This window comes from Phytobacter sp. (genome assembly GCF_059074235.1).
Map to the genome: position 1 here is coordinate 346,028 of NZ_JCACPZ010000008.1, position 57,671 is coordinate 403,698.

Below are 57,671 nucleotides of genomic sequence, written 5' to 3' on the forward strand. Positions count from 1 at the left end.
CCAGCGGCAATCACTATCGCCGTCGACAGCCGGAAGAGTTTCTCGCCCTCGATGCTGCCCTTGAGGCGATCAAAGTACGCTACGGTATTTCGCATTTTATTCTCAGCGGCCACAGCGGTGGTGCAACCGCAGCGTCGGCGCTACTCACCTATGGGCGTCGCGATATTGACTGCGCCATCCTGACATCCGGGGCCTGGGGTCTGCTGGAACGGGCTGAACGGATGCGCCATGAACGCGGTGAAGCCTCTGCACCTCAGCTTGACGGCACCGGACTGCCGAACCCGTGGGATCCTCTTGACCACATTAACGGTATTTCTGCCGATCCCGCACGGCTGATTGTAGTGATCGGCAATCCGCAGGACCGCAACACGCCCTTCGATTTACAGACGCGGTTTGCCGATGCACTGCGTCAGCAGGGCCACCGGGTGACGTTGCTTGAACGCCCCGCCATTGCGCCGGAATATCATGACCTGCAGGGCAATCCAGGCATTGACGCCGTGACACTCTGTCCACACCGCCGTCCTGCTGACCAGGCGTAAGGAGACGACCATGAGCCCGAAATCCTCCCCTTCCCGCCCTGTGCAAAAAAGCTGTCCGGGCTGGACTGCCGCAGAGCTCACACGGCTTCTGCCCGGCAGCGTCTGGCATAACCGGCCGGATGAAAACTGGTCAGCAGGCGATATCGCCATTTTGCATGACAGCACGGAATTTCCCCGCCCCTGTCTGTTTGTAGCCATCGACCCCGAGACCTGGCACCAGGGTTCTGGTAACACCGGGTTGTATGCAGGCTGGAACGATACCCATGACACGCTGGTACAACACGCCTTACGTTACTGCGGGGCAATCGTTCAGCGCTACCTCGACGGACTCCCGCCTGATTTTCCACAACTGGTTATCGGCGATAGTTATCAGGCGCTGCATGTACTGGCGCAAGAGGCGCGGCGGCGGTTGAATGGCAGGCTGGTGGCGATAACCGGAACGGTGGGCAAAACCTCGACCAAAGAGATGCTGGAGGGCATTCTCACCAGCACAATGTCCGTCGTGGCAAGTCGCGGCAACCACAATACCCGCACGGGGGCATCGGTCACCCTGGCGCGTGCGGCGTGCGATCCCGACGCGGTGGTGATGGAGGTGGCGATCTCCGCCTTGTGGATGCGTAACGGTGGGATCGGGCCACACATCAAGCCCCACATCGTTATCATTACCGAAATTGGCATGACGCAGGTGGGTAAAAATATCACCACCCTGAAGGATGTCGCCCGTTTTAAGTCGCGCATCAGCCACGGTCTGATCCCTGGGGGCTACGCCATTTTGCATCGTGATATGGCGGAATATGACACCGTCGCGGCCCGGGTTGCTCGGGATGGCGCACGCATCATCAGCTACGGTTTCAGCGCGCAAGCAGATGTGCGCATTACCGCCATGATGCCTGACGACAACGGCAGTCTGGTTACGCTTTCGTTCCACCAGCAAACACTACGTTACCGACTGGCGGTGGCAGGCAAAGGCGGCGTGCTCAACTCGGTGGCCTCGCTGATTGCTGCCGACCTGCTGGGCGTCAGTCTGCCCTACATTATCGCGGGTCTTGAAGCGTATTGCGGTGACGATCGGCATATGTGCATCACTCCCCTCACTCTGCCTGGCGGCGGCTCAGCCACGCTGATTGATGACAGCTACAACGCCGAATATCTTTCCATGCTCAACGCGTTTGATGTAGCAGCACAACGCGCCCGTGATAGTGGGGGTCGTGTGGTTGCCCTGCTCGGGCGCATCATCAATCTCGGCGAGCAAACCGAGGAAATCCACCGCTCGCTCGCCTCCCCTTTGCTGAAAACCGGCTGTCAGCAGGTTTTTCTTCACGGTGAGGAGATGGCGGCATTGCATGAGGCACTCCCACAGATCGTTCAAAGCGGCCATTTTCTGACGGCCCAGGCGCTGGTCGATGTCGCAGCACCGGAATTACGTGCAGGCGATATTGTGCTGGTTAAAGGCAGTGTACGAAATTCCGACTTCAGGCAGGTTGTCGGGCTGCTCAAAACCCGGCTTGCCAACCTGCCCCCCCGTCCAGGCATAAAAACAGCACGCCTGTTGATCAATCTCACCACGGGTGAACAGCGAGTGGCTGATCGGGCCGATACTCCTTTTGCACCGCACTACCTGAGTCAGTTGTTGCTGACATGCTGTTTTGCTGAACGTCTGTTAAATAAAAAAGTGACGCTGGAAACCGCCATTGACGTGCGAAACATCTCCGCAGACATCCTCAAAGGAAACCCGGCACTCGGTCTGGAAAACGGCAAAAAACTGACAGTGAAATCATTGCTACAAGGAATGCTGATTCACAACGCCTGCGATGCCGCCATCAATTTGGCAGAGTATCTGGCGGGCAGCAGTGCCAACGCGCTTGTTCAGTTACGCAGCCTGAGTACCCGGCTTGAGATGACGCAGACGCACATTAATAACGTCTCAGGACGCACCCGACCAGGCCTGCGTACCACGCTTGAAGATGTTGCCAGGCTCATGCGTTATTTCTCGCTGCACTACCCGCATTTTCTGGCGTGGTTTTGCGAGAGTGAAGCGATTATCGGTGAGCGTATGTACCGTAAAACCGGCAATTTACAGAGTGACGGTAGCGCATGGGGGCAATTCAGCGCCGGAAACTGGGGGTTCGCATTACAGTGGGTGGCAGGCGAGCTGTGGCTGGCGGGTGCGGCAGGGGCTACCGATGCTTTCCACCTCGATTATCTGCTGGACGCATTACTGGCGAAGACCGGTGACCTGCACTCTGCCCCGGTCAGAATGCCTGAAACGCGGCAACTCACCACACCTGTCGCCACTCTGACCCTGCTCGGGGACACCTACTTTGGTGAGTGGTACACCCAGAGACGCAAAGCACGCGGCATAGATGACGCGCTGCAACGCCATGGCTATAACCACAGTTTTGCCGCGCTGGCACCGCTGCTGCAAGGGAGTGATTTTACCCTCGCCAACTTTGAGGCCGCGCTGGCAGTCGATCTGAGCGCCAGCCTCGAAGGCCGTAAACCTTTTTGCCTGACCGGCTCGCCAGCCTCCTCGGTGAGCGAGCTTAAAAAGCGCGGCATTGATGCCGTGGCGCTTGGTAACAACCACGCAATGGATGCTGGGTTGCCAGGTTTGAAGAGTACGCTGGCCGCATTTGAGGACGGTGGCATTATCAGCCTGGGCGCAGGGTTAAATGCTCATCAGGCTGAATCACCGCTCGTGATTACGGTGGGTGAGCGCACCTTTAAAATCTACAGCGCTTACTGGTATCGGCAGTATATGGAACAGGCATGTGCTTTCTATGCCCGGGCACGTCGAGCAGGTGTTGCCTGCCTGAGCGGCGGGCTGGCAGAACAGCTACGGCAGGAGAAGGCACGCGAAAATCCTGCTACCACAATTGTCCTTGCTCATTGGGGACTGGATTACCGCTGGACCACACCCATGCAACGCGCGCTGGCGAAGCAACTTACCGAGGCCGGGGCCGATTTAATTATCGGTTCCGGGCCACATATGCCAGGCGAAGCTGTTCGCTTAGGGCAAAGTCTGGTGGTCTACAGTATCGGTAACGCGGTATTTAACAGTAACGGCGAGTTTCAGGAGCGCAGCATGCCCCCTTATGGGTTTATCGTGCGGCTTCTGGTGGGCACCAGGACACCGCAGATCCAGCTACTGCCGATATTTACCGACAATAAAAAAACCTTCTGGCAACCGCGCCCGGTTAACGACGCGGAATTCGAGGATCTGCTTTTGCACCTGGCAGCACAGGGAATGCCTGTTATTCGGGAAGGACAAACCGGCGAGGGCTGGCAGGCGGTCAATATCAATAGTGAACGCATGTTGACCATGACGCTGGATAATCGTTTTGGCGAGGCGTGAACCGACAGTTTCCGAGAGGGCTGTCTGCATCGATAATAAAACTGCACCTTACTCAGCAGAAACTCTGCTTTTGAGGTGCAGTATTTTTATCAGGAATTTATCTGCATAACTGTAGTGTTAAATTTCCCTAAGAATTTAATTTTGCTGTTGTTTCGTCACTCTTTACTTGCAAAAACTCTCTGTATTTCTGGATTTCATCAGTATTGCACTGAAGAACAATACAGTACCCTTCAATCCATACTTTCACGTCGTGTTCATGAAAACTGCTCTCAAAGAGACGTCGCCACTCATCACTCGGCACGCCTTCGAGTTCAAAATACTTAAGTGCACCATTCCCGCGTTGGGTGCGGTGCTCATCCACTCCAATTATTTTCATGCGATTTATCCTAAGAAAAACCGCTGAAATAGTAACCTCTGAAAGTTTGGCGGAATGACGTTAATGAATAAAAACGATCAGCCGCCGACTTAAATGAAATTTAAGAATGATTTAACCATGAATGTCTTGCTCGTCATCTATAATCGTAGCAATTGCAGGGGTTACTCTTCCGCTATCGTGGCATCCGCCCAGAGTGTTGCCACTGTCATGGCATCAATGGCAACAAAATCGGGAATATCGAGTGTGTTCGCTAACGTTTTTACGTCAACCCACTCGCGCCGATCAAAATGGCAGGCCAGGAGGAGGATTTGGTAAAGTTTGCCTTTTTTATGCACCAATGCATCGTTTATCAGGGGAGAGATAGCAAGTTGTTGGCAAATATCTTCGATGGGCGTCTCGAGAATCGCGTCCAGCAATGACAATAATCCGCACAAGAAAGCATCCTGCGGGCTACAAGAGGGCAAAGCCTTCTCGACCATGACTTCACAGAATTTCGCCCGTACCAACGACAAATGATAAAGTTCATGATTATTTTTATTATTTAGATTAGTCAGACAAGCTAAAGAGACAAAACGTGAGAGTTCTTTTCGCCCTAAATACATGACGATATTTTTTAGAGTTAAATGTTCACTTTCAGTAATACCGCTCACCCGAAAAATAATATTTCTCGCATACTTCAATATCTTGTACGTCAGCGTGAGATCGTGTTCCAGGATGAGTTCAATTTTATCGAAATCCAACTCCGGTGCATTAACCGCATTTAAGAGTTGAAAAAGATGAGAAGCTTTATGCGACAATCGTTTGGTTTTTACGATTTCGGGCTTACTGTAAAAATACCCCTGAAAAAGTGAGAACCCTTTTTGTTTATATTTTTCGAATTCTGCATGGGTTTCCACTTTTTCTGCCAGCAAAATGATGCCATGAAGATGGATTGAGAACATGTTTAAAAACTGGTTAATGTCCTCATCGCTACTCGCCTGGATATCAAATTTAATGATTTTTATGTAGGGAAAGAATCGCTGCCACGCGGCATCCATCGTAAAGTCATCGAGGGCTAGTGCGTACCCTCCTGAATGTAAGCGTATTACCGCGTCCAGCAAGGCATCATCGGGTACAGCATCCTCAAGGATCTCAATCACCACTTTTTCACGGGGCAAGGCGTCTGCCAGACCTTGTATTATCATCTGATAAGGAAAGTTAATGAGTGATAAATGTTCCCCGACCAGTCGGCACAGCGGCGTTCCCAGAAACTGATCGGAGATCATCTGACTGGTTGCGTATTCGGGTTTGACATCCGGAAAGTAATTATTTAACCCAACCCGAAAGAGAAGCTCATACGCCACAGTATGCAGGTCGCGATCAAAAACGGGCTGCCGTGCTACAAACGAGTACATAATATTCCCGTGAAATATTAAAAAAATTTATCGAATACTTTTAAAATAACTGATTTAACTTCTAGTTATAAACGAAGATTTTTATCTGAAACGGATAACGGATGCAATCATTATCCTCACAGATAATTATGAAATTTTTTAATTATGGAGAGAAAATGCAAATTGAAAAATTTGCCTCGATTCATGTCATATTTAATTGACAAGCATCAATGAAACAAACCTGAATGCGAGCATTCACCAGTAGCAATATCATTAAGAATGCGAAAAGATCCGCAACGGCGACTTTAAAATAAATCCTCATCAGAAAGTATCACCTGCATTCAATTAAAAAGCAGTCCAACACGGACTTAATTCAAATACCCAGTGAATTGATGTCTTCTCACTGGAAGACGAACGCAAAAGAGAAGAGAAAGACCAGGGGTCTCTGGAGGGGCTCGTCGAACCCTTACGGCCTCGGAATGGGTTAATAAATGTGCTAGCGATCACAAAATACCCTTACTAATCAAAGCGGAAAAAACAGGTTTCAGCCATGTTACAACTCGTCGCCGAACCCGCATTTATTACAGGTGGAAATCAAAGTGTCGCCAAAGCCCGACAGTCTGTAAGTGACGGAAATTATTTAAAAAAAAGCCCCTTGTAAGCCTCCATTTTTAAGCGTACATTAGCCCCGTTTGGCGTGATTCACGCCACAAATTCTGAGATGGAGCTGTGGCCGAAAGGGAGAAAATTCCCATTTTCAATTTGGCGTAGTTTCACCTCTCTATACTCAGTCCTGATCTGGTCATGAATGCATACCTTGTGTATGCGGAGCGATGAAGCGTGAAATATTTCTTTATGGGCATTTCGGTGATGGTCATTGTTTGGGCCGGCACATTCGCCCTGATGATCTGAGCAACGAATAAAGCAAAAAAGAACAGGAGCCATTTGGCTCCTGTTTTCATTGGGCAATTACGGTAAGTTTCAGCTTATTCCGTATCTTCCACAGCTGATTTTGCGGATGCAGGCAGTAGCCCGTCAGCACGGAACATCGCTTTAATTCCTCTTACCGCCTGACGAATACGATCGCGGTTCTCGATCAGTGCAAAACGCACGTGCGTATCGCCATAATCACCAAAGCCGATGCCCGGCGAAACGCAAACTTTCGCGTCCTGCAGCATCTTTTTAGCAAACTCTAATGAGCCCATTGCTGCGTACTGTTCCGGAATTTTCGCCCAGACGTACATTGACGCCTTTGGCATCTCAACCATCCAGCCCGCTTCATGCAGACCTTTGACCAGCACATCGCGACGACGCTTATATTGCGCGGCAATGTCTTTGACACACTGCTGATCGCCTTCAAGTGCTGCAATCGCGGCAACCTGTAACGGCGTAAAGGTGCCGTAATCATGGTAGCTTTTGATACGCGCCAGCGCGTTCACCAGCGTCTTATTACCGACCATGAAGCCGATACGCCAGCCAGCCATGTTGTAGCTTTTTGATAAGGTGAAGAACTCCACCGCGACATCACGTGCACCCGGCACCTGCATAATCGACGGGGCTTTCCAGCCGTCATAGACAATATCGGCATAGGCCAGATCATGCACCACCAGCACATCATAGCGTTTTGCCAAAGCAACCACTTTCTCAAAAAACTCCAGCTCAACACACTGGGCAGTTGGGTTCGAAGGGAAGCCGAGGATCATCATCTTCGGCTTCGGATAACTTTCACGAATTGCACGTTCCAGTTCGTTAAAGAAATCCACCCCTTCCACCAGCGGGACAGAGCGCACCTGAGCACCAGCAATCACCGCGCCATAAATGTGGATCGGATAACTGGGATTGGGCACCAGCACGGTATCACCGTGATCCAGCGTCGCCAGCATCAAATGCGCCAGCCCCTCTTTCGAACCGATGGTCACGATCGCTTCGGTTTCAGGATCAATATCAACGTCATAACGATCCTGATACCAGCGGGAAATCGCACGACGCAGACGCGGAATACCGCGAGACGTGGAATAACCATGTGTATCCGGGCGCTGAACGACAGTACAAAGTTTTTCGACGATATGCGCCGGTGTCGCGCCGTCGGGGTTACCCATGCTGAAATCAATAATGTCTTCGCCGCGCCGACGCGCAGCCATTTTCAGTTCAGCAGTGATGTTAAAAACATAAGGGGGGAGACGATCGATACGCGTGAAACGGCGTTCAGGACTGAATTCAGCCATAGATTCCTCAGATTACGTTAGCGCCCGGACCGTCCGAGCGACGCTGCCACGATGGTGGCGTCTAATGAAAATAGCCTGAAAAAAAACCTGCTGTCGAGAGGAAAAGTAAAAATAATTCAGCGCGCAAAAAGAGGAACAGAGAATTCAGATGAGTAAAAACAATGTGTAGTATTAATGTTTATTAGTGCATCAAATTTAACATATTGATATCAGTGTAATTACCTCGTGCATCAGAGTTTTTTACGCGATAGCGAAAAATCTCGTACCCTGCATCAATCCCCTTTTAAATAAATGGTTTTTCCTCATTGAATGAGTCGTGTACTTAACTGGTCATCTGCACTGATGTTTTTTATCATAGCTTTTTCACGCTTTTTACATGAGTTCCCCGTGCACGAAATATTCGACATGCTGCTGGCGGTTTTTGATCGGGCCGCGCTGATGCTGATCTGTCTCTTCTTTCTGATTCGCATCCGTTTGTTCCGAGAGTTGCTGCATAAAACCGCACATACACCGAAAGAGCTACTCGCCGTCACTGCCATTTTTTCCATGTTCGCACTCTTCAGCACATGGTCTGGCGTGCCAGTTGAAGGTTCGCTGGTCAATGTGCGTATCATCGCCGTGATGTCCGGGGGCATTTTGTTCGGCCCCTGGGTGGGCATCATTACGGGCGTAATTGCCGGGATCCATCGCTACCTGATTGATATCGGTGGCGTCACCGCAGTGCCCTGCTTAATCACCAGCATTATTGCTGGCATTCTTTCCGGCTGGATAAATATCAAAATCCCAAAAGCGAAGCACTGGCGAGTGGGGATTATTGCCGGAATGCTCTGCGAAACACTGACCATGACGCTGGTCGTGCTTTGGGCCCCCACTACAGCACTGGGCCTGGATATCGTGTCAAAAATCGGCGTACCGATGATCCTCGGGAGCGTCTGTGTTGGCTTCATTGTGCTGCTGGTGCAAAGCGTCGAAGGCGAAAAAGAGGCTATCGCCGGACGACAGGCAAAGCTGGCGCTTGATATTGCCAATAAAACCTTGCCGCTATTCCGTAATGTGAATAACGAATCGCTGCGTAAGGTCTGCGATATTATCCGCCGGGATATTGATGCCGATGCCGTGGCCATCACCAACGTCGATCACGTTTTGGTCTACGTTGGGGTGGGCGAAGATAATTATCACGACAATGACGATATTATTAGCCCCACAACCAAACAGGCCATCGACAGTGGCGAAATCATCATTAAAAACAATGATGAAGCCCATCGTACGCCGGAAATACACTCGATGCTGGTCATTCCGCTGCGGGAGCAGGGAGTGGTAACTGGCACGTTGAAAATTTACTATTGCCACGCTCACCAGATTACCTCGTCATTACAGGAAATGGCGGTAGGCTTATCGCAAATTATCTCCACCCAGCTTGAGGTTTCACGTGCAGAACAGTTGCGCGAAATGGCCAATAAAGCAGAGTTGCGGGCGTTACAAAGTAAAATTAACCCCCACTTCTTATTTAATGCCCTGAATGCCATTTCTTCCTCTATTCGCCTGAATCCGGACACCGCCCGGCAGCTTATTTTTAATTTATCTCGCTATCTGCGCTATAACATTGAATTAAAAGATGATGAGCAGATCGACATTAAGAAAGAGCTGTATCAAATTAAAGATTATATTGCGATTGAACAGGCTCGCTTCGGCGACAAACTCACTGTCATTTATGACATTGATGAAGAGGTCAGTTGCGTCATTCCCAGCCTGTTAATCCAGCCGCTGGTAGAAAATGCGATTGTCCATGGTATTCAGCCCTGTAAGGGCAAAGGCGTTGTGACGATCAGCGTGGCAGAATGTGGTCGCCGGGTACGTATTGCCGTGCGCGATACCGGTAATGGTATTTCACCGGAGATGATTGCCCGCGTGGAAGCCAATGAGATGCCAGGCAACAAAATTGGCCTGCTTAATGTCCACCAGCGTGTGAAATTATTGTACGGGGAAGGTTTGCACATTAAGCGTCTGACGCAAGGTACAGAAATTGCGTTTTATGTCCCCATGCACGCGTCACCCGCTGCGGTGTCTGCGACCTTGCTGCCTTAAGAGATAAATAAATGAAAGTCATCATTGTTGAAGACGAAATACTGGCTCAGCAAGAGCTTAGCTGGCTGATAAAAGAACACAGTCAGATGGAAATTGTGGGCACATTTGATGACGGCCTGGATGTGCTGAAATACCTACAGCACAATAAAGTGGATGCCATTTTCCTGGATATTAATATCCCGTCACTCGATGGTGTGCTGCTGGCGCAAAATATTAGTCAGTTCGCCCATAAACCGTTTATCGTGTTTATCACAGCGTGGAAAGAGCATGCGGTAGAGGCCTTCGAGCTGGAGGCGTTTGACTATATTCTTAAGCCGTACCAGGAATCACGTATTATCAGCATGCTGCAAAAACTGGAAAGCGCCTGGCAGCAGCAAACCGGCGCAGCTGCTAACCCGGCACCGCGTGAAAACCTGACCATAAACCTGGTGAAAGATGAGCGCATCATCGTGACCAGCATTCACGATATTTATTACGCTGAAGCCCACGAGAAGATGACCTTCGTCTATACAAAGCGTGAGTCATTTGTGATGCCAATGAATATCACCGAGTTTTGCGGCAAGCTGCCCGCCGCGCATTTCTTCCGTTGTCATCGCTCGTACTGCGTGAATCTGGATAAAATTCGTGAGATTGAACCCTGGTTTAATAACACCTATATCGTGCGACTGCGGGACCTGGATTTTCAGGTTCCCGTCAGCCGCAGCAAGGTCAAAGAATTCAGGCAGCTAATGCATCTTTAGAGATAGAAGCCCAGAGTCTGACGCAGGTGAGCACCCGCCCCCAGCAGGCCTGGATTGTCGTGCACGATCAAATAGACAGGGATGTCCTGGACGTAGGATTTAAAGCGCCCTTTATCTTCAAAACCACCACGGAAACCGGAAGCGGTGAAGAAATCCAGGAAACGCGGCACAATGCCGCCTGCAATGTAGACGCCACCGAAGGTGCCGAGCGTTAACGCCAGGTTGCCACCAAAACGGCCCATGATCACGCAGAAGAGTGACAGTGCACGGCGGCAATCGATGCAGCTATCCGCCAGCGCACGCTCGGTAATGTCCTTCGGCTGCAGGTTTTCCGGCAGTCGGCCATCCGATTTTACAATCGCGCGATACAAGTTGATTAAACCCGGGCCTGAAAGTACACGCTCAGCGGAGACGTGGCCGATTTCCGCACGCAGCTCTTCAAGAATGATGCCCTCTTCTTCACTGTTTGGCGCGAAGTCAACGTGCCCACCTTCGCCTGGCAGGCTCACCCAGCGCTTGTCGACATGCACTAAATGCGCAACGCCCAGCCCAGTGCCTGCACCGTAAACGGCAATCGGTTTTCCTTCCACCGCATCGTTGCCACCGAACTGGATCAAATGCTCTTTTTTGAGCATCGGGATAGCCATGGAGACGGCAGTGAAATCATTGATGATTTCGAGGTGAGCAAAACCAAGATGGTTTTTCATCTCTTCAATAGAGAATGCCCAGGTGTGGTTGGTCATTGCTACCCAATCACCAGTGATGGGGCAGGCAATGGCAATACAGCCATCTTCGACGCTAACCTTATGCTCATCGAGGTACACGCGTACCACAGCCTCAAGGCTTGGATAATCCAGACCGGAATAGGTTTTGGCCTGGGAAATCTCACCGCTGTCGACATCACATAACGCCAGTCGAGCATTGGTGCCGCCCACGTCCCCTACTAAAGCATATTTTGTCATTCTTTTACGGCTCCGCTAAAGTCAGAATAAATCTTTGGCACACTGTAAATTCAAGGCGCTGTAACAACAACGACCATAGCATGAGTGCCCCGGGATTATCGATCTGCATCACAGATTAACGTAATGATTTCAGCCGCGTTTGCACTCACCCTGGTTTTATAACGGGTTAAGTGTTGCCATAAAACAGTTAAAAGGAAATGAGCATGCTCCATCCGCGCGCCAGAACGATGTTATTACTGGCTCTCCCCGCACTGGCAATTGGCGTAGCATCAAGCCTGGTGCTCCTGCTGGTGATGAAAGTCGCTGCCGTATTGCAAACATTGTTTTGGCAGAGCCTCCCCTACCGGATGGGGTTTACCCCGGATTCTCCTTTATGGGTGGTGTCGATGCTCACGCTGACCGGCATCGCCGTGGGGCTGGTGATTCGCTACAGCGCAGGGCATGGTGGCCCGGATCCTGCTACCGAACCCTTAATCGGTGCCCCGGTAAATGTCTCTGCATTACCGGGACTGGTCGCCGCACTGATCCTTGGCCTGGCGGGTGGCGTAAGCCTCGGTCCAGAACACCCGATCATGGTGCTCAATATCGCACTTGCTGTTGCGCTGGGTGGTAAAATTTTCCCCCGCGTGGCTCCGCTGGACTGGACTATCCTTGCCTCTGCCGGAACCATCGGTGCACTTTTTGGCACCCCGGTTGCCGCTGCTCTGATCTTTTCTCAGACCCTGAATGCCAGCAATGATATCCCCCTGTGGGACAAACTCTTCGCTCCCTTAATGGCAGCCGCTGCGGGGGCACTAACCACCAGCGTGTTCTTCCACCCGCACTTCGCGCTGCCCGTTGCCCATTACCCTCAGTTGCATATCATTGATATTGTTAGCGGCGCGGTAGTGTGTGCTATTGCCATAGCTCTTGGTATGGTGGCCGTCTGGTGTATGCCCAGGTTGCATCAACTTATGCAGCGCATCAAAAGCCCGGTACTGGCGTTAGGGATTGGCGGATTTGTTCTGGGCATTTTGGGCGTTGTTGGCGGCAATATCACCCTGTTCAAAGGGCTGGACGAGATGCAACAGATGGCCTTCTCCCAGACCTTTACGGTGACCGATTACCTGCTGTTTGCGGTGGTGAAACTGGCGGCACTGGTTGTTGCTGCCGCCTGCGGCTTCAGAGGGGGGCGCATCTTCCCGGCAGTGTTCGTTGGGGTCGCGTTAGGCTTGATGTTACATGAACATGTGGAAGCGGTTCCGGCTGCAATTACCATCTCTTGCGCCATTCTGGGTATCGTTCTGGTGGTCACCCGCGATGCCTGGCTCAGCCTGTTTATGGCCGCCGCCGTTGTACCCGATACCTCTTTGCTTCCCTTGCTATGTATAGTAATGCTGCCTGCATGGCTGTTGCTGGCGGGTAAACCTGTCATGATCGCGCCACGGAAAAAATAAGTGCGCCGGTCCCAAATTTTCGTGTACAGGTAAGCGGTATCCGACAAGCTGGTGTAAGCTCAAACACTCTTTTGTGTAAACGTATACACCGACAACGTAAGGGCACCGAGATGGTTTATCAGGCCGATGAAACACGTTACCAGCGTATGGAGTACCGCCGTTGTGGCGACAGTGGTTTAAAGCTTCCGGCCGTGTCGCTGGGGTTATGGCATAACTTTGGCGATGCGACGCTGATTGAGAACAGCCGCCAGTTACTGCGGCATGCGTTTGATCTGGGGATCACCCACTTTGATCTCGCCAACAACTACGGCCCACCTCCGGGATCGGCAGAACGCAACTTTGGTCGTCTGTTGCAGGAAGATTTCCTGCCATATCGTGATGAGCTGATCATCTCCAGCAAAGCCGGTTACACCATGTGGGACGGCCCTTACGGGGACTGGGGCTCACGCAAGTATTTGATCTCAAGCCTTGACCAAAGCCTTAAGCGGATGGGGCTGGAGTATGTCGATATCTTTTATCATCATCGTCCGGATCCTGAAACGCCTTTAAAAGAGACGATGCGCGCGCTAGATCATATCGTGCGTCAGGGAAAAGCGCTGTACGTTGGCCTCTCCAACTACCCGGCTGAGCTGGCACGCCAGGCCATTGATATTCTCAACGATCTGGGTACCCCCTGCCTGATTCATCAACCTAAATATTCGATGTTTGAGCGTTGGGTAGAAGATGGCTTACTGGATGTTCTCAGCGAAAAAGGGGTCGGGAGTATTGCGTTTTCACCGCTTGCGGGAGGGCAGTTAACCGACCGCTATCTCAACGGAATTCCGGCTGACTCTCGTGCTGCCAGTGGCAGCCGCTTCCTGAATCCTGACCAGCTCACCGAAGAGAAACTGGCAAAAGTCCGCCAGCTCAATGAGATTGCGGAAAAACGCCGACAAAAACTGTCGCAAATGGCGCTGGCCTGGGTACTGCGCGGTGACAGAGTAACGTCCGTGCTGATCGGAGCCAGTAAAACCAGCCAGCTTGATGATGCTGTGGGCGCAATGGCTAACCGTCAGTTTAGTGCTGCCGAGTGTGATGCTATTGACGCCATTCTGAACTGCTCAAAATAACATCGTTTTTAGCAAAAAGTGCTGCTACCCCGCATTTAGGAGTTGTGCCGAAGATGCGGGGGGAATCGTTACATAATATTGCTGCAACCGACCCGTTCGTGAAGGAGAAAGCTATGTTCAGGTCACTTATTCTTGCAGCAGCATTAACAGTTTTTGCACCGCTGGTCACCACTGTCGCCCATGCAGGTGAAATCACGCTGCTGCCATCCATTAAGTTACAGATTGGCGATCGTGATAATTACGGTAATTACTGGGATGGCGGTCGCTGGCGTGACCGTGATTACTGGGGCCGTCATTATGAATGGCGCGATCATCGCTGGCGTCCACATGACCGTGGCTACCATCGTGGCTGGGACAAACGTAACGCCTACGAACAGGGCTATCGTGAGGGCTGGAACGATCGTGATGATCGCCGTGGCCCGGGGCGTGGTCACGGGCATGGTCACCGCCATTAACGAAAAACGTATTAACAAAAAAGGAGCGCAAGCGCTCCTTTTTCTTTAGATGGCCTTCAAAGCCCGAAAAGTGTGCCCACCAGCAGCCAGCTGTTCAGCCCGACCACCAGTACCACAATCACCCAGCCGGTGCGTTTAACCCATGCCGAGTTGACCAGATCTCCCATCAGTTTTGGATTGCTGGTGAAAACCAGCAGTGGCACCAGCGCCAGCGCGATCCCAAAACTCAACAGGACCTGACTCATCACCAAAATACGGGTCGGGTCCAGCCCCATCAGAATAACAATAAACGAGGGCATCATTGTAATACTGCGGCGCACCCACAGCGGAATGTGGAAACGAACAAAGCCTTGCATTACGACCTGCCCCGCCAGCGTCCCCACGACTGTGGAAGACAGCCCCGCCGCCACCAGGCTCAAACCAAAGATAGTGGCCGCCGAATGGCTTAGTAGCGGTTCGAGTGTCAAATAAGCTTCGTCAAGATCGGCAATACCGGTATGACCGTTAAAGTGGAAGGCCGCTGCGGCGGTGGCCATCATTGCCAGATTCACAAAACCGGCGATGGTCATCGCAATACCAACATCCCATTTGGTCGCGGAGTAACGCTCACGCCGTGTACCTTCATGCAGATATTGTGTCAGGGACGAGTGCAGATAAATGACGTGAGGCATGATAGTTGCCCCCAGCACACCCGCAGCCAGGAAGACGGCTTCCGTACCAGGTAAGTTCGGAATAATAATCCCCTTCACCAGGGGGGCGACTGCTGGCTGAGAGAAAACCAGCTCAACGATATAAGCAGCCGCCACAAACAGCAGCAGCCCACCGATGACTTTTTCCAGCGGTTTTTGCCCGCGACGTTGCAACATCAAAATCAGGAAGGTTGCAATCCCGGTCAGCACAGCCCCTTGTAACAGGGAGACGCCGAGTATCAGCTTAAAGCCAATGGCAGCCCCAATAAATTCGGCCAAATCCGTCGCCATCGCGATGATTTCTGCCTGCACCCAGTAAAACCAGACCAGCGGGCGTGGGTAATGATCGCGGATTTGCTCGGCAAGATTTTTCCCGGTGGCAATCCCGAGTTTGGCTGACAGCAGTTGAATCAACATAGCCATCAGGTTCGCCCAGACAACCACCCACAGCAGTTGATAGCCAAAACTGGCCCCTGCCTGAATGTTTGTGGCAAAGTTTCCGGGATCGATATAGCCGATCGCCGCAATGAACGCAGGCCCCATCAACGCGAACCTTAATTTGCGCGCTGTACGCCCACTGCTATTCTCAACGCGACTGTTGCTCATTAATTTGCCTCTAATATAGCCTTTGCTATGTTTGATGCTACCAAAATGAGAATGATTATCAAGTTCATTGAGTGTGCTTTATCTTGATTTCTCTGATAGCCAGAAACGATAGAAGGGCCGACTGCAGTAGATTGGGGAAAAGCGATTGTGGGTCACACAATTCTGTTAAGAGTTTAGCATTTCAGTGCAACTTTTCACTTCTTTACTTAACATCACCGAAATGTATGGTTGATCACTAATTTTGAGTCTGGTCACAGGTCATTAATATACTGTGTGTTTGATCTCGTTTTCTTTCTACTTGTTACATAGAATGTGCACGAAATTACTACCCGTCTCATATTTGGAGCAAATATGTCCCGCGTTCTTCACTTTGTTCTGGCGCTTGCTGTTGTGGCGCTGCTTGCACTTCTTGTCAGCAGCGACCGCAAAAAAATCCGCATTCGCTTTGTTGTTCAACTGCTCGTCATCGAAGTTCTGTTGGCCTGGTTCTTCCTGAACTCTGACGTTGGTCTGGGTTTTGTGAAAGGCTTCTCCGAAATGTTTGAAAAACTGCTCGGATTCGCCAACGAAGGGACAAACTTCGTCTTCGGTAAAATGAATGATGATGGTCTGGCATTCTTCTTCCTGAAAGTGTTGTGCCCAATTGTCTTCATCTCCGCGCTGATCGGTATTCTGCAGCACATTCGCGTACTGCCGATCATCATCCGTGCCATTGGTACCGTGCTGTCCAAGGTTAACGGCATGGGTAAGCTGGAGTCATTCAACGCCGTCAGCTCCCTGATTCTGGGTCAGTCTGAAAACTTTATCGCGTACAAAGATATTCTGGGCAAGATGTCCCGCAACCGTATGTACACCATGGCGGCCACGGCAATGTCCACCGTATCCATGTCCATCGTGGGCGCGTACATGACCATGCTGGAGCCGAAATACGTTGTTGCGGCACTGGTTCTGAACATGTTCAGCACCTTTATTGTGCTGTCACTGATCAACCCGTACCGCGTGGATGAAAGTGAAGACAATATCCAGATGTCCAACCTGCATGAAGGCCAGAGCTTCTTTGAAATGCTGGGTGAATACATCCTGGCTGGTTTCAAAGTGGCTATCATCGTTGCAGCGATGCTGATCGGCTTTATTGCCCTGATCGCCGCACTGAACGCCCTGTTCGCGACCGTTACCGGCTGGTTCGGCTACAGCATCTCCTTCCAGGGCATTCTGGGTTACATCTTCTATCCGATTGCATGGGTAATGGGTGTGCCGTCATCAGAAGCGCTGCAGGTGGGCAGTATCATGGCGACTAAACTGGTTTCTAACGAATTCGTGGCCATGATGGATCTGCAGAAAATTGCAGCCACCCTGTCCCCACGTGCGGAAGGTATCCTGTCAGTCTTCCTGGTCTCCTTCGCTAACTTCTCTTCTATCGGGATTATCGCCGGTGCGATTAAAGGCCTGAACGAAGAGCAAGGTAACGTGGTTTCACGCTTCGGCCTGAAACTGGTTTACGGCTCTACGCTGGTGAGCGTGCTGTCTGCCTCTATTGCGGCACTGGTGCTGTAATCCACGTTTAATATGTTTAAGAAACCGGGGCACTGTCCCCGGTTTCTTTTTCCAGCGGCTGCGGCTTACCGAGTAAATATCCCTGTAAATAATCCACCCCCGCCGTCAACAATAACTCGCGCTGTTCCCGTGTTTCGACATACTCCGCCACCACCGTCAGTGATTTCGCTTTCGCCAGTTCGCATATCGCCTTCACAATCAGTACGTCCTGGGGATCACGTGCTATATCCCTTACGAAACAGCCGTCAATCTTGACAATATCCGCCTCCAGGCGTTTCAGCCGTTCGAAGTTGGCATATCCCGTACCAAAATCATCGATGGCTATTTTGAACCCGGATTGACGTAGATGCTGAATGTTCCTGATGCTTAACTCTGAGTTCGAGAATGCCTGCTCTTCCGTCACTTCAATAATGATTTCCACAGGTGAAATAGCGTACTGCGTGAAAAGCTCGACCAGTTGCTTGCCAGCATCTTCCTGCATCAACGTCAGCGGTAAAAGGTTTACCGAAAAGCGAGCCTGCGAGGAGGACACGGGATGCGTCTGCATCCATTGCAGAAGCGTTTCGATAACCAGCATGTCAAAACGCACGCTGAGATTGAACTGTGCAATAACCGGGATGAATTGCACCGGGCTCATCACCTCCCCTTCGCTCACCAGCCGCGTCAAAATCTCGTGGTAACCCTTGCCTTCGGCATTCTGGATGGGTTGAGCACACAAGCTTAGTGTTTTCTCATCCAGCGCTCGTTTCACTTTATTGAGTAAGCGCACACGTTCAGACGTCTGGTCACTGACCACTTCCAGGCTGTGAGTCAACGCCAAAACCTGTCGCGTGTTACTCGCTTGTTCTGACAGCCAACTGAGTTGCCCCAGCGTGTGATGAAGCGTCTCCCCGGCATCGAAGACTTCGCCCCAGGAAGCACCAAACTCGATATCCAGACCGGTATTATGCCAGTAAATTCGCCGGTTATTGAGATGAACGACAATGTGCTGGAGGCGTTCAACAGCCTTTGTTCCATGAAGGACGAGTATTAGTTCGCTGCCCGGTAACTGGAATAACTGCTCACCTTGTTGCAGCAAAGGTTGCAACTCGCGCGTCACACTACGCTTGAAGTGGACACGCATCATCATGCCGTAGTGGCGGCTCAGAAATTCCAGATTCTTCATATGCAGGCAACAGACAACCTGATCGGTTCTTTTTGTCAGACTCCGCTCCAGAGCACGTAAATTCGGCAGTCCCGTAAGCGGATCGGTCAGCGCTTGCCCTTGCCAGCGTCGCTTAATCCATTCATTACGATGATAAATACGCGTCATATAAATGAGGCAAATAGAAAAGCAAATTAACACTGACATCACGAAGGCCAGAGAATATTCAGTATTCACTCCCTGTAGAAAATTATGGTTGTAAGCCAATAACATAAATGCAGAAACAGGCCAACAAAGCATAATCAGCGGGTAATGTAATTTACTGACACTTAACGTGAAAAGAATAAATATAACAGGAACGAGATAACCCGCGATATATTCAGATTTTATCGAGGAGCAGAGAAGCGCTAGTAAGATAATGAGACTTATTAACCAACTTAACGTGAATAAGCGCTTACCTTTTATCACACTGGGCTTAACATTTCGGTTCCAGAATGTGCGCCCATAACGGGGATTGAGAATCATCCGCATAGGATAATAAAACATCATGGTGAATATCAGAGCAGCACAAATCAGATTCTGGATGTCGACAATGCTGTAAATAACAGACGCATTGCCAAAGTAACCGGAGAGTGACGCAGGAAAGGTAAACCACTTCCCGGCCAGATACATCAAGGCTTTGATACCCAATGGTGCGGCAAAGGCCATCCAGAAAATTCTCAGCCCCATATTCTTATTGGGTATGCCATGCCGCCAACGGGAACCCAATCGCCAATGAACGATAGCACATGAAAATAATACAGGAAATAACTGACAAAATAATAAGATAGCCGCCAGAGCAAAGGGCAACCCAAGCAACCATTGATTGACAATGGCAAAGCTTAATATTATCGGAAAAACAGCCTGACGCCCAAATAACAAGAGCGCAGATAACATCACACTGAGTGGCAACCAGGAAAGATAAACCGTACTGGAATCAACAACAGCTACCGGTGAAATAAATCGAGAAACTGGAACAAAAATAAAACAAAGAATTAACGCAGAAACAAATTTTTTAATTATTTCATCTATTCCCTTTTTCATGTGCGTCAATCCCTCTATTATCTGGCTGTTATTTATGCAGGCCGGATAATAAGTTTATTCGCATAGTGAAGCAAGTTGGCAGGTCGATAATGCCATTTAATTACTGGGGTTTTAACAATCTGAGATTATTCGACTTAAACTGAAATGAATTTACAGATTGAAGCGGACTAAAAAACAAAAACCCCCGCGTAAACGCGAGGGTTTAAATTTTTGGTGGAGCTAAGCGGGATCGAACCGCTGACCTCTTGCATGCCATGCAAGCGCTCTCCCAGCTGAGCTATAGCCCCACAATGTTCTTTACACACCAAATTCACCTGGGATGATGATTTGGTGGAGCTAAGCGGGATCGAACCGCTGACCTCTTGCATGCCATGCAAGCGCTCTCCCAGCTGAGCTATAGCCCCATCGCGTAAAGCGTGTCGTGTTGACGGGCGGCATAATATGAATTCCCTCGTCAGGTGTCAACGGCAAAATTATATGGGTGCGCTCAACCGCTGAAAAAGCAGACAAATGAAGAACATTGAGAGAGGGCTCGCAGCCAGTAGTTAAACCTGTCACATTTTCGCATAAAATGATGCTATAACATCATCGCGTAATTACCCCTACAACCACTCTGGAAATGACATGCTCAAGGAACGAATGACGCCAGAAGAGTTAGCGAAACTCACCGGCTACAGCCGCCAGACCATTAATAAGTGGGTGCGAAAAGAAGGCTGGATCACCTCCCCTAAACCGGGTGTTCAGGGTGGCAAGGCTAGGCTGGTACATATCAATGAGCAGGTCCGGGATTTTATTCGTAACGCGCAACGCCCGGCTCAGGATATCGCCTACCCTACCGTACTGGCGCAAGATACCGCACTTGAAACATTGCTACTCACGCTGGCAAATGAAATGACGGTATCGGAACAAAAGCGTCTTTCTTCATTACTGCTGCGAGAAGGGATTACGGGATTACTGAGTCGTTTAGGGATCCGCGAAACAATACTATGAAACTACCTGATAAAATGACCACCGAAGAGTTAGCGGTTTTTCTCGGTGTAGCAAAACAAACGGTTAATCGCTGGATACGTGAGCAAAAATGGTCAACTGAAAGCCTGCCGGGTATCAAAGGCGGCAGAGCAAGGTTGATACATCTGAATAAAGATGCACGTATTTTTATTATGAAAACCCCCTCAATGCGCCACCGACTTTCGCCAATAGCCGCAACTGAGCCTCTAGCCGATTATACGTCAGAGAAAATGACGCCTGCTCTGCGGCGGATTGTCAACATGCTGCAAAATTTGACACCACATGAGCAAGAAGCGCTTGATGTCTTACTGGTCAGAGAGGGGATTCAGGGTTTTCTCACCAGGCTCTCTATTACCCAGCCTGAATATCGCCCTGTAGAAGAATAAAAAAACGGCAGGATAATCCTGCCATTTTCATTTTTTCATAACGCGTAGGGCTTATTGCTGGCTTTCACGCTCAGCAATAAAACCTAATGCTTTATTGATACGCTCAACACTGCGGGATTTGCCAATTGCATGAACGGTCACATCCAGCGCAGGTGACTGACCAGCACCCGTCACTGCAACGCGCAGCGGCATACCGACTTTACCCATGCCGACTTCCAGCTCATCAGCAGTTGCCTGAATCGCGTGATGAACGTTTTCCGCCGTCCACACATCAATAGCAGCCAGCTTGTCGCGCACGACTTCCAGCGGCTGACGAGCAACCGGGCGCAGGTGCTTCTTCGCAGCATCCGCATCAAACTCGGTAAACTCTTCGTAGAAGTAACGGCAGCTCGCTGCCATCTCTTTCAACGTCTTGCAACGCTCACCCAGCAATTTCACCAGATCAGCAAGCTGCGGGCCATTGCGAGTATCGATGTTTTCCTGCTCAATATGCCACTGCAGGTGCGTCGCAACATATTCCGGTGCCAGTGAATTAATGTAGTGATGGTTCAGCCACTGCAATTTTTCTGTGTTGAACGCACTCGCTGATTTGCTGACTGCATTTAGCGAGAAGAATTCGATCATCTCTTTGCGGGTGAAGATTTCCTGGTCGCCGTGGGACCAACCCAGACGCACCAGATAGTTCAGCAGAGCTTCCGGCAGGTAGCCATCGTCGCGATATTGCATCACGCTGACTGCACCATGACGTTTGGACAGTTTCTTACCATCATCACCGTTGATCATCGACACGTGCGCATAAACCGGCACCGGTGCATTCAATGCTTTAAGGATGTTGATCTGACGTGGCGTGTTGTTGATATGGTCTTCACCACGGATCACATGGGTGATTTCCATATCCCAGTCATCGACAACCACGCAGAAGTTGTAGGTCGGCGAACCATCGGTACGACGAATGATCAGATCGTCCAGCTCCTGGTTGCTGAATTCGATTGGGCCACGAATCTGATCGTCAAAAATAACGGAACCGTCCTGCGGGTTGGCAAAACGCACGACGCAAGGTTCATCAGCAGCGTGGTGTTCATGGTTATGGCGGCAACGGCCGTCATAACGCGGCTTTTCATTATTGGCCATCTGCTCTTCACGCAGGGCATCAAGACGTTCTTTGGAGCAATAGCATTTATACGCCGTACCCGCTGCCAGCATTTCATCAATCGCCGCGTTGTAACGATCAAAGCGCTTGGTCTGATAGTACGGGCCTTCGTCCCACTCAAGGCTCAGCCAGTTCATTCCATCCATAATGGCTTCAATTGCTTCCGGCGTTGAACGTTCGAGATCAGTATCTTCAATACGCAGTACGAACTCACCGTCGTGGTTACGTGCAAAAAGCCAGGAATAGAGAGCAGTGCGCGCGCCGCCTACATGCAGGTAGCCGGTCGGGCTTGGCGCGAAGCGAGTTTTGATTTTCATGAAATGGCCTTACGTTTGGTAAAAATGCCGAAAACCGGCAAATCCTGGGAAATAGAAGTCGGCGATATTCTATCACCGTGAGGTGAATCCTCAATGTTGTTGCCACAATCCTGACTATTCATATGCATTTTGTATAGAAATCGCGCTGCAAAGTCTGTTTAAACAGCGCTTTGTCTAATTTTACGACGAACGAACAATTTCTTTAGAAAATGCGTTGACTCATTTTCAACTCTCCCTATAATGCGACTCCACACAGCGGGGGTGATTAGCTCAGCTGGGAGAGCACCTCCCTTACAAGGAGGGGGTCGGCGGTTCGATCCCGTCATCACCCACCAACTACTTTATGTAGTCTCCGTTGTGTAGCAAGAAATTGAGAAGTGGGTGATTAGCTCAGCTGGGAGAGCACCTCCCTTACAAGGAGGGGGTCGGCGGTTCGATCCCGTCATCACCCACCACTTTCTCGCCAGCTGGATTTCTTGCAGTAAAAATGTAGTACCGAAGTGGGTGATTAGCTCAGCTGGGAGAGCACCTCCCTTACAAGGAGGGGGTCGGCGGTTCGATCCCGTCATCACCCACCACTTCGGGTCGTTAGCTCAGTTGGTAGAGCAGTTGACTTTTAATCAATTGGTCGCAGGTTCGAATCCTGCACGACCCACCAATGTAAAAAAGCGCCCTAAAGGCGCTTTTTTGCTATCTGCGATTCACGCATTCCTCTCTTCTGTTCCACTTAGGTACTTTAAATTTTTATACCCTGCTGATTTCATTTAAGTGGACATTAATTACCAAAAAAAACTTAAGTTACCGACATAAAAATCACCGCAACAAATATTAGAAGAATATTAAAACACCTTAAAAATCAACACAAAAAGTTGGTAACCTTTATCCATCATTTACCCTTAATGTCAGGATATGATCGCCATGCTACGCATGCTTTGCGCAGCTCAAGAAGAATATGATTACGCCGATAATGATGTTTTATGGCAAAAGGGGTTAATAATGACAACTATTCAAGCGACTACGTCGTCAGTTAGTAGTAGCAGTTCATCTTCTGGCGGCAGTGATATTGCATCTCAGATCAGTCGACTAACTCAGCAGATCTCCACGCTGAATAAGCAGCTGAAAACCGTTGCAGAAGGCAGTGGTACCACTGAAGAAAAACAGACGCAGAAAGAGCAGATTCAGGCTCAGATCGCTTTGCTGCAGGCTCAAATTGCTCAGTTACAAAGCAAGCAAGCCGAAGAAGCGCAGAAAAAATCTGAAGACAAGCAGACAGATTCACAAACTAAAGCCAAAGTTGAAGGTGTGAACAACCCTTCAGCCGACCATCAGATTGATATCTATATCTGATTAAAAAGCGGATCATCTGCTCTGGCCCGGGTTAAATACCGGGCCTGTTCTCTCGCCACATCCCACACTGCCTGCGCCGCACCCGACAACGAGCGATTTTTACGCCTTACCAACATAATCTTGCGCTGTATCTGCGGTATTAACCGTTTAACACACAAAGTACTACCCTCAGGTAAAGGCAGAGCCAGTGCGGGCAACACGCTGGCACCAATTCCAGCTTCTACCATAGGAAATAAGGTCGCCGGGTGTCCTATCTCCTGCACTATCTGGGCATGAATACCAAATCGAGCCAAAGCCGCATCGATAAGTGGCCGACTGCCGGAAGCATAATCCTGCACGACGAGCCTGGCCCCTTCCAGTTCGGCCCAGGAAACACATGGTTCTTCCGCCCATGCGTGGTCGCTGCGACATAACAGGAAAAAGGGTTCCGAAAGAATTTCTTCGCATTCAAGATCGCTGACTTGTCCCGGATCGATAACGATCCCAAAATCCACTTCGCCATGACGAATACTTTCCAGCACCCACTGCTGCGGGCGGTCGTGCAACATAAAAGCTATTTCCGGGTAGCGCAGATTACTTTGGGCAATGCACTGAGGAATCAGATGCGCAGAGATCGTCTGACTGGCAGCCACACGTACTGTCCCTGTGAGTTGCTGCCCCACCCGACCCGCTTCTCTCAGGGTGCTGTTGAGTTCATCGAGCAGACGTTCCAGACGGGCAGCCAGCTGCTGCCCGGCTTCGGTAAGTATGACTTCCCGGGTTGTTCGGTCGAGTAATTTGACGCCTGTTTGCAGCTCAAGCTCTTTAACAGAGTGGCTCACTGCCGACTGGCTTAGCCCAATGATGTCGCCCGCCCGGCTAAAACTTCGCGCCTGAGCTACGGTGACAAAGACACGTAATTGCTTCAAAGAGTAATTCATCTGAAAAATTCATAAATGGATTCAATAAATCAATTTTATTTCTCAAACCAAAAAAAGCAAAATGTTGACACTGAATTTCAGGAGTCCTTATGAAACTTTTTCGTATCCTTGACCCTTTTACACTGACCCTGGTCATTACCGTTCTTTTAGCCTCTTTCTTGCCCGCACGCGGAAGCTTTGTAACTTTTTTTGAATGGCTGACGACTGCGGCTATCGCGTTGTTGTTCTTTATGCATGGCGCAAAATTATCCCGTGAAGCAATTATTGCCGGGGGGAGCCACTGGCGTTTACACCTCTGGGTAATGTGCAGTACCTTCATTCTCTTCCCCGCACTGGGCGTACTCTTTGTCTGGTGGTCGCCGGTCAATGTAAGTCAGGAGCTTTATACCGGCTTCCTGTACCTTTGCATCCTGCCTGCCACGGTGCAATCCGCCATTGCCTTTACGTCTCTGGCAGGCGGAAATGTCGCTGCAGCGGTCTGCTCTGCATCAGCATCCAGTCTGTTGGGCATCTTCCTTTCCCCACTGTTGGTCGGGCTTTTGATGAATTTGCATGGCGCGGAAGGCAGTCTTGAGCAGGTCGGTAAGATCATGCTGCAACTGCTGCTCCCGTTTGTGCTGGGTCATCTCTCTCGCCCGTGGACCGGTGCCTGGGTGGCGCGCAATAAAAAATGGATATCGAAAACCGACCAGACGTCGATTTTGCTGGTTGTTTATTCCGCCTTTAGCGAAGCGGTGGTCAATGGAATCTGGCAGAAAGTTGGCGTGGGTTCACTGCTGTTTATCGTTGTGGTGAGTATTGTTCTGCTGGCGATTGTCATTGCCGTCAACATTTTTGTTGCCCGGCGCTGCGGCTTTAACAAAGCAGATGAGATAACCATTGTCTTCTGTGGCTCCAAAAAGAGCCTGGCCAATGGGATCCCAATGGCCAATATTCTCTTCCCGACGTCCGTTATTGGGATGATGGTGTTACCGCTGATGATTTTCCATCAAATCCAGTTAATGGTCTGCGCCGTGCTGGCCCGACGCTACAAGCGCCAGGCTGAAAAAGCACAGGCACAGGAAGCCGCTAAAGCTTAATGGCGCTTCAGGGGCTGAACCAGATGCGTCAGCCCCTCGGTTTTTATGAGCAAAACCAGCTGTAGCAGTTCGCCTAAATGCCCGGCAGGAAAAGCATCCTTACGCGCAAACCAGAGCAAGTACTCCTCGGGCAAATCAATCAGCCTGCGCCCTTCATATTTCCCAAAGGGCATGTGCGTATTGGCAATTTCGATAAGCTGCTCTTTTTCCATTTATACCCCCAGCAGTCGAAGCATTTCGGCTTCATCAATCACGGCAATGCCCAACTCCTGCGCTTTCGCCAGTTTTGAACCTGCGGCTTCACCAGCAATGACCAGATCGGTTTTTTTCGACACGCTACCCGCCACTTTGGCGCCTAATTCCACCAGACGCGCTTTGGCATCGTCACGGGACATCTGACTCAGACTGCCGGTCAGCACGACGGTCTTGCCCGCAAAGGGACTGTCAATTTCATCAGCATTAATCACGACCGGCGCGGGCCAGTTCACCCCCTCTGCCAGCAACTGGCGTATGACATCGCGGTTGCTCTCTTCAGCAAAGAAGTTAAACACATGCGCGGCAACCACCTTGCCTACATCAGGTACTTTTTGCAGCTCTTCATCCGACGCAGCCTCAAGCGCTTCCAGGGTACCAAACCAGCCTGCAAGCCCTGCTGCAGTGGCTTCCCCGACTTCACGAATGCCGAGTGCATAGAGGAAACGGGCAAAGGTTGTCTCTTTGGCCTTCTCCAGCGCATTGACCACGTTTTCAGCCGATTTTGGCCCCATGCGGTCAAGCCCGGTTAGTTTGCCTGCCGTTAAGCGGAAGAGATCGGCCGGTGTGTGGACGTACTCTTTCTCTACCAGTTGGTCGATAATTTTATCGCCCATCCCGTCAACATCCATCGCACGACGCGAGACGAAATGTTTAAGCGCTTCCTTACGTTGTGCCCCGCATATCAGACCGCCGGTGCAGCGAGTTACCGCTTCACCTTCCACACGTTCGACATCAGATCCACATACCGGGCAGTGAGCCGGAAACTCAATTTCACGGGTCTCTTCCGGGCGCTCGGACTCCACCACATTGACCACCTGTGGAATGACATCGCCCGCACGGCGTATCACCACTTTGTCGCCAATACGCAGACCCAGACGAGCAATTTCATCGGCATTGTGCAATGTGGCGTTACTGACCAGTACCCCCGCAACCTGAACTGGCTCAAGGCGTGCAACTGGCGTAATCGCACCGGTACGGCCGACCTGGAACTCCACATCGCGCACAAAAGTAGTTTGTTCCTGTGCCGGGAATTTAAAGGCGACCGCCCAGCGCGGTGCGCGCGCCACAAACCCAAGCTGCTCCTGCAAATCCAGGGAGTTAACTTTGATGACCACACCATCAATGTCGAATCCGAGATGAGGACGGTCCGTTTCCACCTGATGATAAAAATCGAGCACGGCCTCAGGTGAGTCACAAAGACGTATGCGCTCACTCACCGGCAAGCCCCAGGTTTTGAATTGCTGTAAGCGCTCCAGGTGCCCACGCGGCAGTTCGCCACCCTCCAGAATCCCTACGCCGTAGCAAAAGAAAGTGAGTGGCCGCTTCGCCGTAATACGCGGGTCGAGCTGGCGCAGTGAACCTGCCGCAGCATTGCGCGGATTAGCAAACACTTTGCCGCCGGTACGACGGGCCTCTTCATTGATCTTTTCGAAGCCGGCCAGGGGTAAAAAGACCTCCCCGCGCACTTCAACACGTGCAGGAATGTTCTCGCCCTGAAGTTTAAGCGGAATAGCGCGGATGGTTCTCACGTTGGAAGTAATGTCCTCCCCGGTGGTCCCATCCCCACGTGTAGCAGCGCGAATCAGCACGCCATTCTCATAAAGAATGCTGACCGCAAGGCCGTCAAGTTTCAGTTCGCAGCAGTAGGTTAGCGAGTCTGTACTTTTCAGACGGTCCTGAACACGTTTGTTGAACGCGAGAAAACTCTCTTCATCAAACACGTTATCCAGTGACAGCATCGGCACTTCATGGCGAATCTGGCTGAATGAGGCCAGCGGCGCTGCACCGACACGCTGGGTCGGCGAATCCGGCGTGATCAATTCCGGGTGCTGAGCTTCAATCTCACGCAGCCGAATCAGCAGCCTGTCATACTCAGCATCCGGGATCTCAGGCGCATCCATGACGTGATAAAGATATTCATGATGGCGAAGCGTCGTTCGCAGTTCGGTGAGTTGTTGTTCGATTGATTCCATGTCGCACCATCAATATAAAAAACCCCCGACGGGCGGGGGTTCTGGCTGATAACAAAATAACGTCGTCGGTTACGCGTGTGACTCTTTCACTTCGCGGATCCGGTCCTGATACTCGCGCAGTTTCTGCGGCGTCATCATGCGGCGTTGGTCGTCCAGAACCACACCACCGACTTCATCGGCAATATACTGCGCTGACTGCAGCATCAGCTTAAAGTTTTGCAGCTCATCACCATAGGAGGGAACCTGCATAAAGATCGTGACGCCTGGGGTGGTGAAGTCTGTCATCTCTGGATCAAAGGTCCCAGGATTAACCATATTGGCAAGACTGAATAACGCCGGGCCACTGCCATCAGGGCTGAGATGACGATGGAAAATGCTCATGTCACCAAATTTGAAACCGGCCTGCTGAATACTGTTAAGCAGCAATTCGCCTTGCAACGCAGTGCCATGATGCGCAGAGACGTTCATGATGATGACGGTCTCTTTACGCACCGGTTTTTCGACAACGGGCGCTTCTTCAACCACCGGCTCAGGCTGAGCGACCGGTTCGTGATGCACGGGTGCGACAACCGGTTGTGGTGCCACGGGCTGCGGTGAAGCAGGTTGAACAACGTCCTGACGTGGTTGCACATGCTCAACGGGAGCCACTTTAGACGCGGGTTGAGCAACTGGCTGCTGCGGACGCTCGTCATGATGCTGCAACGGCGCAGGAGCCGTCGCACGCGGTTGAGCGGACGCATAAGGTGGCTGGTATTGATGTTGCGGCTGCTGACGAGGCGTTTCCGGCTCGCTGCTGGCTTTCGGGGGAGTATTCACCCGATGAACGCGAACTTCACCCACACTTTCGTCTTCTTCCTCGACATCCTCGTCGTAAGCGTCATCGTCATCGCGTCGCGACTTCATACGTTTCAGCGGACGATCGCGGAACATAGAAGAGCGTTCTTTACGGCTGGTCCAAAAACCATGAACCAGTAAAGCGATTATGGCGATCGCGCCAACAATGATTAATATCAGACGCAAATCCTGCATCATTATATTCTCTGTTGTTCTAACACCTTGCCAACACGGCAAACATTTACTCACTAAGAGTATTTGCCGATTACGTCAAGTGCAAGTGTACACATGCCATTCACGGCATAAAGATGAACGAAATCGTGCTTTTTGCTGTTTTTTCGAACATTTCCGAACGGGTTTTTTCTTCCGCGAGCAGATAATATAGTCTTCTGAATTTCCGGCTGTAATACAAAGGAGTATCGCCAGGCTATGGTTTCACCTTCATCTGTCCCATCACGCAGCGGCCTTTTTTACTTTTCCCAGGGCTGGAAGCTCATCACCCTCCCTGGCATTCGACGTTTTGTCATCCTGCCATTACTGGTAAACATCGTGTTGATGGGGGGCGCGTTTGTCTGGCTGTTCACGCGTCTGGATAACTGGATCCCCGCCATCATGAGTCATGTCCCCGACTGGTTACAGTGGCTGAGCTATCTGCTCTGGCCGGTGGTCGTGGTGTCGATACTGCTGGTTTTCAGCTATTTCTTTTCGACTATCGCCAACTGGATTGCCGCCCCCTTTAATGGGCTTCTGGCAGAGCAACTGGAGGCACGACTGACGGGAGCAACACCACCGGATGCTGGAATCGGCGCTATCCTTAAAGACGTTCCCCGCATCATGAAGCGTGAATGGCAGAAGCTCGCTTGGTATTTACCTCGCGCCATTGTTCTTTTGCTGCTTTATTTCATCCCGGGTATCGGGCAGACCGTAGCCCCGGTAGTGTGGTTCCTGTTCAGCGCCTGGATGCTGGCCATCCAGTACTGTGATTATCCTTTCGATAACCACAAAGTGCCGTTTAAAACGATGCGCGCCGCCCTACGGACCCGCAAACCAACAAACTTACAGTTTGGTGCCATCACCAGCTTGTTCACGATGATTCCCGTTTTAAATCTGGTGGTCATGCCCGTAGCCGTCTGCGGCGCAACGGCAATGTGGGTGGACTGTTATCGGGAAAAAAATGCACTCTGGCGGTAAGGGCGTTATTCCCGTTCTTATTCCATACTGATTGCCATTATTTCACCTCAGCATATAGATATGCTAATTCCTTACTTCCCCGTGGGCGGTAAGTGGGTATGCTGGGGTGGTTCCCAAATTTCATACAGTTAAGGACAGGCCATGAGTAAGATTTTTGAAGATAACTCGCTGACTATCGGTCATACGCCGCTGGTTCGACTGAACCGTATCGGTAATGGACGCATCCTGGCAAAGGTAGAATCCCGTAACCCGAGCTTCAGCGTTAAATGCCGTATCGGTGCCAATATGATTTGGGATGCCGAAAAACGCGGTGTACTGAAACCAGGTATCGAACTGGTTGAGCCGACAAGCGGTAACACCGGTATCGCGCTGGCCTATGTGGCTGCCGCACGTGGTTACAAACTGACGCTGACCATGCCAGAAACCATGAGTGTCGAACGCCGTAAGCTGCTTAAAGCACTGGGCGCGAATCTGGTACTGACCGAAGGCGCAAAAGGCATGAAAGGTGCCATTCAGAAAGCGGAAGAAATTGTCGCCAGCGATCCGTCCAAATTCCTGCTGCTCCAGCAGTTCAGCAACCCGGCTAACCCGGAAATTCACGAAAAAACCACCGGCCCGGAAATCTGGGAAGATACCGATGGTCAGGTTGATGTGTTTATCTCTGGCGTCGGTACTGGCGGTACCCTGACGGGGGTATCTCGCTATATTAAAGGCACAAAAGGTAAATCAGACCTGATTACCGTTGCCGTAGAGCCAACAGATTCCCCGGTTATCGCCCAGGCGCTGGCGGGTGAAGAGATCAAACCCGGCCCGCATAAAATCCAGGGTATCGGTGCAGGTTTCATTCCTGGAAACCTGGATCTGAAGCTGGTTGATAAAGTGGTCGCCATCACTAACGAAGAAGCGATCAGCACCGCACGTCGTCTGATGGAAGAAGAAGGCATTCTGGCAGGAATCTCTTCCGGTGCAGCCGTTGCTGCTGCACTGAAACTTCAGGAAGACGAAACCTTTACCAACAAGAATATTGTCGTTATCCTTCCATCTTCAGGTGAACGCTATTTGAGCACCGCTTTGTTTGCCGATCTGTTTACTGAGAAAGAACTGCAACAGTAATGCCAGATTGTTACAAACGCACAAAAAAGCACCCAATGAGGTGCTTTTTTGTGGCACACGTCAAAGTTTCACTCCTCCTGCCATTGCTTAGACACCTCGGGTCTGGTATTTAACCATCACATTTATTTTGATGCGCGAAATTAATCGGTTTCTGATTTCACGAAGCTGAATCGATTTTATGATTTGGTTCAACTCTCGCTTTCGCGGCATAATGTTTAATGACGTTTGATACGTCAGTAGCCAGAAGCGCCAGCATCAAAAATGCGTTACCCACGCTCCTGGCTTTCGAGTCGTGTCTCGTAACGCCGGCGCTAACGATACAGGCTAAAGTCAAACCGCCAGGCTAGACTTTAGTTCCACAACACTAAACCTATAAGTTGGGGAAATACAATGTTCCAGCAAGAAGTTACCATTACCGCTCCGAACGGTCTGCACACCCGCCCTGCTGCTCAGTTTGTTAAAGAAGCAAAAGGCTTCACTTCTGAGATCACTGTGACTTCCAACGGCAAAAGCGCCAGCGCGAAAAGCCTGTTTAAACTGCAAACTCTGGGTCTGACTCAAGGTACTGTTGTTACGTTGACCGCTGAAGGCGAAGACGAGCAAAAAGCAGTTGAGCATCTGGTCAAACTGATGGCAGAGCTCGAGTAAGTTTACGGGTTCTTTTAAAGATCAGTCACAAGTAAGGTAGGGTTATGATTTCAGGCATTTTAGCATCCCCGGGTATCGCTTTCGGCAAAGCATTACTGTTGAAAGAAGACGAGATCGTCATTGACCGGAAGAAAATTTCTGCCGATAAGGCTGACCAGGAAATTGAACGTTTTCTGAGCGGTCGTGCCAAGGCATCTGCACAGCTTGAAGCGATTAAGACGAAAGCTGGCGAAACGTTCGGTGAAGAAAAAGAAGCTATCTTCGAAGGCCACATTATGTTGCTCGAAGATGAGGAGCTTGAGCAGGAAATCATAGCCCTGATTAAAGATAAACACATGACAGCTGACGCAGCTGCACATGAAGTTATCGAAGGCCAGGCCACTGCCCTTGAAGAGCTGGACGATGAATATCTGAAAGAACGTGCGGCTGACGTACGTGACATCGGCAAACGTCTGCTGCGTAACATCCTGGGTATGCCCATCATCGACCTGAGCTCCATTCAGGACGAAGTGATTCTGGTTGCCGCTGACCTGACCCCATCTGAAACCGCACAGTTGAACCTGAATAAGGTCCTCGGTTTCATTACTGACATGGGCGGTCGTACCTCCCACACCTCTATCATGGCGCGTTCACTTGAACTGCCAGCGATTGTGGGGACGGGCAGCGTCACCTCTCAGGTTAAAAACGACGACTACCTGATTCTTGATGCCGTTAACAACCAGGTTTATGTTAACCCGTCTGAAGAAGAGATCGAGACTCTGCGTAGCGCGCAGGCTCAGGTTGCCGAAGAGAAAGCCGAACTGGCTAAACTTAAAGACCTGCCGGCTATTACGCTGGATGGTCACCAGGTTGAAGTCTGTGCCAACATCGGTACCGTGCGCGACGTCGCAGGTGCTGAGCGTAACGGTGCAGAAGGTGTCGGCCTGTATCGTACCGAATTCCTGTTCATGGACCGTGACTCTCTTCCGACTGAAGAAGAGCAGTTTTCTGCGTACAAAGCGGTTGCTGAAGCCTGCGGCTCTCAGGCCGTTATCGTACGTACCATGGACATTGGCGGCGACAAAGAGCTGCCGTACATGAACTTCCCGAAAGAAGAGAACCCGTTCCTGGGCTGGCGTGCAGTGCGTATCGCAATGGATCGCAAAGAGATTCTGCGTGACCAGGTTCGCGCCATTCTGCGTGCTTCAGCTTTCGGTAAACTGCGCATTATGTTCCCGATGATCATCTCTGTTGAAGAAGTGCGTGCACTGAAAAAAGAGATCGAAATCTACAAACAGGAACTGCGTGACGAAGGTAAAGCCTTTGATGAGACCATTGAAGTTGGCGTAATGGTGGAGACCCCCGCTGCGGCAACCATCGCTCATCACCTGGCCAAAGAAGTTGATTTCTTTAGTATCGGAACCAATGATTTAACGCAGTACACCCTGGCAGTTGACCGCGGTAATGATATGATTTCACATCTTTACCAGCCGATGTCACCGTCTGTACTGACCCTCATCAAGCAAGTTATTGATGCATCTCATGCTGAAGGCAAGTGGACAGGCATGTGTGGTGAGCTTGCAGGCGACGAACGTGCTACACTTCTGTTGCTGGGGATGGGTCTGGATGAATTCAGTATGAGTGCCATTTCTATCCCGCGCATTAAGAAGATTATTCGCAATACGAACTTCGAAGATGCGAAGGTTTTAGCAGAGCAGGCTCTTGCCCAACCGACAACGGACGAGTTAATGACGCTGGTTAACAAGTTCATTGAAGAAAAAACAATCTGCTAATCCACGAGATGCGGCCCAAATTACTGCTTAGGAGAAGATCATGGGTTTGTTCGATAAACTGAAATCTCTGGTTTCTGACGATAAGAAAGATACTGGAACTATTGAGATTATTGCTCCGCTTTCCGGCGAAATCGTCAATATTGAAGATGTACCGGACGTTGTTTTCGCTGAGAAAATCGTTGGTGATGGCATTGCTATCAAACCGACCGGCAACAAAATGGTAGCGCCGGTTGACGGTACTATCGGTAAAATTTTTGAAACCAACCATGCTTTCTCTATCGAATCGGATAGCGGCATCGAACTGTTCGTTCACTTCGGTATTGATACCGTTGAACTGAAAGGCGAAGGTTTCAAACGCATCGCAGAAGAAGGCCAGCGCGTTAAAGTTGGCGACCCGGTCATTGAATTCGATCTGCCACTGCTGGAAGAAAAAGCCAAGTCTACCCTGACGCCGGTTGTGATTTCCAACATGGACGAAATCAAAGAACTGATCAAACTTACCGGCAGCGTAACCGTGGGTGAAACCCCGGTTATTCGCATCAAGAAGTAATTCTTGCCGATAAAATAAAAATGGCGCCGAATGGCGCCATTTTTGTTTGTCAGGCGGGCAGAATGAGCTCGTCGTAGCCTTTTTCTAACGTATAACGCATCACATCGGTCACACGATCGCCTGCACCATGAATCGCCCCGGCAAGCGGTTTGCCCTTAACGATATTGCTCACCAGTTCAGAACAGAACAGATCGCCGGTCCCTTTTAAATCGGTTGCAATACGCGGGTGCGTGCTGATTTCCACTGCCTCCGCCGTTACCAGCACCACGTGGATGCTGTTGCCATCAGATGCAACGGGCGCGCTGGTGATTGCCACCCATTTCAGGGAATCAGACAGCAATCCTTTCGCAGCCTCAACGGCGCTGTCGATATCACGGCACGGCTTACCGCTGAGAATTTCCAGCTCGAAAACGTTTGGAGTGATCCCTTGCGCCAGCGGCAGCAAATGTTCGCAATAAGCACGAGGGATATCTGGTTTGACGTAGATCCCGCTGTCCGTATCACCGATCACCGGATCAACCAGGATCAGCAATTGCGGGTGCTTTTCTTTCACGGCAGTCAGCCATTTCGCCAGAATCGCAATCTGACTGGCGCTGCCCATATAGCCGGTGGTGACCGCTTTCAGTTCACGCAGCACGTCACGCTCTTCCAGCGCCTGTAGATAGCCGCTGAACCAATCGTCAGGAATAATTCCTCCGTAGAAAGTATCGTAGTGCGGAGTATTGCTGAACAGCACGGTAGGCACGGCCGTCACATTCAAACGATGCTGACGAATGTTGGGCACCGCTATGCTGTTGCCGACACTACCGTATACCACCTGCGACTGCACGGCGACGATGTCGGTCTGCTGCGCACGGGTTTTGTCTCTGAAAAGAATCATTTCCATAATTAAATACCCGCTCCCTGAGAGTAACTTTCCTCACCAAACACGCCAGTGGAGAGATAACGATCTCCGCGATCGCAAATAATGGCGACCACAACGGCACCAGGATTTGCCTGCGCGATGCGGATCGCGCCTGCCACTGCACCACCGGAGCTGACGCCACAGAAAATGCCTTCCCGCACTGCCAGCGCACGCATGGTGTTTTCCGCATCACGCTGATGAATATCCAGGACCTCGTCCACCAGGCTAGCATTGAAAATGCCTGGCATGTATTCCGCAGGCCAGCGGCGGATACCCGGAATGCTGCTCCCCTCTTCCGGCTGCAAACCCACTATTGCCACTGCTCTTTCTTGCTCGCGCAGGAACCGTGAGACACCGGTGATGGTGCCGGTAGTACCCATACTGGAGACGAAATGGGTAATTCGCCCGCCCGTTTGCTGCCAGATTTCTGGCCCAGTGGTGGTGTAGTGCGCGTAAGGGTTATCTGGGTTATTAAATTGATCCAGTAGCTTGCCTTCACCGCGATTGGCCATCTCAAGCGCCAGGTCCCGAGCCCCTTCCATGCCCTGCTCTTTGGACACCAGAACCAGCTCCGCACCGTAGGCGCGCATGGCCGCACGACGTTCCTGGCTCATGTTGTCTGGCATCAGCAACTTCATGCGGTAGCCTTTCAGCGCCGCAATCATTGCCAGTGCAATGCCGGTATTGCCGCTGGTCGCTTCAATCAGCACATCGCCGGGTTGAATTTCCCCGCGCTTTTCCGCTTCAACAATCATGGATAAAGCAGCTCGGTCTTTGACGGATCCCGCCGGGTTATTACCTTCCAGTTTGACCCAAATCTCGCTGCCGTTGTCCGGGCCCAGGCGCTGCAACCTGACCAGCGGTGTGTTGCCGATGGTTTGTTCTAATGTATTGTTCACTTACCCTGTCCAATAAAAAAGCCCGGTCGCGCATTCGCATACCGGGCCTACAAATCGCATCTAACCTGTAGGCCGGGTAAGCGCAGTGCCACCCGGCAACAATTTCTGATGCAATAACCTATCAGGCAGATTCTGCGAGAGCAAGCTCCTCGCGGTTTTCAATCCGCTCATTACCCGAGTACAGGCGCGCATTCTGCAAACCAACAAACAAGCGCTCACCGCGCTCTGGCGCGTCATCACCGGTCAATACAACGCTTAATGGCTCGTCGTGCCAGCCCAGCGGTTGTACCACCAGTTGGGTGTAATGCCCTTTCGGAGTAGCTTCCAGAACCTGTACCGGCAGCGGTGAATCCAGGCTGGTACGGCGGCTGATGTCCACTTCCCACGGGCGCAGGAACAGATCAACCTCGCCCTGGTGCGCCGGGGTATAGCCCAGCGGCCAGCGATGTGCGCCCACATGGAATTGCCCACCGCTGATGGTGCCTCTCAGGCGGTTCACTTCGCCCATAAACTCCAGTACGAAGCGGGTTGCAGGTTCACGCCAAACCTGATTCGGCGCATCAGCTTGTTCGATGTTACCCTGGCTCATCACCACCACGCGATCCGCGACTTCCATCGCCTCTTCCTGATCATGAGTCACGAACACGCTGGTAAATTTTAGCTCTTCATGGAGCTGGCGTAGCCAGCGACGAAGCTCTTTACGCACCTGCGCATCCAGTGCACCAAACGGCTCATCCAGCAGCAGAATTTGCGGCTCTACAGCCAATGCACGGGCCAGTGCCACACGCTGTTTCTGACCACCTGAGAGTTGTGCAGGGAAACGATCGGCCAGATGGGCAAGCTGCACCATCTCAAGCAGCTTGGTCACTTTTGCTTTGATTGTCGCGGAGTCCGGGCGTTCGCGCTTTGGCAACACGGTCAAACCGAAAGCGATGTTGTCGAAAACGTTCATATGGCGGAACAGCGCATAGTGCTGGAACACAAAGCCCACTTTACGCTCACGGGCGTGAATGCGGCTCACGTCAGTGCCGTGAAAACGAATACGCCCGCTGGTCTGATGTTCAAGACCAGCAATGATGCGAAGCAACGTGGTTTTCCCGGAACCTGACGGCCCCAGCAAGGCGACCATTTGTCCGGAAGGGATATCCAGCGAGATATCATTCAGCACCTGGGTGCGACCAAACGACTTCTTAATATTGGCAATCTCAATGCTCATGATTTCCCTCCTGCTGCGCGCGTTTTTCCTGATTGTTCAAACGCCATTGCACTGCACTCTTTAAAAACAACGTCAAAATAGCCATTAATGTCAGCAGGGCTGCGGCGGTAAAGGAACCCACCGTGTTGTAGTCCTGTTCCAGTAATTCAATTTGCAGCGGCAGCGAGAGCGTCTCACCGCGAATCGATCCCGACACCACCGATACCGCACCAAACTCACCAATAGCACGCGCATTGGTCAGCACCACACCGTACAGCAGCGCCCAGCGAATGTTTGGCAGTGTGACGCGCTTAAACATCTGCCAGCCTGATGCACCTAACAGAACTGCCGCTTCATCTTCCTGACTGCCCTGGCTCAACATCACCGGCACCAGTTCACGTACCACGAATGGGCAGGTAACGAAGATAGTCACCAGCACCATGCCCGGCCAGGCGAACATGATTTGCAGGTTATGCGCATCGAGCCACGGCCCCAGCGGGCCATTGGAGCCATAAAAAAGCAGGTAAACGAGGCCAGCCACAACGGGCGAAACCGCGAAAGGAATATCAAGCAGGGTGAGCAACAACTGACGGCCAGGGAAATCAAAGCGCGTTACCAGCCAGGCCAGTAGCGTACCGAACACCAGGTTCACCGGAACTGAAATCAGCGCAATCAGCACCGTCAACCAGATGGCGTGCAGCATGTCCGGGTCAGCCAGATTCTGCAATACCGGAGCCAAACCTTTGCTGAAGGCATGCACGAAGATGTAGACCATCGGCACCACAAGGATAAATGCAGAAACCGTAATCCCGGTGCCAATCAGAAACCATTTTCCCCAGTTAATACGGGGGCTGTCATAGCGTTTCAATTCAGTAACTTCCGCCATTAGTGACCTACCACACGTCGACCAAAACGACTTTGCAGCGTGTTGATGGAGAACAGCAACAACAACGATGCCGCGAGGATGACGGAGGCGATTGCGCTCGCCGCCGGATAATCAAACTCCTGCAGGCGCACGAAAATCATCAGTGAGGTTACTTCCGTCTTCCAGGCAATATTCCCGGCGATAAAAATGACGGCCCCAAATTCGCCAAGACTACGGGTGAACGAGAGCGCCACACCGGCCAACAGCGCCGGGGAAAGCTCCGGCAGTACCACTTTGCTAAAGCTCTGCCAGCGAGTCGCACCCAGCGTCTCTGCTGCCTCTTCATATTCCGGGCCAAGTTCTTCCAGTACCGGTTGTACGGTACGCACCACAAACGGGATGCTGGTGAACGCCATCGCCACGGCGATACCCAGCCAGGTATAGGTCACTTTGATATCTAGCATCGCCAGCCATTGGCCATAAAAACCGTTCACCGAAAACAGTGACGCCAGCGTCAGACCCGCAACCGCCGTGGGCAGCGCGAACGGTAAATCCATCAGCGCATCCAGCAAAGTACGGCCCGGAAAACGGTAGCGGGTTAAAATCCACGCCATCAACAAACCAAACACGCCGTTGAAAATGGACGCCACAAACGCCGAGAGTAGCGTCACTTTATAGGCCGCCACCACCTGAGGATTGGTGATGACTTCCCAGTACTGCGCCCAGCTCATCTGCGCCAGTTGCATTACCAGCGCACTCAGCGGTAACAACAAAATCAGACAGACGAACAACAGGCTGGTCCCGAGGCTTAAGGTAAAGCCGGGCAGCACACGTCTGGAGGAAACTGCAAACATTACTTACGCCCCGCCGCCAGCAATTTGTCTAACTCACCACCGCTGTTGAAGTGGGTTTTCATCACTTCAGGCCAGCTGCCAAACTTGTCTTCCACGCGGAAGAGCTCGGTCTGCGGGAACTTGTCTTTCAACGCATCCATCACTTTGGGGTTGTTCACGCGATAGTAGTAATCGGTAATGATCGTCTGGGCCTGCGGGCTGTAGAGATAGTTAAGATAGGCTTTCGCCGCTTTCTCAGTCCCGTTAGCTTCGACGTTTTTGTCGACCCAGGCCACCGGGAACTCTGCCAGAATATTGGTTTTCGGGATCACGACTTCAAAGCCCTGATCTTCGTACTGCTTACGAATGTTGTTCACTTCCGATTCAAAGCTTATCAGCACATCGCCAAGACCACGTTCCGCAAAGGTGGTGGTCGCCCCACGGCCACCGGTATCAAACACTTCGACGTTTTTCAGGAACTGCGTCATGAACTGCTGGGTTTTGGCTTTATCACCACCGTCAGATTTATCCGCAGCACCCCATGCCGCCAGGTAGGTATAGCGTGCGTTACCGGACGTTTTTGGATTCGGGAAAATCAGCTTCACGTCAGAACGCACCAGGTCATTCCAGTCATGAATGTTTTTCGGGTTGCCTTTGCGCACCAGGAACCCCATGGTGGAGTAGAACGGTGAGCTATTGTTTGGCAAACGGCTCTGCCAGTTCGCCGGAATAAGGTTGCCTTTGTCATGCAGGATCTGGACGTCAGTCACCTGGTTGTAGGTCACTACATCTGCCTTTAAGCCCTGCAGAATCGCCAGTGCCTGTTTAGAGGAGCCAGCGTGAGATTGCTTGATCGTCAACGCGTCGCCCGCGTTATCTTTCGCCCACTGCTGTTCAAAGGGTGGGTTCAGGGCAGCGAACAGCTCACGAGAAACATCATAAGAACTGTTCAACAACTCCGTCGCTTGCGCCTGTGCAGCCAACAGCATCAACGCTGTCAGTGTCAGATATCCTTTTTTCACTACATTAACGGTCATTGCGCACCCTTATTCGATGATGACGATATGGCCTTCAGTTTATTTATAACGAGTATGAAACCAGTAACGGTTTTATATACCGTTTGGTGCTTTGGAAGTTAAAAAGAGAATAAGCATTTCTGGATAGATGCCCCGGCTCCCGGTTGCTTGCACGAATAAGCAGGAAACCGGGCAGGGAAAGAAGAATTACAGTGCCAGCAGTCGTTCTATCGACGGAGCAAAATAGTACCCGCCAGTGACCGGTTTTGTGAAGCGTAACATCGCATCACGCTTGCCATCAGCATCACCGAACATACTCAGTAATTGCTGCTCGATGTTATATAACCGTGCACAGTAGGCACAAAAATACAGGCCGTGAATACCACTGGCAGTGCCATAAGGCAGGCTCTGGCGCACAATTTTCAGGCCTTTGCCGTCTTCCTTGAGGTCAACACGGGTCAGGTGAGAGGTTACCGGGCGATCGTCACCGTCTATCTCTTCATTCGCCTGTTTAGTTCGCCCGATCATCATCTCCTGATCGCCCACGCTCATGCGGTTAAGCTGCTTGAGATTATGCTCCCAACGCTGCACCAGCACATAGCTGCCACCAGCATCGACACCTTCTTTGATGACCGCAACGTCGCGACGTTTTTCTTCACCCGCCGGGTTTTCGGTGCCGTCGACGAAGCCGCTTAAATCACGGTCTTCAACCCAACGGAATCCGTGTGTCTCTTCTTTGATTTCGAGCGTATCACCAAACGCCGCCAGCGCGGCCTGAGCAATAGAAAAATTCACATCGTGGCGCAAAGAAAGAATGTGAATGAGGACATCATGTTGCGTGGCAGGCGCCAGGCCTTTGCCCAGAGGGGCAAAATCTTTCAACTCTTCTGCCCCAACGCCTGCGCTCAGTTCCCGCCAGACGGTATTGCCAAAGGCCACAACAGCACCTGCAGCTGCATCAGGGAATGCCGCCTCGAAGGTCGTCAGTTTATCGATAAATACTTTACAGCCTTCACGCAGGGCATCCAGACTGCCCACGACGTTGGCTTCAATCCAAATTGCCGCACGGCAATGTTCTGGCAATATGCCGCTTTGAACCTGAGTCATCGTTCCTCCTGAAAAAAAGATGCCACGCAACCGTGGCATTGTTGGGGTTATTGTACCCGTTTTTGTTCAGAGAGCGGAACCGCAGACTGTATTAACGTCGCCAGATAATCTTGTGCAGTTTCCAGGATTTAAGCGCATCATCAGAGGGCATAAGTCCTTCCGGGCCGTTCCATTCACCGGTAAACACAAAGCTGATATGCTGACTTTCAGGCGCTTTACACTCCACCCCCTTGCTGTCATCACCCGTTGCCGCCGCACACTGGCCGAAGGCTTTATCGTAAAGCTCACTGAACGGCGTACCGATTTTGGTCCCTTTTGCCGTTTCAATGCTGCTGTCGAGCACATCAACCTGGCTCACCGTGCCATTTTCGCCGTTCACGATCAGCGCAACCTTATCCTCTTTCAGCGCTTCGAAATAACGAATAATGTTGCCCTTTTCGGTCTTCATACCGCTACGCAGATGGTAGTCACCGCCCAGCGCATCGTTAATGGCTTTTTCATCAAGCGCCGTGCTGGCAGTAATATTGCCCACACCCTGCTCGCTCACTTCCGCTGATGAGCCAAACCAGTTCCACGGATTCGCCGCAGACCAGTTGATGGAAGAGAGAGTGGAACAGCCGGACAACACCAGCGCCATAGCGCATATACCTAAACGCAGGGACTTCATCGTAACTTCCTTTCTTGTTAACTCAACGGCTCTTGGAGTGCCGTAAAGGCAAAAAGTGCCCGTTAATGTTCATCCTGATGAAAACAGGCATATAACCGAGGGTTGGTGAGTAACCAGCCCAACGCAACCAGATCCACCACGACAAGGGCTAACCCAATGCCGCTGAGGGTCTCACCGTTCAGCCATAACAGGGGTTGCCACACCAGTAAGGCGATTTGCGCGACAATTAACAGGGGGCGTAATGCGCGCCAGATGCGGGGAAATAACTGCCGACGCCCACAAATGAGAAAAGCCAGCACGGCGGGGCCTCCGGGCAGCAATCCCCACCAGAACGCATCATGATCGGGATAAAAGAGCGTGAGTAGTGCATCTCCCTGCCCGCGTGATGCTCCCGCCATCATAAAAAGAACCCAGGTCCGCGCCTGTAACAACAATACACACCAGAACAAAAACGGCAGCCGCAGTCGACCATGGCTGTCGTAATCCGCAGGCGAAAACTCAATATTCTTCATCTTCGATCAAACGCTTACCTAAGCTCAGTGAATCCGTGTGCTCATATCCCAGTCGTTCATACATGCCGAGTACAACATCATTATCTTCACGCACCATAATGTTGATTTTTGGGCATCCGCGAGCAATAAGCTTTTTCTCAAGGCGACTTAATAAGGCATTGGCGATACCGCGACCACGAAATTCAGGATGCACACCAAGGTAGTACGCCGAGCCACGATGGCCGTCATAGCCGCCCATCACCGTGCCAACAACTTCGCCGTTCACTTCAGCGACCAAAAAAAGACTGACGTCGTGATTAATTTTGCGTTCGATGTCCATTTCCGGATCATTCCACGGACGCAACAGCTCGCAACGCTCCCACAGGGTGACCACTTCGTCAAAGTCGTCCTGGCGAAAAACGCGTATCTCCATGGTTTGTTTGCCCCTTTTAGCTGAAATTATGGTGATTATGGCGCGAACGGCCGCTGCCGCCAATATCCGGCGAAATCGAGACGGGGAAATGGCATAATGTCACTCTGTCACGTATTGAAATGAAAAGTAAAACTTTTATTACTAAGGACTGTCGTAACGGCCTGGACGATACGATATAACACCAGGGACTATGGATAATAAGACTGACCGTATGAGCACTTCAAAACCGTTAAAAATATTCACCTCGCGCCGTCAGATTCTCAAAGCAGGCCTCGCCGCTTTGACCCTGAGCGGCATGTCACGAGCCATCGCAAAAGAAGATACAGCCCTTAAAACCAGCACCGGTCATAGCCCGGTAAAAGCCAAAAAGGCAGGCGGGAAACGTATCGTTATGCTCGATCCCGGTCATGGCGGCATTGATACCGGGGCCATTGGCGGTAACGGCTCGAAAGAGAAACACGTGGTGCTGGCAATCGCCAAAAATGTTCGCACGTTGCTGCGAAACCACGGCATTGATGCACGCCTCACCCGTAGTGGAGATACATTTATCCCGTTGTATGATCGTGTGGAGATCGCCCACCAGCACGGCGCGGATTTGTTTATGTCAATTCACGCAGATGGTTTCACCAATCCCAGCGCAGCAGGTGCATCGGTGTTTGCGTTATCCAACCGTGGGGCCAGTAGCGCCATGGCGAAATACCTCTCTGATCGTGAGAACGCCGCCGATGATGTCGCGGGCAAAAAAGCCACCGACAAAGATCATCTGTTGCAGCAGGTCTTGTTTGATCTGGTGCAGACCGACACCATCAAAAATAGCCTGACGCTCGGTTCACACATCCTGCGCCAGATTAAACCCGTTCACCGCTTGCACAGTCGTAACACGGAACAGGCCGCCTTTGTGGTGCTAAAATCACCGTCAATTCCCTCCGTGTTGGTTGAAACGTCCTTTATTACTAACCCGCAGGAAGAGAAATTGCTGGGTACAACGGCATTTCGTCAAAAAATTGCCAGTGCCATTGCTTCCGGTGTGATCAGTTACTTTAACTGGTTTGATAATCACAAAGCTCATTCGACGAAACGCTGATGACCCTTCCCGATACCCATGATGTGAAAGCCTTCCTGCTTAAATTGCAGGATGATATTTGTCAGCGACTGTCAGCGATTGACGGTGCAACCTTCAGCGAAGATAACTGGCAGCGCGAAGCGGGTGGCGGCGGGCGCAGCCGGGTGCTGCGTGAGGGTGGCATTTTCGAACAGGCGGGGGTGAATTTTTCCCATGTCACCGGAACGGCAATGCCGGCTTCGGCGACCGCGCACCGCCCTGAACTGGCCGGGCGCAGTTTCGAAGCGATGGGGGTATCACTGGTGGTGCATCCGCGTAACCCCTATGTGCCGACCAGCCATGCTAACGTGCGCTTTTTCATTGCGGAAAAACCCGGAGCCGATCCGGTCTGGTGGTTTGGTGGCGGCTTTGATTTGACGCCGTTCTACGGCTTTGAAGAAGATGCCATTCACTGGCACCAGACGGCCCATGACCTGTGTCAGCCGTTCGGGGAAGAGGTTTATCCGCGCTACAAAAAGTGGTGTGACGACTATTTCCATCTCAAACACCGCGACGAGCAGCGCGGTATTGGCGGTCTGTTCTTTGATGATTTGAACACGCCGGATTTCGATACCTGCTTTGCTTTTATGCAGGCGGTGGGAGAAGGCTACACTGAGGCTTATCTGCCGATTGTTGAACGTCGCAAAGACATTGCGTATGGCGAGCGTGAGCGAGAATTCCAGCTTTACCGCCGTGGCCGCTACGTTGAGTTTAATCTGGTGTGGGATCGCGGCACATTGTTTGGGCTGCAAACCGGTGGGCGTACCGAGTCGATTTTAATGTCGATGCCGCCACTGGTGCGCTGGGAATACAACTACCAGCCAGAAGAAGGCAGCCCGGAAGCTGCCTTGAGTGAGTTTATTCAGGTGAGGAAGTGGATTTAACGCTTCCTCGCACTCTCCCCATTCGGGGAGAGTCGGGACAAATCAAAGCGGCTGCGTCTGCGCCTCCACCACCGCCAGTGCCACCATATTCACAATGCGTCTGACCGAAGCAATTGGCGTCAGCACATGTACCGGTTTCGCCACGCCCATCAACACCGGTCCGACTGTCACCCCTTCAGAGCTGGAAACACGCAGTAAGTTGTAACTAATACGTGCGGCCTCCACGTTAGGCATAATGAGAATGTTGGCAGAGCCTTTAAGCGGGCTGTCCGGCATCCGCTCATGACGAATGCTTTCGACCAGCGCGGCATCACCGTGCATCTCCCCGTCAATCATCAAATCCGGCGCTCGCTCACGCACCAACGCCAGGGTGTCGCGCATCTTTGTTGCCGCCAGTGATTTCGACGAACCAAACTGCGAGTGGGACAGTAGCGCCACCTTGGGCTCTATACCAAAACGGCGCACCGTCTCTGCCGCAAGGAGGGTAATTTCTGCCAGTTGTTCTGCGGTCGGGTCCTCATTCACGTAGGTGTCGGCGATAAAGGTATTGCCGCTTGGCAACAGCAGCGCATTCATCGCCCCTGCCGCATGCACCCCTTCGCGATGACCGAAGATCTCCTGCACCACACTATAGTGCTCATGGTAATCGCCGATGGTGCCACAGATCATCGCATCTGCTTCGCCACGATGGACCATGATGGCGCCAATCACTGTGGTATCACTGATCACCGCCCGCTGCGCCTGCTCTTGCGTCACGCCACGGCGCTTCATGATGCTGAAGTATTCCGTCCAGTACTCTTTGAAGCGCGGATCCGACTCATTGTTGACGATTTCGAAATCCACATCCGGGCGAATTTGCAGCCCCAGTTTCTGGATGCGCATCTCAATAACGCCAGGACGACCAATCAGGATCGGTTTTGCCAGCCCTAGTGATACCAACTCCTGGGTGGCGTGCAGCACACGCGGCTCTTCCCCTTCGGTCAGCACCACACGTTTGGGATCTTTACGTGCCAGGGAGAAAATCGGCTTCATAAACAGATTGGTTTTGTAGACAAACTCGGTGAGCTTGTCGACGTACGCATCCATGTCTTTAATCGGTCGCGTCGCCACACCCGAATCCATCGCCGCTTTCGCGACTGCTGGTGCGATCTTGACGATCAGACGTGGGTCAAACGGTTTGGGGATCAGATAATCAGGGCCAAAACTCAGATCCTGATCGCCATAAGCCGAAGCAACGACTTCGCTTTGTTCAGCGTGCGCCAGTTCTGCAATGGCATGCACGGCAGCGAGCTTCATCTCTTCGTTGATTGCCGTCGCGCCGACGTCCAGCGCCCCCCGGAAAATGAACGGGAAGCAGAGGACGTTATTCACCTGGTTCGGATAGTCAGAGCGACCGGTGCAGATAATCGCATCCGGGCGCACCTCTCTGGCCAGTGGTGGCAGAATTTCCGGCTCCGGGTTGGCCAGCGCAAGGATCAGCGGCTGACGGGCCATCTTTTTCACCATCTCCGGCGTAAGCACTTTCGGGCCTGAACAGCCAAGGAAAATATCCGCGCCGTCCACCACATCCGCCAGCGTACGCTTACCGTCATCGTCAACGGCATACTCCGCTTTGGTTTCCGCCATGTTGGCTTCACGGTTTTTGTAGATAACGCCTTTGGAATCGCACACCACAATGTTGTGCTTTTGCATACCCAGCGCCACCAGCAGGTTCATACAGGCGATTGCTGCAGCCCCTGCCCCGGAGACCACCATGCGCACATCGGAGAGGTTTTTCTCCACCACGCGTAAACCATTAAGAATGGCTGCCGTACTGATGATCGCGGTCCCGTGCTGGTCATCATGGAACACGGGAATATTCATCCGTTCGCGCAGTTTGGCTTCAATGTAGAAACACTCCGGCGCTTTGATGTCTTCAAGGTTGATGCCACCGAAGGTCGGCTCCAGCGCCGCCACCACATCGATAAGCTTGTCCGGGTCATGTTCATCGACTTCAATGTCGAACACATCAATGCCCGCAAATTTCTTAAACAGTACCCCCTTCCCTTCCATCACTGGCTTACCGGCCAGCGCACCAATGTTCCCCAGCCCCAGCACCGCAGTCCCGTTGGAGACAACGGCAACCAGGTTGCCACGCGCCGTGTATTTGTAAGCTGCCAGCGGATCTTTCGCTATCTCAAGGCAGGGAGCGGCAACGCCGGGGGAGTAGGCCAGCGCCAGATCGCGCTGTGTGGCGAGCGGTTTCGTTGGTGAAACCTGGATTTTCCCCGGTTGGGGGAATTCGTGGAAATCGAGGGCACTTTGTTTTAACTGGTCGTCCATTTGCTGTTCCTTTCACGTATCTTTCAGATGTGAAGCGTAAACTGTCCAAATGCACCGACCAGTATGTCCCCTGCGCTTTTCTCAAACTTTGAACACCTCCAAAGTCTGACGACGCCATAACAAAAATTGCTATCAATTCATAACACGATTGTTACAACCCTGCGGAAGCAGAACAGCCCCGGTCTGCTATGCTTTTTGGTTATGCACATCACATTTCTGACGGCACTACATTTCGAAAAATTCATATAACACCCTGTTGTTAAAGGAGAATGACTATGAATCATTTAGACGGCATCAAACAGTTCACCACCGTGGTGGCGGACAGCGGCGATATAGAATCCATTCGTCACTATCAACCAGAAGATGCCACCACCAACCCTTCTCTGCTCCTGAAAGCAGCCGCCCTTGACCACTTTAAGCACCTGATCGACGACGCCATTACCTATGGCAAAAGCCACGGTAAAACCCAGGAACAGCAGGTGGCAGAAGCCTGTGACAAACTGGCGGTCAATTTTGGTCAGGAAATTCTCAAAAGCATTCCGGGCCGCGTCTCTACCGAAGTCGATGCGCGTCTCTCGTACGATAAAGAGAAAAGCGTCGCCAAAGCCCGCAAGCTTGTCGGTCTCTATCAGGAACTGGGGATCGATAAATCACGCATTCTGATCAAACTCGCTTCAACCTGGGAAGGGATCCGTGCTGCAGAGGAGCTGGAAAAAGAGGGGATCAAGTGCAACCTGACGCTGCTGTTCTCCTTTGCTCAGGCACGCGCCTGCGCCGAAGCGGGCGTCTTTTTAATTTCCCCGTTTGTCGGACGTATTTACGACTGGTATCAGCAGCGCAAACCCATGGACCCGTATGTGGTGGATGAAGACCCAGGGGTGAAATCGGTACGTAATATCTACGATTACTTTAAGCAGCACCGCTACCAGACCATTGTGATGGGGGCGAGTTTCCGTCGTACCGAACAAGTACTGGCGCTGGCGGGTTGTGACAGACTGACCATCTCCCCTGACCTGCTCAAAAAGCTGCATGAACAGGAAGGTATCGTTGAACGCAAACTCGTCCCACCTTCCCAAAGTTTCCCACGGCCGGAGCCCCTCACCGAAGCGCAGTTCCGCTGGGAACATAATCAGGATCCCATGGCCGTAGAAAAACTGTCAGACGGCATCCGCCTGTTCGCCGTCGACCAACGCAAACTCGAAGATCTGATCGCCGCAAAATTTTAACCCTGACCAAGGAGAGAATGATGTCCCGTAAAGAGCTCGCTAATGCGATTCGTGCCCTCAGTATGGACGCGGTACAAAAAGCCAATTCTGGTCACCCCGGTGCACCAATGGGCATGGCGGATATCGCCGAAGTGCTATGGAATGATTTTCTGAAGCACAATCCCACCGACCCCACCTGGTATGACCGTGACCGCTTTATTCTCTCAAACGGCCACGCCTCAATGCTGCTGTACAGCCTGCTGCACCTGAGCGGTTACGATTTGCCGATTGAGGAGTTGAAAAACTTCCGCCAGTTGCATTCCAAAACGCCAGGGCACCCGGAAATCGGCTATACACCGGGCGTTGAAACTACTACCGGCCCGCTGGGTCAGGGGCTGGCAAATGCAGTGGGTCTGGCGATTGCGGAACGCACCCTTGCAGCCCAGTTCAACCAGCCTGGGCATGACATTGTCGATCACTACACCTATGTGTTTATGGGCGATGGCTGCCTGATGGAGGGGATTTCCCACGAAGTCAGTTCACTCGCAGGCACGCTGGGTCTGGGCAAATTGATAGGGTTTTATGACCACAACGGTATCTCTATCGACGGAGAAACTGAAGGCTGGTTTACCGACGATACCGCCAAACGGTTTGAGGCCTATCACTGGCACGTCGTGCATGAGATAGACGGGCACGATCCTGAGGCGCTCAAAAAAGCCATCAAGGAAGCGCAAAGCGTGAAAGACAAACCGTCGCTGATTATCTGCCGCACGGTGATTGGTTTTGGCTCGCCGAATAAAGCCGGGAAAGAAGAGTCGCACGGCTCTGCGCTGGGTGAAGAAGAGGTAGCATTAACCCGCCAGAAACTGGGCTGGAAATACCCGGCCTTCGAAATCCCGAAAGAGATCTATAAAGCCTGGGATGCCCGCGAGCGTGGTGAAAAAGCGCAACACGGCTGGAATGACAAATTTGCCGCCTATAAAAAAGCACACCCTGAACTGGCCGCTGAGTTTACCCGACGCATGAGCGGTGGTTTGCCTGAGGACTGGGAGAAAATAACCCAGGGCTATATTGAAAAACTGCAGGCAGAACCGGCTAAAATCGCCACCCGTAAAGCCTCGCAGAATGCACTCAACATCCTCGGCCCTGTGCTCCCCGAACTGCTGGGTGGCTCTGCGGATTTGGCGCCCAGTAACCTCACCATCTGGTCCGGCTCGCACTCACTGAAAGAAGATCCGGCGGGTAATTACATTCACTACGGTGTACGTGAATTTGGGATGACAGCAATCGCCAACGGTATCGCCCATCACGGCGGCTTTGTCCCTTACACCGCCACCTTCCTGATGTTTGTTGAATATGCCCGTAACGCGGCGCGTATGGCAGCTCTGATGAAAGCGCGGCAGATTATGGTCTATACCCATGACTCGATTGGTCTAGGGGAAGATGGGCCAACGCACCAGGCGGTCGAACAGCTCGCCAGCCTGCGCCTGACACCTAACTTCAGCACCTGGCGTCCTTGCGATCAGGTGGAGGCGGCGGTGGGCTGGAAGCTGGCAGTTGAGCGCCATACTGGCCCGACAGCGCTTATTCTTTCACGTCAAAATCTGGCACAGATGGACAGAACGCCGGAACAGGTAAAAGCGATCGCCAAAGGTGGTTATATCCTGAAAGACACAGACGGTAAGCCGGATCTGATTTTGATCGCCACAGGCTCAGAGATTGAAATCACCGTCAAAGCGGCAGAAAAACTGAGTCAGGACGGGCACAAAGTGCGGGTAGTTTCCCTGCCGTCAACCGACATTTTTGATGCCCAGGATGAGCAATACCGGGAGTCGGTTCTGCCATCCGACGTCAGCGCCCGCGTGGCCGTGGAAGCCGGTATCGCAGACTACTGGTACAAATATGTCGGCCTGAAAGGGGTGATTGTGGGTATGACAGGCTACGGGGAATCGGCCCCTGCCGATAAGCTCTTCCCGTACTTCGGCTTCACCGTTGAAAACGTGGTTGAGAAAGCCAAACGCGTGATTAAGGTTTAACGCGTAACCCAAAGAGTGGGCCAGGCATCTGGCCCATGCCAGTTATCACATTTCGGTTCTTCGGCGTAGCGCACCAGGTTGAAGCGCTGGCCGTTGAACCGCCACCGCGTCATCACTCCGCAATCCGCTAGCCCACGACCTTTTGTTAACGTCGTCAGCTCACGCGTTTTTTCATCAAAGGTCGCATTCATCAATTCAAGATCGTTACTGCCGTTGGAAGGGGTAAAAGGCAGCTTAAGATTTACCGGCCGTGAAGCAAAAGGTTTTTCCCGTGACACCAGCCAGGCCAGCTCCACCGTATTGTAGGCACCGGCCTCACAATCAATGATCAACAGTGCTTTGTCATCCGTCAGTGCCGTAACCCGCACTTCCCGGCGCATAGGATCGAGCGAACACTGGCTGTTGTTCATCCGCCAGTTGCCGTAATCGAGCAGGTCATTGAGTTCTTCGTGCGTAAGCGGTGTGGGGGTGGGGTTAACCAGTGCAACTTCTTTCAGAGCAGGCGCAGGCGGAACGCTCAGTGGCGGATCGTCGCCTTTTTTAATCCACGCCGTTTCACTGCCCACACGTTTTTGCTGTGCATCAATAAAAAGCAGCGCGGCCTTCAGCCCAACCAAGGAAATTGTCCCCTTCCCGTCCTGTAGCGAAATGCTCTGCGCTTCCTGAATGGTTTGCAGGAAAGCGGTAATGGCGACTGCATTATCCGTCATCAGATGCCAGGGCGTTATCTGCCACTGGTCGGTACCCAGAGGAAGTACAGCGTCATCAAGACGCAAGCGGGGAGCAATGGCAGGTTCTTTTGCCGGAGGTAGTTCCCGCCCACCCAAATCAATACGTAGAGCAGCGTCAGTATGCGCACCCGCACTGCGGGCAAGCGTCATCACCAGGCCATTGTGAATACCCGTATTACGCGCCACGCAGAAGTTTTGATTATTACAGGTTACTTGCCAGTCAGAAAAAGACTGTTGCACCGGAGCTGCCCATGAGAAGGTAGCTGGCAACAGGCCCAGAAGAACAGCAAGCAAAACGCGGTAACGCATGGATAACACAGCCCCGGAAGAAGATAGCAACACACAACCCGCGTATCTTCGTGCTACCACGCCTGCCGCTCAATCAGAATTGTCGGATAGATTTATCTAAAATGCAGGTTATTAACTACAATAAAATCAATCCATTAGACCTGATGATTTTAAATATTGTAATAAAATCACCGCTTTGCCGTCTCGAATATCTCCGTTCGAAACCATAGAAAGCGCCTCGCTAAACGGCAATTCCAGCACTTCAATATCTTCATCCTCAACACCGCCACCGCTGTTGGCTCGTGTGCTTTCATCATACTCGGCAATAAAGAAGTAGACGATTTCAGTCACCCCACCCGGAGACATGTAGAGCTCGAAGACCTTTTGTACTTCACCCACCTGGTAGCCTGTCTCTTCGATAGCCTCTTTGCGAATGCACACTTCTGGCTCGTCGTTATCAAGCAGACCCGCGCAGGTTTCAATCAAACGACCGTCTTTATTGCCGTTAACCCAGGTCGCAATACGGAACTGGCGAATCAACACCACTGTCCGTTTTTCACGGTTGTACAACAGGATAGTCGCGCCGTTACCCCGGTCATAAACCTCGCGTTTATGCTGGATCACTTCACCGTTATTACGTGTCAGATCGTAGGTAATATTGCGCAGAATGAAATAGTTATCAGAAAGGACTTTGTCTTTAATGAGGTCAATTTTAAACGACATACAGGCTCCACACCGTAATACAGTCAGCTACATATTACGCGGCGGAGCCTGGTTTGTCGCGACGGAGAATTAATGCCCGCCGGGTGTTTTCACGCCCATCCAGCGCATCATGCCCTGTGCGGCATGGCGACCTTCCGCCATCGCCGTGACCACAAGATCTGCACCACGAACCGCATCACCACCAGCAAAAATCTTCGTATTACTGGTCTGGTAACGGTAATGACTGTTCACACTGGCGGCGATGCGTCCCCAGTCGTCTACCTGCACCCCCTGCGATTCAAGCCACGGCATAGAGTGCGGGTTAAAGCCGAAGGCCATGATGACCGCATCCGCAGGCATCACAAATTCACTGCCCTCAACTGGTACTGGTTTGCGACGACCTTTTGCATCCGGCTCTCCAAGCTGGGTACGCAGCAGGCGAACGCCTTTCACCTTGCCGGATTTATCCAGCTCAATGTTGACTGGCTGGACGTTGAATTCAAACGCGGCTCCCTCTTCACGGGCGTTTTTGACCTCTTTTTTTGACCCCGGCATATTGGCTTCATCGCGACGATACGCACAGGTGACGTTCGCCGCCCCGTGGCGTAATGCGGTTCGCACGCAGTCCATCGCCGTATCGCCACCGCCAAGTACCACCACATTCAAGCCCGCGGTGTTGATCCAGGGTTCTTCAGGAGAATCAGACAGTCCCATCACCTGTTTGGTGTTGGCAATCAGGAACGGTAAGGCGTCATACACACCTGGCGCGTCTTCATTAGGCAGGTTCGCCTTCATCGAGCGATAGGTCCCCACTCCGACAAAGACCGCGTCATATTCATCCACCAGCGACTGCAAAGTGATGTCTTTGCCGATTTCACAATTCAGCTCAAACTGAATACCCATCGCGCTGAAGATTTCACGACGACGAGCCAGCAGGGATTTATCCAGCTTGAATGACGGAATACCAAACGTCAGCAGGCCACCAATTTCAGGGTGACGGTCGAACACGGTCGCACTGACGCCGTGTCTCGCCAGTACGTCTGCGCAGGCCAGGCCTGCTGGTCCGGCACCAATAATCGCGACTCGTTTATCAACTGCTTTAACGTGCTGGAGATCGGGCCGCCAACCTTTCGCCAGCGCCTGATCGGAGATATAGCGTTCGATGTTGCCGATAGTGACAGAACCGTAATCATCACGAACGGTGCAAGCCCCTTCACACAGCCGGTCCTGCGGACAGACGCGCCCGGTAATTTCCGGCAGGCAGTTGGTCTGGTGCGACAGTTCCACCGCGGCATCAATGTCTCCGGCTTTGACACGCTCAATCCACTGTGGAATATGGTTATGCAGCGGGCAGGTCCATTCACACACGCTATGATCGCCACACTTCAGACAGCGTTCAGCCTCACGCTGCGCCTGATCGGCATGGAACGGCAGATAGATCTCATCGAAGCTGGTTTTACGGGCAGCAATGGCAAGTTTATCTGGCTCACCGCGTGGCGGCGTTCTGAGCATCTGCTTTACTTTACGATCGTTAAACGCCGGAGCCAGCGCAGCCATGCTATGCCACGGCTGCGCTTCCTGACTTGCCGCACGCAGGCGGCGATTTTTAGCCAGATCCGCCAGCCCTTCATGGCTCACTAACTGCAGCGCATCCGCCGGGCAGTTTTGTGCGCAAGCCGGGCCCTCAGAACGGTCAACGCAAAGATCGCATTTATGCGCGCTGGCCTTCACCATGCCGTTACCCATAGGCTCTATCAGGATTTGCATGGTGCCGAACGGACAGGCAACCGCACAGGATTTGCATCCGATGCATTTATCCTGGTTAACTTGCACTGAGTCATTGACGCGGCTGATCGCGCCATTAGGGCAACTGCGGGCACAAGGAGCTGCTTCGCAGTGATGGCAGGTGACTGCACTGCGCTGATGTTTGTTTTTTACAACCGTAATTCGGGGATGAAAATGGTCATGACTTAAAACGTGCTGTTCCTGATTATGCGCCATCACGCACGCCACTTCACAAGCACGACACCCTATACATTGCTGGCTGTTAGCCATAATAAAACGATTCATGGCAACCTTCTTTTCTGGTTTAATAAACCTTGTTTTTTATATGACCAATGTATTTACCTGGGCTATTCAGGTCCGGCAATGTACATTTGCACAAAAGAGTTGCTTAATTGTCACGCGCATGTTGCAGATCAATTTATTGCGCCATAAATGAAAACTAATCTCATTTGACGAGCCGCCTGACGACGTTCTGTTGTGAGCTGGCCTCAGGTAGCAGGAACCGCTTTTGTGACCGTAAAACAGCCTGTATCGGCAAGCCTTGCCAAAGCCTTTTTCTATATTGTTCTGCTCTCGCTGCTCTCTACCGGCGTCGCTCTGGTGACGCTAGCCAGCAGCCTGCGCGATGCCGAAGCGGTGAATATCGCAGGTTCACTTCGCATGCAGAGCTACCGGTTGGGTTATGACCTGGAGCGGGATGCCGTAGACATGGCAGCCCATCGCCAGAGTTATCAAAAATCCCTAAACTCACCGGTTTTACAGCAGCTCAATCGCTGGTATGTGCCTGATATTGTGGGAGAACGCTACGCACAGTTACAGGAAAGCTGGAAAGAGATGGATGTGCGTTTAGGTGCAAACGATAAGGTCTGGTATCAAAAAAATATTCAGCAGTATGTAAACAACATTGATCAGTTTGTCCTCGCACTACAGCACTACTCCGAACGCAAAATGTTGCTGGTCGTGGGGATTTCACTAGTGGGTGCTGGCGGTATTTTTCTGTTGGTGTTTTTTACCCTCAAACGCATTCGTCAGCAGGTTGTTAAACCCCTTAATCAATTAATGATCGCAAGTACGCATATTCAACAAGGGCATTTTACATATCCGTTACTCAACGACCATTTAGACAATGAATTAGGGCTACTGGCCTCCACTTTTGATCGCATGTCTGGTGAATTGCACAAACTCTATCGGACCCTGGAAGCACAGGTGGAAGAGAAGACACGCGACCTGAATGAAGCCCATCGTCGACTGGAAGTGTTGTATCAATGTTCGCAGGCGCTCAATACCGGCCAGATAGATGTGATGTGTTTTCGTCACATTCTGCAGATAGTCTATGACCATGAAGCCGCAACCTTTCTGGAACTCGATGTGGGAGAGCACTGGTCGATACAGCACGGAGAGAAGCAAGAGGCCATGCCCGTCAGTTCACTGGCAGTAGGTATGCAAGAGAACGTCTTTGGTGAGTTACGCTGGCAGAGCCCTCATACGCAAGCCTCCGCGCCGCTCATGCACAGTGTGGCGGTCATCATTGGACGTGGCCTTTACTTCAACCAGGCGCAGAAACATTACCAGCAACTCATGCTGATGGAAGAGAGAGCCACTATCGCCGGAGAGCTGCATGATTCACTCGCTCAGGTGCTCTCATATTTACGCATCCAGCTGGCCCTGCTTAAACGGGCCGTGCCGGAAGATAATACGGCTGCGCAGACCATCATTGCCGATTTCTCCAGGGCCTTAAATGATGCTTACCGCCAGCTCAGAGAGTTGTTGACCACCTTCAGACTGACCGTTTCACAAAGCGATTTGCCTTCCGCTCTGCGCGAGGCACTGGATATTTTGCGAAGTCAGACCCCCGCCACAGTGACGCTCGACTGCCGCCTCCCGACGCTGGCGCTGGATGCACAGCAGCAGGTCAATGTGTTACAAATCGTCCGGGAAGCGGTAATTAATGCCATTAAGCATGCCGATGCCACCAGCATTACCGTCAGTTGTGTCACCGATCCTGATGGACTTTATTCTGTTTATATCCGTGACAATGGCAAAGGGATCAGTCATACCCAATCTGAAGGACATTATGGACTCAGTATTATGCGCGAGCGCGCCAGTCGATTGGGTGGAACACTGACATTTTCATGTCCGTCTGGCGGAGGAACGCTCGTTCAGTTTAAATTTCCCGTTCCAGCCATAAGCATAAAAAGCCAACAAACGTAATTAAACGCAAACTACTGTTAGCGTGCCGGGAAAAAATTTGAGTTAAAGGTACTTATGCATGCTTATGCCTTGATTTTGCATGATAATTTACACTTTCTCCTTTATTTCTCCACGATTAGGTTCGCGGTTAACGCTACATTGATTCAAGCAATGTCAAAATAATGATGGCAGCAAAACGAGGTCTTATTTCTGATGGCGAATTTTTTTATTGATCGCCCCATTTTCGCGTGGGTGTTGGCGATCCTGATCTGTCTTACCGGAACGCTGGCCATTATCTCTTTACCTGTTGAGCAATATCCCGACCTGGCTCCCCCTAACGTCCGTATTACCGCAAACTACCCAGGTGCTTCTGCACAAACGCTGGAAAACACCGTTACCCAGGTTATCGAGCAGAATATGACAGGCCTCGATAATCTGATGTATATGTCCTCTCAGAGCAGCAGTACTGGTCAGGCGACGGTCACGCTCAGTTTCACGGCTGGTACCGACCCGGATGAAGCAGTCCAGCAGGTGCAAAATCAGCTTCAGTCCGCCCTGCGAAAACTACCTCAGGCAGTACAAACGCAAGGGGTGACAGTACGTAAAACCGGGGACACCAATATTCTGACCATCGCCTTTGTCTCTACCGATGGGTCAATGGATAAGCAGGATATCGCCGATTATGTTGCCAGTAATATTCAGGACCCGCTCAGCCGTGTGAACGGTGTGGGGGATATTGACGCCTACGGCTCACAATATTCGATGCGCATTTGGCTTGATCCGGCAAAACTTAACAGCGTGCAAATGACCACCAGCGACGTCACTGCGGCGATTAAATCCCAAAACGCACAGATTGCCGTTGGTCAGCTTGGAGGAACGCCTTCTGTCGATCGCCAGGCGCTGAATGCCAGCATTAACTCACAGTCATTACTGCAAACGCCTGAGCAGTTCCGAAATATTACGCTACGGGTAAACCAGGATGGCTCTGAGGTAAAACTCGGTGACGTCGCCACCATTGAAATGGGGGCGGAGAAATATGATTACCTGAGTCGCTTCAATGGAAACGCAGCATCAGGTCTCGGGGTAAAACTGGCCTCAGGCGCGAACGAAATGGAAACGGCGAAGCTGGTCATCAACCGACTCGATGAGCTGGCAAACTACTTCCCGCACGGTCTGGAATACAAAGTCGCCTACGAGACCACCTCCTTCGTTAAAGAATCCATTATCGACGTGGTGAAAACGCTGCTTGAAGCCATCGCGCTGGTCTTCCTCGTGATGTATCTCTTCCTGCAAAACTTCCGCGCAACCTTAATTCCGACCATCGCTGTACCGGTGGTACTGCTAGGGACCTTTGCTGTGCTTTACGGCTTTGGTTACAGCATTAACACCCTGACCATGTTTGCCATGGTGCTGGCGATTGGCCTGCTGGTGGACGACGCCATCGTGGTGGTCGAAAACGTCGAACGTATTATGAGCGAAGAGGGGCTGACGCCCAGGGAAGCGACGCGCAAATCCATGGGCCAGATTCAGGGTGCACTGGTCGGGATTGCGATGGTGCTCTCTGCGGTCTTTATTCCTATGGCTTTCTTCGGCGGCACGACCGGGGCAATTTACCGTCAGTTCTCCATTACCATTGTTTCAGCCATGGTGCTGTCGGTGCTGGTGGCGATGATCCTCACCCCTGCCCTTTGTGCCACATTATTGAAACCGCTGCACAAAGGTGAGCATCACGGCGAAAAAGG

49 protein-coding genes and 6 tRNA genes (2 of these 55 running past the window's edge) are annotated in these 57,671 nt (G+C 51.6%); 28 read left to right on the forward strand and 27 right to left on the reverse strand.

Features of this window, described 5'->3' with window-relative positions; all coding sequences use genetic code 11:
• On the forward strand, window positions 1–539 hold the 3' portion of the coding sequence (locus AC5JPW_RS19455; RefSeq protein ID WP_494242759.1) for an alpha/beta hydrolase family protein. The gene continues 355 nt to the left of window position 1, outside the view; the window shows 539 of its 894 coding nt (coding positions 356–894); its start codon lies beyond the left edge, outside the window; its stop codon occupies window positions 537–539.
• Between the two features lie 10 nt (window positions 540–549).
• A complete protein-coding gene (locus tag AC5JPW_RS19460; protein ID WP_494242760.1) occupies window positions 550–3,894 on the forward strand; it encodes a CapA family protein in 3,345 nt (1,114 codons plus the stop codon).
• 127 nt (window positions 3,895–4,021) lie between these two features.
• Here AC5JPW_RS19460 and AC5JPW_RS19465 read toward each other — a convergent pair whose 3' ends face one another.
• Both AC5JPW_RS19465 and AC5JPW_RS19470 read right to left on the reverse strand, forming a co-directional pair.
• Complete coding sequence (locus AC5JPW_RS19465) at window positions 4,022–4,270, reverse strand: hypothetical protein (protein ID WP_494242761.1); 249 nt, start codon at window positions 4,268–4,270, stop codon at window positions 4,022–4,024.
• Between the two features lie 161 nt (window positions 4,271–4,431).
• Window positions 4,432–5,664, reverse strand: coding sequence for an EAL and HDOD domain-containing protein (locus AC5JPW_RS19470; protein WP_494242762.1), 1,233 nt, complete (start codon window positions 5,662–5,664; stop codon window positions 4,432–4,434).
• An 819-nt stretch (window positions 5,665–6,483) separates the two neighbouring features.
• On the opposite strand from AC5JPW_RS19470, the gene ypdK reads away from it, so the two are divergent.
• A complete protein-coding gene (ypdK, locus tag AC5JPW_RS19475; RefSeq protein ID WP_099458783.1) occupies window positions 6,484–6,555 on the forward strand; it encodes a membrane protein YpdK in 72 nt (23 codons plus the stop codon).
• A 74-nt stretch (window positions 6,556–6,629) separates the two neighbouring features.
• On the opposite strand, the gene alaC is transcribed toward ypdK, so the two are convergent.
• Window positions 6,630–7,868 (reverse strand): alanine transaminase, encoded by a 1,239-nt coding sequence (alaC, locus tag AC5JPW_RS19480; RefSeq protein ID WP_494242763.1) that lies wholly within the window; start codon window positions 7,866–7,868, stop codon window positions 6,630–6,632.
• 387 nt (window positions 7,869–8,255) lie between these two features.
• Between alaC and AC5JPW_RS19485 the strand changes: the two genes are divergently transcribed.
• Both AC5JPW_RS19485 and AC5JPW_RS19490 read left to right on the forward strand, forming a co-directional pair.
• The gene (locus AC5JPW_RS19485; protein ID WP_494242764.1) at window positions 8,256–9,953 is read left to right on the forward strand and encodes a LytS/YhcK type 5TM receptor domain-containing protein; all 1,698 of its coding nucleotides are present in this window, start codon (window positions 8,256–8,258) and stop codon (window positions 9,951–9,953) included.
• A gap of 11 nt (window positions 9,954–9,964) precedes the next feature.
• Window positions 9,965–10,693: a LytR/AlgR family response regulator transcription factor gene (locus tag AC5JPW_RS19490; protein WP_494242765.1), complete on the forward strand. Its 729-nt coding sequence runs from the start codon at window positions 9,965–9,967 to the stop codon at window positions 10,691–10,693.
• Here the strand turns inward: AC5JPW_RS19490 and glk are convergent.
• Window positions 10,690–11,655 carry a glucokinase gene (gene glk, locus AC5JPW_RS19495; RefSeq protein WP_494242766.1) on the reverse strand — a complete coding sequence of 322 codons (966 nt, stop codon included), beginning with the start codon at window positions 11,653–11,655 and terminating at the stop codon, window positions 10,690–10,692. The genes AC5JPW_RS19490 and glk overlap by 4 nt on opposite strands.
• Window positions 11,656–11,858: 203 nt before the next feature.
• Between glk and AC5JPW_RS19500 the strand changes: the two genes are divergently transcribed.
• The 3 genes from AC5JPW_RS19500 to AC5JPW_RS19510 all read left to right on the forward strand — a co-directional run bounded on the left by AC5JPW_RS19500 (window position 11,859) and on the right by AC5JPW_RS19510 (window position 14,655).
• On the forward strand, window positions 11,859–13,091 hold the full coding sequence (locus tag AC5JPW_RS19500) for an ion channel protein (protein WP_494242767.1): 1,233 nt from the start codon (window positions 11,859–11,861) through the stop codon (window positions 13,089–13,091).
• A 110-nt stretch (window positions 13,092–13,201) separates the two neighbouring features.
• Window positions 13,202–14,200 carry an L-glyceraldehyde 3-phosphate reductase gene (gene mgrA / locus AC5JPW_RS19505; protein WP_494242768.1) on the forward strand — a complete coding sequence of 333 codons (999 nt, stop codon included), beginning with the start codon at window positions 13,202–13,204 and terminating at the stop codon, window positions 14,198–14,200.
• 113 nt (window positions 14,201–14,313) lie between these two features.
• Complete coding sequence (locus tag AC5JPW_RS19510; protein WP_494242769.1) at window positions 14,314–14,655, forward strand: DUF2502 domain-containing protein; 342 nt, start codon at window positions 14,314–14,316, stop codon at window positions 14,653–14,655.
• A 56-nt stretch (window positions 14,656–14,711) separates the two neighbouring features.
• On the opposite strand, the gene AC5JPW_RS19515 is transcribed toward AC5JPW_RS19510, so the two are convergent.
• Window positions 14,712–15,950: an Nramp family divalent metal transporter gene (locus AC5JPW_RS19515; RefSeq protein WP_494242770.1), complete on the reverse strand. Its 1,239-nt coding sequence runs from the start codon at window positions 15,948–15,950 to the stop codon at window positions 14,712–14,714.
• Between the two features lie 351 nt (window positions 15,951–16,301).
• Between AC5JPW_RS19515 and nupC the strand changes: the two genes are divergently transcribed.
• Window positions 16,302–17,504, forward strand: a complete 1,203-nt coding sequence (nupC, locus tag AC5JPW_RS19520; RefSeq protein ID WP_494242771.1) for a nucleoside permease NupC — start codon at window positions 16,302–16,304, stop codon at window positions 17,502–17,504.
• Window positions 17,505–17,520: 16 nt separating this feature from the next.
• On the opposite strand, the gene AC5JPW_RS19525 is transcribed toward nupC, so the two are convergent.
• From AC5JPW_RS19525 to AC5JPW_RS19535, 3 genes are all read right to left on the reverse strand, one after another.
• A complete protein-coding gene (locus AC5JPW_RS19525; RefSeq protein ID WP_494242772.1) occupies window positions 17,521–19,731 on the reverse strand; it encodes a sensor domain-containing phosphodiesterase in 2,211 nt (736 codons plus the stop codon).
• A gap of 211 nt (window positions 19,732–19,942) precedes the next feature.
• Window positions 19,943–20,018 (reverse strand) — tRNA-Ala (locus AC5JPW_RS19530).
• A gap of 41 nt (window positions 20,019–20,059) precedes the next feature.
• Window positions 20,060–20,135 (reverse strand) — tRNA-Ala (locus AC5JPW_RS19535).
• 220 nt (window positions 20,136–20,355) lie between these two features.
• On the opposite strand from AC5JPW_RS19535, the gene AC5JPW_RS19540 reads away from it, so the two are divergent.
• Together AC5JPW_RS19540 and AC5JPW_RS19545 are read left to right on the forward strand one after the other, a co-directional pair.
• Entirely contained in the window at window positions 20,356–20,721 is a 366-nt protein-coding gene (locus AC5JPW_RS19540; protein WP_494242773.1) for a YfeC-like transcriptional regulator, read from the forward strand.
• On the forward strand, window positions 20,718–21,125 hold the full coding sequence (locus tag AC5JPW_RS19545) for a YfeC-like transcriptional regulator (protein WP_494242774.1): 408 nt from the start codon (window positions 20,718–20,720) through the stop codon (window positions 21,123–21,125). The genes AC5JPW_RS19540 and AC5JPW_RS19545 overlap by 4 nt, the downstream gene beginning before the upstream one ends.
• 51 nt (window positions 21,126–21,176) lie before the next feature.
• Here AC5JPW_RS19545 and gltX read toward each other — a convergent pair whose 3' ends face one another.
• The gene (gltX, locus tag AC5JPW_RS19550) at window positions 21,177–22,592 is read right to left on the reverse strand and encodes a glutamate--tRNA ligase (RefSeq protein ID WP_494242775.1); all 1,416 of its coding nucleotides are present in this window, start codon (window positions 22,590–22,592) and stop codon (window positions 21,177–21,179) included.
• A gap of 259 nt (window positions 22,593–22,851) precedes the next feature.
• Between gltX and AC5JPW_RS19555 the strand changes: the two genes are divergently transcribed.
• From AC5JPW_RS19555 to AC5JPW_RS19575, 5 genes are all read left to right on the forward strand, one after another.
• Window positions 22,852–22,927: transfer RNA gene (locus AC5JPW_RS19555), tRNA-Val, on the forward strand.
• A gap of 44 nt (window positions 22,928–22,971) precedes the next feature.
• Window positions 22,972–23,047: transfer RNA gene (locus AC5JPW_RS19560), tRNA-Val, on the forward strand.
• Between the two features lie 47 nt (window positions 23,048–23,094).
• Window positions 23,095–23,170, forward strand: a tRNA-Val gene (locus AC5JPW_RS19565).
• Between the two features lie 4 nt (window positions 23,171–23,174).
• Window positions 23,175–23,250 (forward strand) — tRNA-Lys (locus AC5JPW_RS19570).
• A 338-nt stretch (window positions 23,251–23,588) separates the two neighbouring features.
• A complete protein-coding gene (locus tag AC5JPW_RS19575; RefSeq protein WP_494243884.1) occupies window positions 23,589–23,939 on the forward strand; it encodes a FlxA-like family protein in 351 nt (116 codons plus the stop codon).
• Here AC5JPW_RS19575 and AC5JPW_RS19580 read toward each other — a convergent pair.
• Window positions 23,930–24,859, reverse strand: a complete 930-nt coding sequence (locus tag AC5JPW_RS19580) for a LysR family transcriptional regulator (protein WP_494242776.1) — start codon at window positions 24,857–24,859, stop codon at window positions 23,930–23,932. The genes AC5JPW_RS19575 and AC5JPW_RS19580 overlap by 10 nt on opposite strands.
• Window positions 24,860–24,948: 89 nt before the next feature.
• Here AC5JPW_RS19580 and AC5JPW_RS19585 point away from each other — a divergent pair, with 89 nt between their 5' ends.
• Window positions 24,949–25,938: a bile acid:sodium symporter family protein gene (locus AC5JPW_RS19585; RefSeq protein ID WP_494242777.1), complete on the forward strand. Its 990-nt coding sequence runs from the start codon at window positions 24,949–24,951 to the stop codon at window positions 25,936–25,938.
• On the opposite strand, the gene AC5JPW_RS19590 is transcribed toward AC5JPW_RS19585, so the two are convergent.
• From AC5JPW_RS19590 to zipA, 3 genes are all read right to left on the reverse strand, one after another.
• A complete protein-coding gene (locus AC5JPW_RS19590; RefSeq protein ID WP_494242778.1) occupies window positions 25,935–26,150 on the reverse strand; it encodes a DUF3820 family protein in 216 nt (71 codons plus the stop codon). The genes AC5JPW_RS19585 and AC5JPW_RS19590 overlap by 4 nt on opposite strands.
• Window positions 26,151–28,166 carry an NAD-dependent DNA ligase LigA gene (gene ligA / locus AC5JPW_RS19595; protein ID WP_494242779.1) on the reverse strand — a complete coding sequence of 672 codons (2,016 nt, stop codon included), beginning with the start codon at window positions 28,164–28,166 and terminating at the stop codon, window positions 26,151–26,153.
• A gap of 69 nt (window positions 28,167–28,235) precedes the next feature.
• Window positions 28,236–29,198, reverse strand: a complete 963-nt coding sequence (gene zipA, locus AC5JPW_RS19600) for a cell division protein ZipA (RefSeq protein WP_494242780.1) — start codon at window positions 29,196–29,198, stop codon at window positions 28,236–28,238.
• A gap of 231 nt (window positions 29,199–29,429) precedes the next feature.
• Between zipA and cysZ the strand changes: the two genes are divergently transcribed.
• The 5 genes from cysZ (at window position 29,430) to crr (ending at window position 34,274) form a co-directional block, all read left to right on the forward strand.
• Complete coding sequence (gene cysZ / locus AC5JPW_RS19605) at window positions 29,430–30,191, forward strand: sulfate transporter CysZ (RefSeq protein WP_494242781.1); 762 nt, start codon at window positions 29,430–29,432, stop codon at window positions 30,189–30,191.
• Between the two features lie 141 nt (window positions 30,192–30,332).
• Complete coding sequence (gene cysK, locus AC5JPW_RS19610) at window positions 30,333–31,304, forward strand: cysteine synthase A (protein ID WP_494242782.1); 972 nt, start codon at window positions 30,333–30,335, stop codon at window positions 31,302–31,304.
• Between the two features lie 390 nt (window positions 31,305–31,694).
• Complete coding sequence (gene ptsH, locus AC5JPW_RS19615; RefSeq protein WP_039079738.1) at window positions 31,695–31,952, forward strand: phosphocarrier protein Hpr; 258 nt, start codon at window positions 31,695–31,697, stop codon at window positions 31,950–31,952.
• Window positions 31,953–31,996: 44 nt separating this feature from the next.
• Window positions 31,997–33,724 carry a phosphoenolpyruvate-protein phosphotransferase PtsI gene (gene ptsI, locus AC5JPW_RS19620; protein ID WP_494242783.1) on the forward strand — a complete coding sequence of 576 codons (1,728 nt, stop codon included), beginning with the start codon at window positions 31,997–31,999 and terminating at the stop codon, window positions 33,722–33,724.
• A gap of 40 nt (window positions 33,725–33,764) precedes the next feature.
• A complete protein-coding gene (gene crr, locus AC5JPW_RS19625) occupies window positions 33,765–34,274 on the forward strand; it encodes a PTS glucose transporter subunit IIA (protein ID WP_437430595.1) in 510 nt (169 codons plus the stop codon).
• A gap of 49 nt (window positions 34,275–34,323) precedes the next feature.
• Here the strand turns inward: crr and pdxK are convergent, their stop codons facing one another.
• The 10 genes from pdxK to AC5JPW_RS19675 form a co-directional block, all read right to left on the reverse strand.
• A complete protein-coding gene (pdxK, locus tag AC5JPW_RS19630; RefSeq protein ID WP_494242784.1) occupies window positions 34,324–35,160 on the reverse strand; it encodes a pyridoxine/pyridoxal/pyridoxamine kinase in 837 nt (278 codons plus the stop codon).
• A gap of 2 nt (window positions 35,161–35,162) precedes the next feature.
• On the reverse strand, window positions 35,163–36,077 hold the full coding sequence (cysM, locus tag AC5JPW_RS19635; RefSeq protein ID WP_494242785.1) for a cysteine synthase CysM: 915 nt from the start codon (window positions 36,075–36,077) through the stop codon (window positions 35,163–35,165).
• Between the two features lie 121 nt (window positions 36,078–36,198).
• Window positions 36,199–37,293, reverse strand: coding sequence for a sulfate/thiosulfate ABC transporter ATP-binding protein CysA (cysA, locus tag AC5JPW_RS19640; protein ID WP_494242786.1), 1,095 nt, complete (start codon window positions 37,291–37,293; stop codon window positions 36,199–36,201).
• The gene (gene cysW, locus AC5JPW_RS19645; RefSeq protein ID WP_494242787.1) at window positions 37,283–38,158 is read right to left on the reverse strand and encodes a sulfate/thiosulfate ABC transporter permease CysW; all 876 of its coding nucleotides are present in this window, start codon (window positions 38,156–38,158) and stop codon (window positions 37,283–37,285) included. The genes cysA and cysW overlap by 11 nt, the downstream gene beginning before the upstream one ends.
• Window positions 38,158–38,991, reverse strand: coding sequence for a sulfate/thiosulfate ABC transporter permease CysT (gene cysT / locus AC5JPW_RS19650; protein WP_494242788.1), 834 nt, complete (start codon window positions 38,989–38,991; stop codon window positions 38,158–38,160). The genes cysW and cysT overlap by 1 nt, the downstream gene beginning before the upstream one ends.
• Window positions 38,991–40,007 carry a sulfate ABC transporter substrate-binding protein gene (locus AC5JPW_RS19655; RefSeq protein WP_494242789.1) on the reverse strand — a complete coding sequence of 339 codons (1,017 nt, stop codon included), beginning with the start codon at window positions 40,005–40,007 and terminating at the stop codon, window positions 38,991–38,993. Before AC5JPW_RS19655 ends, cysT begins: the two co-directional genes overlap by 1 nt.
• Window positions 40,008–40,193: 186 nt before the next feature.
• On the reverse strand, window positions 40,194–41,093 hold the full coding sequence (locus AC5JPW_RS19660; RefSeq protein ID WP_494242790.1) for a Dyp-type peroxidase: 900 nt from the start codon (window positions 41,091–41,093) through the stop codon (window positions 40,194–40,196).
• 91 nt (window positions 41,094–41,184) lie between these two features.
• Complete coding sequence (locus AC5JPW_RS19665) at window positions 41,185–41,760, reverse strand: RpoE-regulated lipoprotein (RefSeq protein WP_494242791.1); 576 nt, start codon at window positions 41,758–41,760, stop codon at window positions 41,185–41,187.
• 62 nt (window positions 41,761–41,822) lie between these two features.
• A complete protein-coding gene (locus AC5JPW_RS19670; protein WP_494242792.1) occupies window positions 41,823–42,272 on the reverse strand; it encodes a DUF2919 domain-containing protein in 450 nt (149 codons plus the stop codon).
• Window positions 42,259–42,684 carry a GNAT family acetyltransferase gene (locus AC5JPW_RS19675; protein ID WP_494242793.1) on the reverse strand — a complete coding sequence of 142 codons (426 nt, stop codon included), beginning with the start codon at window positions 42,682–42,684 and terminating at the stop codon, window positions 42,259–42,261. Before AC5JPW_RS19675 ends, AC5JPW_RS19670 begins: the two co-directional genes overlap by 14 nt.
• Window positions 42,685–42,895: 211 nt before the next feature.
• Between AC5JPW_RS19675 and amiA the strand changes: the two genes are divergently transcribed.
• On the forward strand, window positions 42,896–43,768 hold the full coding sequence (gene amiA / locus AC5JPW_RS19680) for an N-acetylmuramoyl-L-alanine amidase AmiA (protein WP_494242794.1): 873 nt from the start codon (window positions 42,896–42,898) through the stop codon (window positions 43,766–43,768).
• A complete protein-coding gene (gene hemF / locus AC5JPW_RS19685) occupies window positions 43,768–44,670 on the forward strand; it encodes an oxygen-dependent coproporphyrinogen oxidase (RefSeq protein ID WP_494242795.1) in 903 nt (300 codons plus the stop codon). The genes amiA and hemF overlap by 1 nt, the downstream gene beginning before the upstream one ends.
• 42 nt (window positions 44,671–44,712) lie before the next feature.
• Here hemF and maeB read toward each other — a convergent pair whose 3' ends face one another.
• Complete coding sequence (maeB, locus tag AC5JPW_RS19690; protein ID WP_494242796.1) at window positions 44,713–46,992, reverse strand: NADP-dependent oxaloacetate-decarboxylating malate dehydrogenase; 2,280 nt, start codon at window positions 46,990–46,992, stop codon at window positions 44,713–44,715.
• A 275-nt stretch (window positions 46,993–47,267) separates the two neighbouring features.
• Here maeB and tal point away from each other — a divergent pair, with 275 nt between their 5' ends.
• Together tal and tkt are read left to right on the forward strand one after the other, a co-directional pair.
• Entirely contained in the window at window positions 47,268–48,218 is a 951-nt protein-coding gene (tal, locus tag AC5JPW_RS19695; protein ID WP_494242797.1) for a transaldolase, read from the forward strand.
• 20 nt (window positions 48,219–48,238) lie between these two features.
• Window positions 48,239–50,233 (forward strand): transketolase, encoded by a 1,995-nt coding sequence (tkt, locus tag AC5JPW_RS19700; protein WP_494242798.1) that lies wholly within the window; start codon window positions 48,239–48,241, stop codon window positions 50,231–50,233.
• Here the strand turns inward: tkt and AC5JPW_RS19705 are convergent.
• The 3 genes from AC5JPW_RS19705 to aegA all read right to left on the reverse strand — a co-directional run bounded on the left by AC5JPW_RS19705 (window position 50,230) and on the right by aegA (window position 54,024).
• Entirely contained in the window at window positions 50,230–51,273 is a 1,044-nt protein-coding gene (locus AC5JPW_RS19705) for a DUF1176 domain-containing protein (protein ID WP_494242799.1), read from the reverse strand. The two genes, tkt and AC5JPW_RS19705, sit on opposite strands and share 4 nt — an antisense overlap.
• Before the next feature lie 126 nt (window positions 51,274–51,399).
• Window positions 51,400–51,975: a GDP-mannose pyrophosphatase NudK gene (gene nudK / locus AC5JPW_RS19710; RefSeq protein ID WP_494242800.1), complete on the reverse strand. Its 576-nt coding sequence runs from the start codon at window positions 51,973–51,975 to the stop codon at window positions 51,400–51,402.
• Between the two features lie 69 nt (window positions 51,976–52,044).
• A complete protein-coding gene (gene aegA / locus AC5JPW_RS19715; protein WP_494242801.1) occupies window positions 52,045–54,024 on the reverse strand; it encodes a formate-dependent uric acid utilization protein AegA in 1,980 nt (659 codons plus the stop codon).
• Between the two features lie 225 nt (window positions 54,025–54,249).
• On the opposite strand from aegA, the gene narQ reads away from it, so the two are divergent.
• Window positions 54,250–55,950, forward strand: a complete 1,701-nt coding sequence (gene narQ, locus AC5JPW_RS19720) for a nitrate/nitrite two-component system sensor histidine kinase NarQ (protein ID WP_494242802.1) — start codon at window positions 54,250–54,252, stop codon at window positions 55,948–55,950.
• A 192-nt stretch (window positions 55,951–56,142) separates the two neighbouring features.
• Window positions 56,143–57,671, forward strand: the beginning of a protein-coding gene (gene acrD / locus AC5JPW_RS19725) for a multidrug efflux RND transporter permease AcrD (protein WP_494242803.1). Its footprint extends 1,585 nt past the window's final position; the window shows 1,529 of its 3,114 coding nt (coding positions 1–1,529); it begins with the start codon at window positions 56,143–56,145; its stop codon lies beyond the right edge, outside the window.

Excerpts from the sequence above, each read along its gene's own strand:
- AC5JPW_RS19460 (WP_494242760.1), top strand. The coding sequence starts at position 550 with ATGAGCCCGAAATCCTCCCCTTCCCGCCCTGTGCAAAAAAGCTGTCCG.
- AC5JPW_RS19465 (WP_494242761.1), bottom strand. The coding sequence starts at position 4,270 with ATGAAAATAATTGGAGTGGATGAGCACCGCACCCAACGCGGGAATGGT.
- AC5JPW_RS19470 (WP_494242762.1), bottom strand. The coding sequence starts at position 5,664 with ATGTACTCGTTTGTAGCACGGCAGCCCGTTTTTGATCGCGACCTGCAT.
- alaC (WP_494242763.1), bottom strand. The coding sequence starts at position 7,868 with ATGGCTGAATTCAGTCCTGAACGCCGTTTCACGCGTATCGATCGTCTC.
- AC5JPW_RS19490 (WP_494242765.1), top strand. The coding sequence starts at position 9,965 with ATGAAAGTCATCATTGTTGAAGACGAAATACTGGCTCAGCAAGAGCTT.
- glk (WP_494242766.1), bottom strand. The coding sequence starts at position 11,655 with ATGACAAAATATGCTTTAGTAGGGGACGTGGGCGGCACCAATGCTCGA.
- AC5JPW_RS19500 (WP_494242767.1), top strand. The coding sequence starts at position 11,859 with ATGCTCCATCCGCGCGCCAGAACGATGTTATTACTGGCTCTCCCCGCA.
- mgrA (WP_494242768.1), top strand. The coding sequence starts at position 13,202 with ATGGTTTATCAGGCCGATGAAACACGTTACCAGCGTATGGAGTACCGC.
- AC5JPW_RS19510 (WP_494242769.1), top strand. The coding sequence starts at position 14,314 with ATGTTCAGGTCACTTATTCTTGCAGCAGCATTAACAGTTTTTGCACCG.
- AC5JPW_RS19515 (WP_494242770.1), bottom strand. The coding sequence starts at position 15,950 with ATGAGCAACAGTCGCGTTGAGAATAGCAGTGGGCGTACAGCGCGCAAA.
- nupC (WP_494242771.1), top strand. The coding sequence starts at position 16,302 with ATGTCCCGCGTTCTTCACTTTGTTCTGGCGCTTGCTGTTGTGGCGCTG.
- AC5JPW_RS19525 (WP_494242772.1), bottom strand. The coding sequence starts at position 19,731 with ATGAAAAAGGGAATAGATGAAATAATTAAAAAATTTGTTTCTGCGTTA.
- AC5JPW_RS19540 (WP_494242773.1), top strand. The coding sequence starts at position 20,356 with ATGCTCAAGGAACGAATGACGCCAGAAGAGTTAGCGAAACTCACCGGC.
- AC5JPW_RS19545 (WP_494242774.1), top strand. The coding sequence starts at position 20,718 with ATGAAACTACCTGATAAAATGACCACCGAAGAGTTAGCGGTTTTTCTC.
- gltX (WP_494242775.1), bottom strand. The coding sequence starts at position 22,592 with ATGAAAATCAAAACTCGCTTCGCGCCAAGCCCGACCGGCTACCTGCAT.
- AC5JPW_RS19575 (WP_494243884.1), top strand. The coding sequence starts at position 23,589 with ATGACAACTATTCAAGCGACTACGTCGTCAGTTAGTAGTAGCAGTTCA.
- AC5JPW_RS19580 (WP_494242776.1), bottom strand. The coding sequence starts at position 24,859 with ATGAATTACTCTTTGAAGCAATTACGTGTCTTTGTCACCGTAGCTCAG.
- AC5JPW_RS19585 (WP_494242777.1), top strand. The coding sequence starts at position 24,949 with ATGAAACTTTTTCGTATCCTTGACCCTTTTACACTGACCCTGGTCATT.
- AC5JPW_RS19590 (WP_494242778.1), bottom strand. The coding sequence starts at position 26,150 with ATGGAAAAAGAGCAGCTTATCGAAATTGCCAATACGCACATGCCCTTT.
- ligA (WP_494242779.1), bottom strand. The coding sequence starts at position 28,166 with ATGGAATCAATCGAACAACAACTCACCGAACTGCGAACGACGCTTCGC.
- zipA (WP_494242780.1), bottom strand. The coding sequence starts at position 29,198 with ATGATGCAGGATTTGCGTCTGATATTAATCATTGTTGGCGCGATCGCC.
- cysZ (WP_494242781.1), top strand. The coding sequence starts at position 29,430 with ATGGTTTCACCTTCATCTGTCCCATCACGCAGCGGCCTTTTTTACTTT.
- cysK (WP_494242782.1), top strand. The coding sequence starts at position 30,333 with ATGAGTAAGATTTTTGAAGATAACTCGCTGACTATCGGTCATACGCCG.
- ptsH (WP_039079738.1), top strand. The coding sequence starts at position 31,695 with ATGTTCCAGCAAGAAGTTACCATTACCGCTCCGAACGGTCTGCACACC.
- ptsI (WP_494242783.1), top strand. The coding sequence starts at position 31,997 with ATGATTTCAGGCATTTTAGCATCCCCGGGTATCGCTTTCGGCAAAGCA.
- crr (WP_437430595.1), top strand. The coding sequence starts at position 33,765 with ATGGGTTTGTTCGATAAACTGAAATCTCTGGTTTCTGACGATAAGAAA.
- pdxK (WP_494242784.1), bottom strand. The coding sequence starts at position 35,160 with ATGGAAATGATTCTTTTCAGAGACAAAACCCGTGCGCAGCAGACCGAC.
- cysA (WP_494242786.1), bottom strand. The coding sequence starts at position 37,293 with ATGAGCATTGAGATTGCCAATATTAAGAAGTCGTTTGGTCGCACCCAG.
- cysW (WP_494242787.1), bottom strand. The coding sequence starts at position 38,158 with ATGGCGGAAGTTACTGAATTGAAACGCTATGACAGCCCCCGTATTAAC.
- cysT (WP_494242788.1), bottom strand. The coding sequence starts at position 38,991 with ATGTTTGCAGTTTCCTCCAGACGTGTGCTGCCCGGCTTTACCTTAAGC.
- AC5JPW_RS19655 (WP_494242789.1), bottom strand. The coding sequence starts at position 40,007 with ATGACCGTTAATGTAGTGAAAAAAGGATATCTGACACTGACAGCGTTG.
- AC5JPW_RS19660 (WP_494242790.1), bottom strand. The coding sequence starts at position 41,093 with ATGACTCAGGTTCAAAGCGGCATATTGCCAGAACATTGCCGTGCGGCA.
- AC5JPW_RS19665 (WP_494242791.1), bottom strand. The coding sequence starts at position 41,760 with ATGAAGTCCCTGCGTTTAGGTATATGCGCTATGGCGCTGGTGTTGTCC.
- AC5JPW_RS19670 (WP_494242792.1), bottom strand. The coding sequence starts at position 42,272 with ATGAAGAATATTGAGTTTTCGCCTGCGGATTACGACAGCCATGGTCGA.
- AC5JPW_RS19675 (WP_494242793.1), bottom strand. The coding sequence starts at position 42,684 with ATGGAGATACGCGTTTTTCGCCAGGACGACTTTGACGAAGTGGTCACC.
- amiA (WP_494242794.1), top strand. The coding sequence starts at position 42,896 with ATGAGCACTTCAAAACCGTTAAAAATATTCACCTCGCGCCGTCAGATT.
- hemF (WP_494242795.1), top strand. The coding sequence starts at position 43,768 with ATGACCCTTCCCGATACCCATGATGTGAAAGCCTTCCTGCTTAAATTG.
- maeB (WP_494242796.1), bottom strand. The coding sequence starts at position 46,992 with ATGGACGACCAGTTAAAACAAAGTGCCCTCGATTTCCACGAATTCCCC.
- tal (WP_494242797.1), top strand. The coding sequence starts at position 47,268 with ATGAATCATTTAGACGGCATCAAACAGTTCACCACCGTGGTGGCGGAC.
- tkt (WP_494242798.1), top strand. The coding sequence starts at position 48,239 with ATGTCCCGTAAAGAGCTCGCTAATGCGATTCGTGCCCTCAGTATGGAC.
- AC5JPW_RS19705 (WP_494242799.1), bottom strand. The coding sequence starts at position 51,273 with ATGCGTTACCGCGTTTTGCTTGCTGTTCTTCTGGGCCTGTTGCCAGCT.
- nudK (WP_494242800.1), bottom strand. The coding sequence starts at position 51,975 with ATGTCGTTTAAAATTGACCTCATTAAAGACAAAGTCCTTTCTGATAAC.
- aegA (WP_494242801.1), bottom strand. The coding sequence starts at position 54,024 with ATGAATCGTTTTATTATGGCTAACAGCCAGCAATGTATAGGGTGTCGT.